Annotated in this window: 54 protein-coding genes and 1 tRNA gene (2 of these 55 running past the window's edge); 22 read left to right on the forward strand and 33 right to left on the reverse strand. The window is 69.8% G+C overall.

The features are described 5' to 3' along the window. The 9 genes from rho to G3T37_RS03815 all read right to left on the reverse strand — a co-directional run. Positions 1–1,291: the 5' portion of a transcription termination factor Rho gene (gene rho, locus G3T37_RS03775; protein WP_194241320.1), read on the reverse strand. It extends 848 nt beyond the left edge of the window; the window shows 1,291 of its 2,139 coding nt (coding positions 1–1,291); the start codon lies at positions 1,289–1,291; its stop codon lies beyond the left edge, outside the window. A gap of 161 nt (positions 1,292–1,452) precedes the next feature. Continuing rightward, a complete protein-coding gene (gene thrB / locus G3T37_RS03780) occupies positions 1,453–2,391 on the reverse strand; it encodes a homoserine kinase (RefSeq protein WP_163472116.1) in 939 nt (312 codons plus the stop codon). Further along, positions 2,388–3,464, reverse strand: coding sequence for a threonine synthase (thrC, locus tag G3T37_RS03785; RefSeq protein ID WP_163472117.1), 1,077 nt, complete (start codon positions 3,462–3,464; stop codon positions 2,388–2,390). Before thrC ends, thrB begins: the two co-directional genes overlap by 4 nt. Continuing rightward, positions 3,465–4,793, reverse strand: coding sequence for a homoserine dehydrogenase (locus G3T37_RS03790; protein ID WP_163472118.1), 1,329 nt, complete (start codon positions 4,791–4,793; stop codon positions 3,465–3,467). Beyond that, entirely contained in the window at positions 4,790–6,196 is a 1,407-nt protein-coding gene (gene lysA / locus G3T37_RS03795) for a diaminopimelate decarboxylase (protein WP_163472119.1), read from the reverse strand. Before lysA ends, G3T37_RS03790 begins: the two co-directional genes overlap by 4 nt. Positions 6,197–6,283: 87 nt before the next feature. Further along, positions 6,284–7,090 carry an LmeA family phospholipid-binding protein gene (locus G3T37_RS03800; RefSeq protein ID WP_163472120.1) on the reverse strand — a complete coding sequence of 269 codons (807 nt, stop codon included), beginning with the start codon at positions 7,088–7,090 and terminating at the stop codon, positions 6,284–6,286. 4 nt (positions 7,091–7,094) lie between these two features. After that, entirely contained in the window at positions 7,095–8,756 is a 1,662-nt protein-coding gene (gene argS, locus G3T37_RS03805; protein WP_163472121.1) for an arginine--tRNA ligase, read from the reverse strand. 52 nt (positions 8,757–8,808) lie between these two features. Continuing rightward, a complete protein-coding gene (locus G3T37_RS03810) occupies positions 8,809–9,603 on the reverse strand; it encodes a transglutaminase-like domain-containing protein (protein WP_163472122.1) in 795 nt (264 codons plus the stop codon). 34 nt (positions 9,604–9,637) lie between these two features. Next, entirely contained in the window at positions 9,638–10,291 is a 654-nt protein-coding gene (locus G3T37_RS03815) for a pyridoxine/pyridoxamine 5'-phosphate oxidase (protein WP_163472123.1), read from the reverse strand. A 24-nt stretch (positions 10,292–10,315) separates the two neighbouring features. Between G3T37_RS03815 and G3T37_RS03820 the strand changes: the two genes are divergently transcribed. Next, positions 10,316–10,387: transfer RNA gene (locus G3T37_RS03820), tRNA-Arg, on the forward strand. A gap of 109 nt (positions 10,388–10,496) precedes the next feature. After that, positions 10,497–11,138, forward strand: coding sequence for a dihydrofolate reductase family protein (locus G3T37_RS03825; RefSeq protein ID WP_163472124.1), 642 nt, complete (start codon positions 10,497–10,499; stop codon positions 11,136–11,138). Between the two features lie 33 nt (positions 11,139–11,171). Here the strand turns inward: G3T37_RS03825 and G3T37_RS03830 are convergent, their stop codons facing one another. From G3T37_RS03830 to G3T37_RS03845, 4 genes are all read right to left on the reverse strand, one after another. Further along, on the reverse strand, positions 11,172–11,597 hold the full coding sequence (locus tag G3T37_RS03830; protein ID WP_163472125.1) for a pyridoxamine 5'-phosphate oxidase family protein: 426 nt from the start codon (positions 11,595–11,597) through the stop codon (positions 11,172–11,174). Positions 11,598–12,211: 614 nt separating this feature from the next. Beyond that, positions 12,212–12,529, reverse strand: a complete 318-nt coding sequence (locus G3T37_RS03835) for a DUF7882 family protein (RefSeq protein WP_163472579.1) — start codon at positions 12,527–12,529, stop codon at positions 12,212–12,214. 36 nt (positions 12,530–12,565) lie between these two features. After that, positions 12,566–12,928: a hypothetical protein gene (locus tag G3T37_RS03840; RefSeq protein WP_163472126.1), complete on the reverse strand. Its 363-nt coding sequence runs from the start codon at positions 12,926–12,928 to the stop codon at positions 12,566–12,568. 58 nt (positions 12,929–12,986) lie between these two features. After that, positions 12,987–13,697: a hypothetical protein gene (locus G3T37_RS03845; RefSeq protein WP_241732077.1), complete on the reverse strand. Its 711-nt coding sequence runs from the start codon at positions 13,695–13,697 to the stop codon at positions 12,987–12,989. Between the two features lie 83 nt (positions 13,698–13,780). On the opposite strand from G3T37_RS03845, the gene G3T37_RS03850 reads away from it, so the two are divergent. The 6 genes from G3T37_RS03850 to G3T37_RS03875 are packed head-to-tail and all read left to right on the forward strand — an operon-like array spanning position 13,781 to position 18,886. Next, positions 13,781–14,326 carry a sigma-70 family RNA polymerase sigma factor gene (locus tag G3T37_RS03850; RefSeq protein ID WP_163472127.1) on the forward strand — a complete coding sequence of 182 codons (546 nt, stop codon included), beginning with the start codon at positions 13,781–13,783 and terminating at the stop codon, positions 14,324–14,326. Then, positions 14,316–15,068 (forward strand): hypothetical protein, encoded by a 753-nt coding sequence (locus tag G3T37_RS03855; RefSeq protein WP_163472128.1) that lies wholly within the window; start codon positions 14,316–14,318, stop codon positions 15,066–15,068. The genes G3T37_RS03850 and G3T37_RS03855 overlap by 11 nt, the downstream gene beginning before the upstream one ends. 14 nt (positions 15,069–15,082) lie before the next feature. After that, complete coding sequence (locus G3T37_RS03860) at positions 15,083–15,760, forward strand: NADPH-dependent F420 reductase (protein WP_479682638.1); 678 nt, start codon at positions 15,083–15,085, stop codon at positions 15,758–15,760. Between the two features lie 48 nt (positions 15,761–15,808). Further along, complete coding sequence (locus tag G3T37_RS03865) at positions 15,809–16,627, forward strand: arginase family protein (RefSeq protein WP_163472130.1); 819 nt, start codon at positions 15,809–15,811, stop codon at positions 16,625–16,627. A 29-nt stretch (positions 16,628–16,656) separates the two neighbouring features. Next, on the forward strand, positions 16,657–17,436 hold the full coding sequence (locus G3T37_RS03870) for a crotonase/enoyl-CoA hydratase family protein (protein WP_163472131.1): 780 nt from the start codon (positions 16,657–16,659) through the stop codon (positions 17,434–17,436). Positions 17,437–17,479: 43 nt separating this feature from the next. Further along, positions 17,480–18,886: a dihydrolipoyl dehydrogenase family protein gene (locus G3T37_RS03875; RefSeq protein WP_163472132.1), complete on the forward strand. Its 1,407-nt coding sequence runs from the start codon at positions 17,480–17,482 to the stop codon at positions 18,884–18,886. 8 nt (positions 18,887–18,894) lie between these two features. On the opposite strand, the gene G3T37_RS03880 is transcribed toward G3T37_RS03875, so the two are convergent. Next, the gene (locus G3T37_RS03880; protein ID WP_163472133.1) at positions 18,895–20,136 is read right to left on the reverse strand and encodes a glycosyltransferase; all 1,242 of its coding nucleotides are present in this window, start codon (positions 20,134–20,136) and stop codon (positions 18,895–18,897) included. A 126-nt stretch (positions 20,137–20,262) separates the two neighbouring features. On the opposite strand from G3T37_RS03880, the gene G3T37_RS03885 reads away from it, so the two are divergent. After that, positions 20,263–20,859, forward strand: a complete 597-nt coding sequence (locus tag G3T37_RS03885; protein WP_163472134.1) for a hypothetical protein — start codon at positions 20,263–20,265, stop codon at positions 20,857–20,859. A 12-nt stretch (positions 20,860–20,871) separates the two neighbouring features. Here the strand turns inward: G3T37_RS03885 and G3T37_RS03890 are convergent, their stop codons facing one another. From G3T37_RS03890 to G3T37_RS03910, 5 genes are read right to left on the reverse strand one after another with little or no spacing between them, the layout of a single operon-like run. Further along, positions 20,872–22,287 (reverse strand): amidase family protein, encoded by a 1,416-nt coding sequence (locus tag G3T37_RS03890; protein WP_163472135.1) that lies wholly within the window; start codon positions 22,285–22,287, stop codon positions 20,872–20,874. 31 nt (positions 22,288–22,318) lie between these two features. After that, complete coding sequence (locus G3T37_RS03895; protein WP_163472136.1) at positions 22,319–22,897, reverse strand: GNAT family N-acetyltransferase; 579 nt, start codon at positions 22,895–22,897, stop codon at positions 22,319–22,321. A 38-nt stretch (positions 22,898–22,935) separates the two neighbouring features. Next, positions 22,936–23,613 carry a uracil-DNA glycosylase gene (locus tag G3T37_RS03900; RefSeq protein WP_163472137.1) on the reverse strand — a complete coding sequence of 226 codons (678 nt, stop codon included), beginning with the start codon at positions 23,611–23,613 and terminating at the stop codon, positions 22,936–22,938. Then, positions 23,613–24,335 (reverse strand): Type 1 glutamine amidotransferase-like domain-containing protein, encoded by a 723-nt coding sequence (locus G3T37_RS03905; protein ID WP_163472138.1) that lies wholly within the window; start codon positions 24,333–24,335, stop codon positions 23,613–23,615. Before G3T37_RS03905 ends, G3T37_RS03900 begins: the two co-directional genes overlap by 1 nt. Continuing rightward, positions 24,332–24,844: a phosphoribosyltransferase gene (locus tag G3T37_RS03910; RefSeq protein ID WP_163472139.1), complete on the reverse strand. Its 513-nt coding sequence runs from the start codon at positions 24,842–24,844 to the stop codon at positions 24,332–24,334. Before G3T37_RS03910 ends, G3T37_RS03905 begins: the two co-directional genes overlap by 4 nt. Before the next feature lie 349 nt (positions 24,845–25,193). Here G3T37_RS03910 and G3T37_RS03915 point away from each other — a divergent pair, with 349 nt between their 5' ends. Then, positions 25,194–25,661 (forward strand): hypothetical protein, encoded by a 468-nt coding sequence (locus G3T37_RS03915; RefSeq protein ID WP_163472140.1) that lies wholly within the window; start codon positions 25,194–25,196, stop codon positions 25,659–25,661. A gap of 37 nt (positions 25,662–25,698) precedes the next feature. Here the strand turns inward: G3T37_RS03915 and G3T37_RS03920 are convergent, their stop codons facing one another. The 3 genes from G3T37_RS03920 to G3T37_RS03930 all read right to left on the reverse strand — a co-directional run bounded on the left by G3T37_RS03920 (position 25,699) and on the right by G3T37_RS03930 (position 28,677). Continuing rightward, on the reverse strand, positions 25,699–26,475 hold the full coding sequence (locus G3T37_RS03920) for an SDR family oxidoreductase (RefSeq protein ID WP_163472141.1): 777 nt from the start codon (positions 26,473–26,475) through the stop codon (positions 25,699–25,701). Between the two features lie 94 nt (positions 26,476–26,569). Beyond that, positions 26,570–28,111, reverse strand: coding sequence for an MFS transporter (locus G3T37_RS03925; protein ID WP_163472142.1), 1,542 nt, complete (start codon positions 28,109–28,111; stop codon positions 26,570–26,572). After that, complete coding sequence (locus tag G3T37_RS03930) at positions 28,111–28,677, reverse strand: helix-turn-helix transcriptional regulator (RefSeq protein ID WP_163472143.1); 567 nt, start codon at positions 28,675–28,677, stop codon at positions 28,111–28,113. The genes G3T37_RS03925 and G3T37_RS03930 overlap by 1 nt, the downstream gene beginning before the upstream one ends. A 201-nt stretch (positions 28,678–28,878) precedes the next feature. Between G3T37_RS03930 and G3T37_RS03935 the strand changes: the two genes are divergently transcribed. The 6 genes from G3T37_RS03935 to G3T37_RS03960 all read left to right on the forward strand — a co-directional run bounded on the left by G3T37_RS03935 (position 28,879) and on the right by G3T37_RS03960 (position 35,759). After that, a complete protein-coding gene (locus tag G3T37_RS03935) occupies positions 28,879–30,195 on the forward strand; it encodes a bifunctional o-acetylhomoserine/o-acetylserine sulfhydrylase (protein ID WP_163472144.1) in 1,317 nt (438 codons plus the stop codon). Positions 30,196–30,316: 121 nt separating this feature from the next. Beyond that, positions 30,317–31,522 carry a homoserine O-acetyltransferase MetX gene (gene metX / locus G3T37_RS03940; RefSeq protein WP_163472145.1) on the forward strand — a complete coding sequence of 402 codons (1,206 nt, stop codon included), beginning with the start codon at positions 30,317–30,319 and terminating at the stop codon, positions 31,520–31,522. Between the two features lie 78 nt (positions 31,523–31,600). After that, entirely contained in the window at positions 31,601–32,269 is a 669-nt protein-coding gene (locus G3T37_RS03945) for a response regulator transcription factor (RefSeq protein ID WP_163472146.1), read from the forward strand. Positions 32,270–32,635: 366 nt separating this feature from the next. Next, on the forward strand, positions 32,636–33,799 hold the full coding sequence (locus G3T37_RS03950; RefSeq protein WP_163472147.1) for a sensor histidine kinase: 1,164 nt from the start codon (positions 32,636–32,638) through the stop codon (positions 33,797–33,799). Then, positions 33,796–35,049, forward strand: coding sequence for a hypothetical protein (locus G3T37_RS03955; protein WP_163472148.1), 1,254 nt, complete (start codon positions 33,796–33,798; stop codon positions 35,047–35,049). Before G3T37_RS03950 ends, G3T37_RS03955 begins: the two co-directional genes overlap by 4 nt. A gap of 35 nt (positions 35,050–35,084) precedes the next feature. After that, the gene (locus tag G3T37_RS03960) at positions 35,085–35,759 is read left to right on the forward strand and encodes a response regulator transcription factor (protein WP_163472149.1); all 675 of its coding nucleotides are present in this window, start codon (positions 35,085–35,087) and stop codon (positions 35,757–35,759) included. Here the strand turns inward: G3T37_RS03960 and G3T37_RS03965 are convergent. The 5 genes from G3T37_RS03965 to G3T37_RS03985 are packed head-to-tail and all read right to left on the reverse strand — an operon-like array spanning position 35,694 to position 40,258. Then, positions 35,694–36,959, reverse strand: coding sequence for an MFS transporter (locus G3T37_RS03965; protein ID WP_163472150.1), 1,266 nt, complete (start codon positions 36,957–36,959; stop codon positions 35,694–35,696). The two genes, G3T37_RS03960 and G3T37_RS03965, sit on opposite strands and share 66 nt — an antisense overlap. Before the next feature lie 58 nt (positions 36,960–37,017). Continuing rightward, positions 37,018–37,332, reverse strand: a complete 315-nt coding sequence (locus tag G3T37_RS03970; RefSeq protein ID WP_163472151.1) for a thiamine-binding protein — start codon at positions 37,330–37,332, stop codon at positions 37,018–37,020. 11 nt (positions 37,333–37,343) lie between these two features. After that, positions 37,344–38,582 carry a glycosyltransferase 87 family protein gene (locus G3T37_RS03975; RefSeq protein ID WP_163472152.1) on the reverse strand — a complete coding sequence of 413 codons (1,239 nt, stop codon included), beginning with the start codon at positions 38,580–38,582 and terminating at the stop codon, positions 37,344–37,346. Between the two features lie 55 nt (positions 38,583–38,637). After that, complete coding sequence (locus tag G3T37_RS03980; RefSeq protein WP_163472153.1) at positions 38,638–39,459, reverse strand: ADP-dependent NAD(P)H-hydrate dehydratase; 822 nt, start codon at positions 39,457–39,459, stop codon at positions 38,638–38,640. A 4-nt stretch (positions 39,460–39,463) separates the two neighbouring features. After that, on the reverse strand, positions 39,464–40,258 hold the full coding sequence (locus G3T37_RS03985; RefSeq protein WP_163472154.1) for a potassium channel family protein: 795 nt from the start codon (positions 40,256–40,258) through the stop codon (positions 39,464–39,466). A gap of 119 nt (positions 40,259–40,377) precedes the next feature. Between G3T37_RS03985 and G3T37_RS03990 the strand changes: the two genes are divergently transcribed. Beyond that, positions 40,378–41,463: an oxidoreductase gene (locus G3T37_RS03990; RefSeq protein ID WP_163472155.1), complete on the forward strand. Its 1,086-nt coding sequence runs from the start codon at positions 40,378–40,380 to the stop codon at positions 41,461–41,463. A gap of 23 nt (positions 41,464–41,486) precedes the next feature. Here the strand turns inward: G3T37_RS03990 and G3T37_RS03995 are convergent, their stop codons facing one another. From G3T37_RS03995 to guaB1, 3 genes are all read right to left on the reverse strand, one after another. After that, entirely contained in the window at positions 41,487–42,530 is a 1,044-nt protein-coding gene (locus tag G3T37_RS03995) for a hemolysin family protein (RefSeq protein WP_163472156.1), read from the reverse strand. Then, positions 42,527–43,843 (reverse strand): hemolysin family protein, encoded by a 1,317-nt coding sequence (locus G3T37_RS04000; protein ID WP_163472157.1) that lies wholly within the window; start codon positions 43,841–43,843, stop codon positions 42,527–42,529. Before G3T37_RS04000 ends, G3T37_RS03995 begins: the two co-directional genes overlap by 4 nt. Before the next feature lie 75 nt (positions 43,844–43,918). Then, the gene (guaB1, locus tag G3T37_RS04005) at positions 43,919–45,358 is read right to left on the reverse strand and encodes a GMP reductase (RefSeq protein ID WP_163472158.1); all 1,440 of its coding nucleotides are present in this window, start codon (positions 45,356–45,358) and stop codon (positions 43,919–43,921) included. Positions 45,359–45,491: 133 nt separating this feature from the next. On the opposite strand from guaB1, the gene G3T37_RS04010 reads away from it, so the two are divergent. Continuing rightward, positions 45,492–49,301, forward strand: a complete 3,810-nt coding sequence (locus tag G3T37_RS04010; RefSeq protein WP_163472159.1) for a multifunctional oxoglutarate decarboxylase/oxoglutarate dehydrogenase thiamine pyrophosphate-binding subunit/dihydrolipoyllysine-residue succinyltransferase subunit — start codon at positions 45,492–45,494, stop codon at positions 49,299–49,301. Here the strand turns inward: G3T37_RS04010 and G3T37_RS04015 are convergent. Further along, a complete protein-coding gene (locus tag G3T37_RS04015) occupies positions 49,288–49,824 on the reverse strand; it encodes a MarR family transcriptional regulator (RefSeq protein ID WP_163472160.1) in 537 nt (178 codons plus the stop codon). The genes G3T37_RS04010 and G3T37_RS04015 overlap by 14 nt on opposite strands. A gap of 87 nt (positions 49,825–49,911) precedes the next feature. On the opposite strand from G3T37_RS04015, the gene G3T37_RS04020 reads away from it, so the two are divergent. Beyond that, positions 49,912–50,538: an NADPH-dependent F420 reductase gene (locus G3T37_RS04020; RefSeq protein ID WP_163472161.1), complete on the forward strand. Its 627-nt coding sequence runs from the start codon at positions 49,912–49,914 to the stop codon at positions 50,536–50,538. A gap of 136 nt (positions 50,539–50,674) precedes the next feature. Then, positions 50,675–52,627: an Ig-like domain-containing protein gene (locus G3T37_RS04025; RefSeq protein ID WP_163472162.1), complete on the forward strand. Its 1,953-nt coding sequence runs from the start codon at positions 50,675–50,677 to the stop codon at positions 52,625–52,627. Between the two features lie 68 nt (positions 52,628–52,695). Here G3T37_RS04025 and G3T37_RS04030 read toward each other — a convergent pair whose 3' ends face one another. Continuing rightward, complete coding sequence (locus G3T37_RS04030; RefSeq protein WP_163472163.1) at positions 52,696–52,932, reverse strand: alpha-ketoglutarate decarboxylase; 237 nt, start codon at positions 52,930–52,932, stop codon at positions 52,696–52,698. Further along, complete coding sequence (locus tag G3T37_RS04035; protein ID WP_241732079.1) at positions 52,929–53,537, reverse strand: sigma-70 family RNA polymerase sigma factor; 609 nt, start codon at positions 53,535–53,537, stop codon at positions 52,929–52,931. Before G3T37_RS04035 ends, G3T37_RS04030 begins: the two co-directional genes overlap by 4 nt. Positions 53,538–53,755: 218 nt before the next feature. Between G3T37_RS04035 and aroA the strand changes: the two genes are divergently transcribed. Both aroA and rsgA read left to right on the forward strand, forming a co-directional pair. Then, complete coding sequence (gene aroA / locus G3T37_RS04040) at positions 53,756–55,138, forward strand: 3-phosphoshikimate 1-carboxyvinyltransferase (RefSeq protein ID WP_163472165.1); 1,383 nt, start codon at positions 53,756–53,758, stop codon at positions 55,136–55,138. A 3-nt stretch (positions 55,139–55,141) separates the two neighbouring features. Beyond that, on the forward strand, positions 55,142–56,125 hold the 5' portion of the coding sequence (gene rsgA, locus G3T37_RS04045; protein WP_163472166.1) for a ribosome small subunit-dependent GTPase A. The gene runs 45 nt beyond the window's last position; 984 of the gene's 1,029 nt are visible here — the first part of the coding sequence; its start codon is at positions 55,142–55,144; the stop codon falls past the right edge of the window.

Genomic DNA, 56,125 nt, shown 5'->3' on the forward strand with positions numbered 1-56,125 from the left:
CGGTCTCGAGACGCAGGCGCTCGGTCGGGTAGAGCGGGGTGAGCTTGCCGAATTCGACGCGGTTGGCCGCCTCCTCGACGGGAAGCCCGTTGACGGAGTCGATGCGAACGATCGCGTTGTACTTCTGACGACCCTGGTTGTTGTCGCCCTCCCGCGGCTGGCGGATGGCACCGACGACGGCGTCACCCTTGCGGAGGTTGTGCTTCTTCACCTGGCCGAGCGAGACGTAAACGTCGTTGGCGCCGGGCAGGTACCCGCTCGTGCGAACGAAGGCGTAGTTGTCGAGCACATCGAGGATGCCCGCCACGGGGATGAGCACGTCGTCGTCGCTGATCTCGGGCTCGAAGTCGTCGCCCACCGGGCCACGACCGCGCTTGCGATCGCGGTAGCGATTGCGCCCGCTGCGCTCGTTCTCCTGCGCCTCGGCCTGAGCCTGCTGCTGCTGGCGGTTGCTCTGCTGGCCATTCTGCTGCTGGCCGCCCTGCTGGCGATCCTGCTGCTGACGGTCACCCTGCTGCTGACCGTTCTGCTGACGATCCTGCTGCTGAGCGTTCTGCTGGGCGCCGCCCTGCTGGCGGTCGTTCTGCTGCTGGCCGTTCTGCTGGCGATCTCCGCGACCGCGGCCGCGGCCGCGCGAGTTGCGCGTCTGGCCGCCCTCGTTCTGCTCGGACTCGGCATCCGCGGTGTCGATCGCCTGGGCGACGGGCGCCTCGGAGACGGCAGTCTCGGCGACGGCGCTCTGCGCCGCGGGAGCCTGGGTCTCGCTCTCGGCGAGCTGTTCGGCGACGTGCGCGCCGGCGGAGACCGGTGCGGCGTCGGCAGCCGCGGCGCGCGCCTCGGCGTCCGCCGTCGTGGCGCGACGCGGGGCGCGCTTGCGAGCGGGAGGCGCACTCGGCGACTCGACCTCGGCCGGCGCGGTCGCGTCGGCGGCGGCCTCGACCGCAGGCGACTCGACCGGAGCCGACTCGACTGGAGCCGACTCGACCGCAGCCGACTCGACCGCAGCGGACTCGGCGACGGGCACCTCGGCGATGACGGCGTCCGGCTGCGACTGCGCGGCCGCGTCGTCGCTCACGGCCACTGCCGCATCGTCGTTCTGGTTCTGGATCTCGTTGAGTGCGTCCACGAGCTCTCCTTTGCGAAGTTTGGACGCGCCGACCAGGCCGCGCTCGCCGGCCAGAGCAAGGAGCTCGGGAAGGCGGAGGGCGCTGAGTGCAGCGCGGGAATCCGCGCCAGAGGCGCGGACGTTGACATCAGTCACGGAAAAGGGTTCCTTTCGACTCTGAGTCATAGAACATCTCAGAGGTAAGCGCACCGCATGTTCGCGGCGGGTACTGGCCTAAACCGTTTGGGCGAGGGATCTCACGCATTGGATCTCGAACCAACACAGCGCGGGCTAACACAGCGCGGGTTAGCGATTGCTAGATAAATTGCTACCCGGGTACCTTCTGGCTAGGCCAGAGCTTCTACCGGGTGCGGCACCACTGTAGCACCTTTGAAGTCGACGGCCAGCATCAGCGATTGCCATGGGGTGTCGGAGTTGCGCGCCACCAGGTCGGCGGCGACGAGTCGCGCGGCAGGATCACTGCACAGCACGAGGATGGATGGTCCGGCACCGGAGACGACGGCCGGGAGACCGTGCGTGCGCAAGACCCGGATCAGAGCATCCGTCTCGGGCATGGCGCTCGCGCGGTAGTTCTGGTGGAGCTTGTCCTCGGTGGCGGCCAGCAGGAGCTCGGGGCTCTGAATAAGCGCCGCAATGAGAAGCGCCGAGCGCGAGACATTGAAGATGGCGTCCTCGTGTGGCACGGAGCTGGGCTGAAGGCTGCGGGCCAGCGCCGTCGACATCGTGGTCTCGGGCACGCAGACGAGCGGCGAGACGCCGCGGTGCACGATGAGCTTCTTGTGGCGAGGGCCTTCGGGGGTCATCCAGGCGATGGTCAGCCCGCCGAACAGCGCCGGGGCGACGTTGTCGGGATGACCTTCCATCTCGGTCGCGAGAGCCAGGAGCCCCTGCGCGTCGATCTCGACCACGCCCTCCAGCAGCCCCTTCGCCGCCATGATGCCGGAGACGATGGCCGCGCCGGACGACCCGAGTCCGCGACCGTGCGGGATCGAGTTGCGCGCGACGAGGTGCAACCCCGGCAGCGGCTGCCCGTAGGCGCGGAAGGTGTGCGCGATGGCGGTGACGACGAGATTGCTCTCGTCGGTGGGCACCTCGCCCGCTCCGACGCCGATGACCTCCACGAACGCGCCCGCAGCCTCGCGCACGGTGACTGTGAGCTCGTCGTACAGCGAGAGTGCGAGCCCGAGCGTGTCGAATCCGGGCCCGAGGTTCGCGGTCGTGGCCGGAACCTTGACGAGCACCGAGCGCCCGACGGGTACGGTCATTGCTTGCTCAGCCCGAGCACGCCCGCGATCTCGGCGGTGTCGACGGGCACGATGGTCGGTGCGACGTCCGAGCCGTCGGCGGTGCGGAGCGCCCACTGCGGATCCTTGAGGCCGTGACCCGTGACGGTGAGCACGACGACCGAGCCACTCGGGATCTGGCCCGCTTCGCTGCGCTCGAGCAGCCCCGCCACGCTGATGGCGGACGCCGGCTCGACGAAGATGCCGACCTCGGCGGAGAGGATGCGGTGGGCCTCGAGGATCTTCGCGTCGCTGATCGCGCCGAAGTAGCCGTCGCTCGTCTCGCGGGCCTCGGTGGCGAGGTGCCAGGAGGCGGGGTTGCCGATGCGGATCGCGCTGGCGATCGTCTCGGGGTGCTTGACGACGTGCCCGAGCACGATCGGCGCACTGCCCTCGGCCTGGAATCCGTACATCCGCGGCAGCTTCGTCGCCTCGCCGCGGGCGAGCTCTTCGCGGTAGCCGCGGAAGTAGGCGGTGTAATTGCCCGCGTTGCCGACCGGCACGATGTGGATGTCCGGCGCATCCCCGAGCACTTCGACGACCTCGAACGCCGCCGTCTTCTGCCCCTCGATCCGGTCGGGGTTGACCGAGTTGACCAGGTGCACGGGATAGTTCGCGGCGAGGTCGCGGGCGATGTCGAGACAGTCGTCGAAGTTGCCCTGCACCTGGAGGAGCTGCGCGTTGTGCGCGATGGCCTGGCTGAGCTTGCCCATCGCGATCTTGCCCTCGGGCACGAGCACGGCGGCCGTGATGCCGGCGTGCGTCGCGTACGCCGCGGCGGAGGCGGAGGTGTTGCCGGTCGAGGCGCAGATGACGGCCTTCGCCCCGTGCTCGACGGCCTTGGAGATGGCCATGGTCATCCCGCGGTCTTTGAACGAGCCGGTGGGGTTCATGCCCTCGAACTTGACGTAGACACGCGCCCCGGTGCGAGCGGACAGTGCCGGCGCGGGGATGAGCGGAGTGCCACCCTCGCCGAGCGTGACGATCGGAGTGGCCTCAGAGATGTCGAGGCGGTCGGCGTATTCGCGGAGCACTCCGCGCCATTGGTGGGCCACTTACAGTCCTTCAACTCTCAGTACAGACACCACGGCGCTCACCACGGGCGATTCGTCGACGGCGGCGACGGTCGCAGCGAGCGCGGCCTCGGATGCCGCGTGGGTGCCAATGACAAGGGTAGCGGTGGCGCGGGGGCCGTCCGCACCGGACTCGACCGAGGTGACGGATTGCGTCACGGCCTCGACCGACACACCGTGGTCGCTGAACATGCTCGCGATGGTGGCGAGCACGCCGGGCTGGTCGATCACCTGGAGGGTGATCTGGTACCGGGTGGTGACGCTCGCGATGGGCAGCACGGGAAGGTTGGCATGCGTGGATTCCGCGACACCCGGACCGCCGATGACGTGCCGTCGCGCCGCCGAGACGAGGTCGCCGAGCACCGCGGACGCGGTCTCGCGGCCGCCCGCCCCGGCACCGTAGAACATGAGGTCGCCCGCCGCCTCGGCCTCGACGAAGACCGCGTTGTTGGCGCCGTGCACGGCCGCCAGGGGGTGGCTGATCGGGATGAGCGCGGGGTAGACGCGCGCGCTCACTCCGTCGACGCCGGTCTCTGCATCGGTGAGGCGCTCGCAGATCGCGAGCAGCTTCACGACGTAGCCGGCTTTCCGCGCCGACTCGACCTCGTCGCGCGTGATCTCGGTGATTCCCTCGCGGTAGACCGACTCGAGCGGCACGGTGGTGTGGAAGGCGAGGCTCGCGAGGATGGCGACCTTCTGTGCGGCGTCGTATCCGCCGATGTCGGCCGTCGGGTCGGCCTCGGCGTAGCCGAGCGCGGTCGCCGTGGCGAGGGCCGACTCGAGCGACGCACCCTCGCGGTCCATGAGGTCGAGAATGAAGTTGGTGGTCCCGTTGACGATCCCCAGGATGCGCGCGACCCGGTCGCCCGCCAGGCTGTCGCGCAGCGGGCGGATGATCGGAATCGCTCCCCCGACGGCCGCCTCGTAGTACAACTGAGCACCCACCTGCTCCGCCGCCTCGAAGAGTTCGGGACCGTGCGTTGCCAGCAGCGCTTTGTTGGCGGTGATGACGTCGGCGCCGGAGTTGATGGCCTGCAGGATGAGCGTGCGCGCAGGCTCCAGCCCGCCCATGAGCTCGATGACGATGTCGGCGCCCAGGATGAGCGACTCGGCGTCGGTGGTGAGCAGCTCGCGCGGGATCGCGGGCGTGCGCGGGGCATCCAGGTCTCGCACGGCGACGCCGATGAGCTCGAGGCCGGCGCCGACTCGATTCGCCAGTTCCTCACCGTGCTCGAGCAGGAGGGACGCCACGGATGCGCCGACGCTGCCCCCGCCGAGGAGGGCGATGCGCAGATTGCGGTACTCGATCATGGGGTCTCCTGTCCGGCGTCGCGGCGGAGGAGATCGTCTTCCGTCTCGCGACGTATGAGCACGTGCGCGGCGCCGTCGCGCACGGCGACCACGGCCGCACGGCCCACGTAGTTGTAATTGTTGCTGAGCGACCAGCAGTAGGCCCCCGTCGCGGGCACCGCGAGCAGGTCGCCGGGGTGAACGTCTGCGGGGAGGTACTCCGCGCGCACGACGATGTCGCCGCTCTCGCAGTGCTTGCCGGCGACGCGCACGAGCGCGGGCTCGGCGTCAGACCGTCGCCCGGCGATGCGCGCCGAGTAGTCGGCGCCGTAGAGCGCGGGCCGGATGTTGTCACTCATGCCGCCATCGACGGAGACGTACCGGCGCACCGCGGTCTCGCCCGTGTCGCCGACGCTGACCTCGACGTCTTTGATCGTGCCGACCTCGTACAGCGTCGTGCCCGCGGGACCGATGATCGAGCGTCCGGGCTCGATCGCGACGACGGGCACCGGCACGCCGCGCTCCGCTGCCGCACCGGCGACGATGTCGGCGAAACGCCGGGCGATCTCGTCGAGCGGAAGCGCGACGTCGACGCTCGTGTAGGCGATACCGAATCCGCCACCGAGATTGAGCTCGGGCACCGGGCCGTCGGCCAACAGCGCGACGTGGAGGTCGAACAGTCGACGGGCCGCCTCGGCGAAGCCGTCGGACTCGAAGATCTGGGATCCGATGTGCGAGTGGAGACCGAGGAACTCGAGATTCGCGTGGGAGCGGATGAGCGCCACGACCTCGGCCGCGTCCGCGAGCGGGATCCCGAACTTCTGGTCCTCCCGGGCCGTCGCCAGGTACTCGTGCGTGGAGGCGTGCACCCCGCTGTTGATGCGCAGTCGAACGCGCTGCACCCGCCCGTGACGCTCCGCAGCGGCCGCGACGCGGGCCACCTCGATCACGCTGTCGATCACGATCGCCCCGATGCCCGCGCCGACCGCGCGATCGATCTCGGAGAGGCTCTTGTTATTGCCGTGCAGGCCGAGACGCGCGGGGTCGGCGCCGGCGGCGAGCGCGACGGCGAGCTCGCCACCCGTGCACACATCGATGTTGAGACCCGCGTCGAGCATCCACCGGGCGACCTCGATCGAGAGGAACGCCTTGCCCGCGTAGTAGACCTTCGCGGCCGAGCCCACGCGCGCGAACTCGCGGTCGAACGACTCGCGGATGGTGCGGGCCCGCGTGCGGGCATCCGTCTCATCGACCACGTAGAGGGGTGTGCCGTACTCGGCAGCGAGGGCGGACGCGGGCACCCCGGCGATCTGGAGCTCACCGGATGCGCTGCGGCTGCTGCCCGTCGACCACACGGTGGGCGCGAGAGCGTTCGCGTCATCGGGCCGGCTGAGCCAGGACGGAGCGAGCGGATGGGCAGACACGGATGACCTCACGGAATGTCGGTTGAGTGAGGCGAGCGAACCCGGCTTGGTCCCTGAAGCCGACACCATGATACGGGAGTTCGGGAGTCAGCCGTTCGAGGGGCAGCTGCCGCGGGTGGCGAATTCGGCGGCACTCAGCTTCGCGCCATCGCCCTGCAGACCGATGACCAGCCGCCCGCTCGTCACGGCGACCGAGTCGAGGGTCAGCGCCTTCGGCAGGGCGTTCGCGACGCAGAGCCGCTGCGCCGACACGATCTGGCCGATCACGGAGCCGGCGATTCCCGCCTTGACCTGCGCGATGCTGAGCCTGCTGCCGTTGAGGATCACCGCGTCGGGCGTGAAGACGAGATCGCCCTTCGACGCGCTCGGAGCGAGGTCGAGGGCGACCGGCACGCGGGTGCCGAAGATCGTGAGGGTGGTGGCGATCCGCACGACACGGCCCGGCAGGCTGACCGTGGGAGCGGCCACGCCCGCGTTCTTCTCGATCACGGCGGCGAGGGACGCCTGGGTGACGGTCGCGTCGATGTGCAGGGTGCGCAGAGGCTTCGCGGTGTCGAGCGGCACGCCCGTCGCGGTGACCACGGCAGACGCCCGGAGGGAGTCGATGGTGAGCGAGTCGACGGTCACCCTGGCCCGATCGATTCGGCCGGCGATCGCCTGCAGGATGACCGAACCGCCGCCCAGATCGACGTGGACGAGCTTCTCCGACGGCAGCCCCAGGCCCTTCACCACGCTCGACCGCACGTAGTTGTCGGCGTACTGCCGGGCGAACACCTCCGCCGCGACGGCGGCCGCGGCGAGCACCGCTACGACGATGAGCAGCGCGATGACGACGCGCCGTCCGCGATGGGATCGCCGCGGAGCCGGCCGGATGATCGTGGTGGTGGTGGTCATCGGGTCACATCCGCTCCGGGGCGCTCACGCCCAGCAGCGCGAGCGCGTTGCGCAGCACGACGCCCGTCGCGTCGTTCAGCCACAGCCTCGTGCGATGGAGGTCGGTGACCGGCTCGTCGCCCTGCGGCGCGACCCGGCACGAGTCGTACCAGCGGTGATAGGCCCCGGCGAGCTCCTCGCTGTAACGGGCGATGCGGTGCGGTTCGCGCAGCTCGGCCGCCTGGCGCACGACGCGCGGGAACTCGGCGAGGTTGCCTAGCAGCACGCTCTCGGTCTCGTGCGTCAGGAGCGCGGCGTCGAAGGCGCTGCGATCGACGCCCACCGCGATCGCGTTGCGGGCAACCGCGTTGGTGCGGGCGTGCGCGTACTGCACGTAGAAGACGGGATTGTCGTTGGTCTTGCGACTCCACTGATCCAGGTCGATATCGATCTGCGAGTCGATGGAACTGCGCACGAGGGCGTACCGCGCGGCATCCACCCCGACCGCGTCGACGAGGTCTTCGAGCACGACGACGGTACCGGCTCGCTTGCTCATGCGCTGCGGCACCCCGTCGCGCACGAGGTTGACGAGCTGGCCGATCATGATCTCGAGGTTGTAATACGGCGTGTCGCCGAAGGCGGCGGTCATGGCCATGAGCCTGCGCACGTACCCGTGGTGGTCGGCACCGAGCATGATGATGTTGCGCTCGAAGCCCCGCTCCCGCTTGTTGAGGTAATAGGCAAGGTCGCCCGAGATGTAGCCGGCATCTCCGTCGCTCTTGATGACCACGCGATCCTTGTCATCGCCGTAGTCGGTGGAGCGGAACCATGTCGCTCCGTCGGCCTCGTAGATCGCGCCGAGTTCGCGCAGTCGATCGATCGCGTGCTCGACCGCGCCGCTCTCGTGGAGCTCGTTCTCGTGGAAGTAGACGTCGAACGCGACCCCGAAGTCGAGGAGGCTCTTCTTGATGTCGCCGAACATGAACTCGACTCCGACGGAGCGGAACACCTCCTGCACCTCCGCGCGGTCGGGGATGTCTGCGAGCTCCCCCGGGTACGCATCGACGACGCGCGCCGCGATCTCCTCGATGTACTGGCCCGCGTAGCCGTCCTCGGGGGTGGGCTCGCCCAGCCAGCTGGCGATGAGGCTCCGTGCGAAGCGATCGATCTGCGCCCCGTGGTCGTTGAAGTAGTACTCGCGCGTCACCAGGCCGCCCTGCGACTGGAACACCCGGGCGAGACTGTCGCCGACCGCGGCCCAGCGCACCCCGCCGATGTGGATCGGCCCGGTGGGGTTGGCGCTCACGAATTCCAGGTTCATGGTCACGCCGGCGTAGAGGTCGCCGCGCCCGTAGTCGGCGCCCGCCTCCACGATCACCCTGGCGAGCGCGCCCGCAGCGGCGGCGTCGAGGGTGATGTTGATGAAGCCCGGACCGGCGACGTCGACCGCGGCGATGCCCTCGGTCGCGGCGAGCTCGGTGGCGATCTCTTCGGCGAGCACCCGCGGCGCCACGCCGAGCGGTTTCGCCAACTTCATCGCGATGTTGGAGGCCCAGTCCCCGTGATCACGGTTGCGGGGCCGCTCCAGCGGCACATCGCCGATCCCGACGGCCACCTCCGCGCCTCGCCGCCCGAGCACGCGGGTCACGACGGCGAGCAGGGTGGCGGAGAGGTCTGCAGGATTCACGGGAGACCAATCTACCGTGGGGCGGCGGGTGCCTGCCCGCGGCCGGGGCCGGTCATCCGAGTTGAATGCGCTCGTAACCGTCGTCGTAGGGCAGGGAGTCCGCGGCCACCGTGACGAGCATCGACATGACGGAGAGGTCGGTCCAGTTGCTGGTGAGCCAGGCGGTGTCGGCGGCGTCGCGGCCCGTCGAGATGCGCAGCATGCTCTGCCGGGGGGCGAGGTGGGTGGCGTCGACGAGCCACCACGCGCCGTCCACGAACGCCTCGACCACGGCGTGGAAGTCCATCGGGCTGAGTCCGGGCGCGAAGACCGCGACCATGCGGGCGGGCACCTCCATTGCGCGGAGCAGCGCGATCGTCAGGTGGGCGAAATCGCGACAGACGCCCTGTCGGTTGTAGAGCGTGCGCGCGGCGCCGTCGGTCGGCAGGCTCGACCCCGAGACGTAGGCGAGTCGCTCGAACACCCAGTCGACGACCGCCTGCACGAGCACGTGGCCGCTGAGCCCGCGGAACTCGGAGCGCGCGGTAGGCGTGAGGAGGTCGGACTCGCAGTAGCGGCTCGGACGCAGGTAGGTGATGAGATCGCGCTCGTCCACGGGTGGGGGCGCGGCACGCCCCGCAACCTCGAGCGCGTAGTCGACGCTCAGCGGCCCGCGCCCCGTGACGAAGGTGTGGAGGCGGGTGCCGTGCACATCGACGATCTCGCGTGCCTGCTGGGGCACGCCCGCGAGGGAGAAGTCGAGCCGTTCGCTCACGATCTCCGCCCCGAGCGCCGGAGTCATGCTGAACACCATGTTCGTGTGACCCTGGATGGCGAGCTCGAGGTGCACGGAGATGGTTCGCAGCATCCCCCGATGATGTCATGCCGCGCGGCACGGGACGTTACGGCCAGATGAAGCCGTGCGTCCACTCCCCCGCGGCCCGCGAGTACCGCACCCGCACCTGGTCGCGCTCGCGCTCCGCCTGCCAGAACTCGACGGTATGCGGGATGACCCGGTACGCCGTCCACGCCTCCGGAACGTACCCCGGCTCGGCCTCCAGCCGTGCGCGTGCCGCCGCCACCTCGGCCTCGACGTCGCCGAGGGGTTCACTCTGCCGGCCCGCCATCGCCCTCGCGCGCGCCTCGGGACGCCGCGCCAGGAAGTCGGCGGCGGCGACCTCACGCGACCCGGCCACGGCATCCCCCGTCACCCGCACCTGACGCCCCTGCTCGCGCCAGTGGACGACGATCGCGACGTGGGGGTTCTCGGCGATGTCCACGCCCTTCGGGCTCGTCGACAGGGAGGCGAACCAGAGCGACGACTCATCGAGGTCTTTGAGCAGGAGGGTCCGCGCCGAGGGTACCCCCTCCGCGGAGGCGGTCGCGAGCGTCATCGCGTTCGGCTGCAGCACGCGCGCCGCGATGGCCGCATCCAGCCACTCGCGGAAGAGCTGCAGCGGATCGCCCGGCAGCGCGTCGGTGTCGAAGCGCGGAAGTTCCTGCGGGTACACGGTGAGCGCCCGCAGGCGGTCGCGCATCGAGTCGCTCTGATCCATGCTGCTAATCTAGCTAGGCACTGAGCCCCCATAGCTCAGGGGATAGAGCACTGCCCTCCGGAGGCAGGGGCGCAAGTTCGAATCTTGCTGGGGGCACCGCCTGACTTCCCCGCCGAGCCCCACGATCGTGGATGCGGCGCGCCACCGCCTGCGACAGGATGGTCGCGGTGCGCTGAATGCACCGTCAGACCTCTGGAGGGACACCATGGCCGTTCGCGTCGATCTCAACATCTCCCTGGACGGTGTCGCCGCCCCCGCCGACCAGACGCCCGACAACCCGATGGGCGAGGACTGGGGACGCCTCGTCGCCGCCTACACCGCCACCAAGACCTTCCGCGAACGCGTGCTGCACGACGACTCCGGCCAGGGCACGACCGGGGTGGATGACCGCTACGGCCGCGCGTACTTCGAGGGCATCGGCGCCGAGATCATGGGGGCCGCCATGTTCGGCTTTCATTCCTTCCCCGACGACCCCGACTGGCGCGGGTGGTGGGGCGAGGAGCCGCCCTTCGGCGTTCCGGTCATCGTGCTCACGCACCGCGAGCACGCCGACATCGAGTTCGACAACGGAACCCGGTTCGAGTTCCTGAATGCGACCCCGGAGGAGGCGCTCGCGCGAGCGCGCGAGTACGCGGGTGACCTCGATGTGCGCGTCGGCGGCGGAGTGAGCGTCGTGCGCAGCTTCCTCGCGGCCGGGCTCGTCGACCAGTTGCACGTGATGGTCTCGCCGGTCATCCTCGGTCGCGGGGTTCGACTGTTCGACGAGCTGCGCGGGCTGGACCTCGGGTACACCGTCAGCTCGGAGCTGTCGGAGAGCGGCGCCATCCACGTGACTTTCGCGCGCTGAGTCGCGGCCCGCGGCGGCAGCGACGCCTGTCGTTCAGCGCGAGGTGAATCGCCGCCCCGTGATGGTCTTCGGACTGATGCGCACGTAGTTCCACTTCTCGGTGGGCGCCTGCGACTTGAGAAGGGCGATGCCGGAGGCGTGGATCTCGGAATCGAAGGCGAGACGCTCCGCGTCACCGCGCACGACAACGCTCCAGCGCCGGCGCTCGTGCACGCCGTCGACCTCGAACGCGACGAACGGCGAGGCGGTCACGTCGACCAATTTCTGCCCCGGCGCGCTGCGGAAGTACACGGCACCGTTCGAGACGACGTAGTTCACCGGATAGATATCGACGCCGTCCTTCGCGAGGACGGCGAGCCGCCCCAGCTTCTCGCCGGCCAGCAGCTCCCAGCACTCCGTCTCGGGGACCTCCTCGATGGTGTGCGCCGTGGGGGTGTCGTGGCTGGGATCCGCGGTCATGGTGCGTCCTTCCGAGAGCCGGCTGTGCAGCCGCAGTGCCAGTCTGCCCGCCCCCGGCTCCCGACCGCTACCGCGACCGCGCCGCAACTGCCGCCGCGACCCCCGCCGCGGGCGGGCGACAAAGGAAATGCCCAGCGGGCCGGTGGGGGCACGAGCCGGGCTGGGCATTCCTTCGCCGTGCGGAAGAACTCCGGGCGGCAGCGACCGAGACGCGCGTTCCCGGCAGATTTCGGGGGCTGCCTAGTGGGACGCGGGTTCGGTGCGGTATCGAGTTATCGGATGGGAAACGAGTGAAACGCTACTCCCACCAGCTAAAACGCCGAAGGGGCGCGCCGGTGTCCCCGGTAAATTTTCGGTAACGAACGAGAGCCCGCGGAGTGGAGGTGGGCGGCAGGATGTACCCGAATCTGCCACCCACCCGCGCCCAAAATTGCGGGGGCACAGCGGTCGGCTACCCAGGCCTGGCCGCTGGCACGAACATATCCGCCGATGGGAGCTGTGGAGCCTACCGACACCCCGGCTTTTCGCGCATTTTCGCGGTTTTTTATGGATTGTGAACGAGCACGCCCCCGGCGATGAGGCGCCCGCCCTCTGCGACGGCCGCCCACCGACAGCTACCGCGCAGCGCTGCCCCGCCCGGGTTCTTCCGTGAGGTGGAGGCCGCCGGCGTGATTGGCCGCTTTGGAGAGCTCGTCCAGCCACTCCCTGTTGACGGCGTGGCGCTGGGCACTGGAGAAGCGGAAATACAGGGGAATCGAGTGGTGCAGCCAGACACTGCTTCGACCATCGCCCACTGCGCCGTCGTCGCGCCAGGTGAGGAAGAACCCCTCTCGTCTGCGCAGCTTCGCCGCGATCACGATCTGGAGGTGGGCGAGGGTTCGGTCGTCGATATCGACCTCGCGCCGGGGATCCCCGTACAGCAGCTTTCCCAGCGGTGTCGTCCTTCCCTGCGGCGCGCGCCGGGAGAGCTAGGGAAGATCGTCACCGAGTGCGTCGTTGTAATCGTTGCCCTCTGCATAGTAGACATTCGGCTGCGCATCGATCGGCTGCGGGTGGGGGCTTGACAGTCGCAGTGTCTTAAGCGACAACTCGTCGAGCACGGCCTCGTCGTCGGTCTCGTCGGTCAGCTGCGGTTCGGGCACGACGACGAGCTGACTCGCGGGACCGATGAGCAGTTGGGCGATGCCCGCGGTTCCGTCGGCGAGACGCACCGGAACCGCGATCGTGTCGGAGGTGACTCGCGAGGCGAGTGCCTCGGCGTACCGCACCACCGCATCCGCCGTTCGGTCGCCGGTCACAACGGAACCGCTCGCGTAGTAGATCCTCTTCATTCCCCCAGTGTTCGTGAGGGTTCCTGAGTACTCAACCCCCCGGGCGAAGGGAGCGGAATCATCGCGCAGCGCGTAGTATGCGCAGCTCGTCGAGGACCTCGTCGTCATCCGGGCGTTCCCGCAGCAGTTCCTCCTGCAGGGCGAGCGCCTCCTCCGTGCGTCCGAGCTCGCGGTACGTGCGGGCGATCGCCCAGCGGGCCCAGTGGCGCTGGTCATCCGTGCCCCAGCGGAGCGCGGCGCGAAAGGCGGCATCGAACTCGACCAGCGCACCGGCGAGGTCTGCGCCGTCGAAGCGCGCCCAGCCCAGGTTGTTGTGGAGGCTCACCGCCCAGCGACGGGTGCGCGGATCGTCGCTGCCGAGTGCGATCGCAAGGGCTGCCGCCGTGTGGTCGGCGGCGTTGTCGGGGTCGGCGATGCCGAGCATGTGCAGCGCGTCGACCTCCAGGAACTCCGCGCCGCAGTCGTGCGCGCGCCCCCGGGCCGTCTCGAAGAGCGGACGCGCCGCCTCGCGATCGCCGCGCGAGTTCGCCAGCCTGCCACGCTCGAGCGCAATCCTCGCCCCGACCACCGGATGATCCCCCGCGGCACCACTCGCCTCCACCGCCCGCAGCTCCGCCTCCGCCTCGTCGAACCGCGCCTGCAGCCCGAGCGCCCGGGCGAGCTGGGTGCGCAGCTCCGGATCCCCGGCGCGAGCACGGAAGCGCTCCTCCGAGACCACGGGATCGGAGAAGTCCCACAGCTCGTCGAGATCGGCCTGTGTGATCGGCATCTCGCTATATTGCCACCAGGGACCCAACGTTTTGGGCGCCTCGTGCGTCTTGGTCTGTAGAAGGACGGAAGAGGGCCACCACCGTGACGAACACGTCGGAGTCACCCCGCTGGGAGCGCGTCGTCGAAGACCTCGTCGCGCAGCGCGGTGACGCCCTCGTGCGCTACGCGGCGTTCGTCTCCGGCAGCCCGCAGGACGCCCCCGACCTGGTTCAGGACGCGCTGGTGGGCACCTTCGGCCGCCTTCGCAACGGCTTCTCGGTGACGAGCGCCGAAGCCTATGTGCGCCGCGCCATCCTGAACACCTTCGTCGACCGTGCCCGACGCCGCGTGCGCTGGCGCCGGATCGCGCACCTCGCGCTCTCGCCCGAGTCGGTGGAGGCGCCCGACGCCGACGTCGACACGCGGTACGACATCCACGGCGAGCTGCGCAAACTCACGCCGCGAGAGCGTGCCTGCCTCGTGCTGCGCTACTACGACGACCTCAAGGTCGACGACATCGCCGCCACCCTCGGGCTGAGCCCCGGTGCGGTCAAGCGCTACCTGAGCGACGGTCTCGCCAAGATGGCCGTCTCGCTCAGCACCGACGAATCCCATCCCACTCCTGGGGGAGGCCCCGATGCCCACTGACCGCGACCTGCACGAGCTGCTGCGGCAGGATGACCGCCCGCCCGCCCTCGATGCTCAGGAGATCATCCGCCGCAGTCGCCGCCGGCGTCGCCCCCGACAGCTCGCCGTGGCGGTGGTCGCCGGGGCTGCGGCGGTGAGCATCGTCGCGGGGCTCGGCCCGGTCGCGGGACTGTTCGGCCAGAGCGTGCAGTCCGCGACTTCGAGCGGCTCGCTCGCGGGTGCGCCGGCGCCCGCGACCGTCGGCCCGGAGGACGCCTCGGGCGGCTCGACCTCCAAGAGCTCCGCGGTGAGCCTGAACCGCTGCGGCGACTCTCTCGCCACCGGCGCCGCGAGCAGCGCCCCTCTGAGCCTCGCGACGGAGTTCGCCGACGGCCGGGCCGATGCCGCCTTCCTGCCCGGCTCGGTCACGATTCGCAATGACGGCAGCTCTGCGCTCACGCTCACGGCTCTGGCCCAGCCCACGATCACCCTCTCGCGTGACGGCCGGGTGCTGTGGCACACACCGGCGCTGTCGCTGCCCGCCCCGGTTTCCGTCACGCTCGCGCCGGGAGAGTCCCACCGCTTCGCCGCACGGGTCAGACCCGTCGAGTGCGGCACCGAGGATGACCTGCGCCAGTCCTTCCGCGGCACGCTCCCCCACGTCCCGCCGGGCCGCTACGACGTGTCGGCGGCACTCGATGTGATCGTGGACGGCCGGACCGTGCTGGTCACGGGCCCGGCAACCGCGATCACCATCGACTGATCGAACCGGGAAGGATTCGGACCCGCCGGGGGTTGTCCTCCGGCATGAGCACAATTGGAATCATCGGAGCAGGACACATCGGCAGCCAGGTCGCGCGCGCGGCGGTCGCCCACGGATACGACGTCGTCATCAGCAACTCGCGCGGCCCTGAGACACTCGCGGAGCTCGTCGCCGAGCTGGGCGAGAAGGCGAGCGCGGGCACGCCGCAGCAGGCCGCCGAGGCGGGCGACTTCGTCGTCGTCACGGTGCCGCTGAAGGCGATCCCCACCATTCCGGTGGAACCCCTCGTGGGCAAGATCGTCATCGACACCAACAACTACTACTGGGAGCGCGACGGGCACATCGACGAGCTCGACCGGGAAGAGATCACGGTCTCCGGTCTGCTGCAGCGCCACCTGCCGCAGTCGAAGGTCGTCAAGGGCTTCAACCACATCATGGCCGCGCAGATCACGACCGACGGCACCCCGGCGGGCACCCCCAACCGGCGCGCGCTCGCGACGTCGAGCGACTTCGACGACGCCATCGAGCTCGTGACGCGGCTGTACGACGAGTTCGGTTTCGACACCGTGAGTGCCGGCCCGCTGAGCGAGAGCTGGCGCGTCGAGCGCGACACCCCCGCCTACGTCGTGCGGCAGAACGCGGAGGAACTGCGCGCCAACTTCGCGAAGGCGGAGCGCCGCACCGCCGCCTGACGACACCGGGGCGGCGACGGCGGGGCTCGCGCGTGGCACACTGATCACGTGACCGCCTCGTTCGTCGTCGTCCCCCAGTGGCAGGGTTCCGGTTCGGCCCGCGCGATGCGCCTGGTCGACGGGGCCGACGCCATCCGGGGCGATCTGCCCGTGAGCTCGACCGTCGTGGTCGAGATCCCGCTCGAGGCCGGGGAGTCCCTCGGCTCGGGCGTCCACCGCTACAGCTCACTGCAACTCGTCCGCGACCGGCAGCTCGACGTCCTCGACGCCGTCCCGGGCACCGCGATCACGATCGGCGGCGACTGCGGGGTCGAACTCGCCGCGATCTCGCATCTGGCCGCGCGGCGTGACGTCGCGGTGGTCTGGTTCGACGCGCATCCCGATCTGAACACGCCGGAGTCGTCCACCTCCGGGGCGTTCACCGGGATGGTCCTCCGAACGTTGCTCGGCGAGGGCGCACCGGGCCTCGTGCCCGAGACTCCCCTCGCTCGCGAGCGCGTGCTGCTGGTCGGCTGCCGCGACTTCGACGACGCCGAGGACGAGTTCGTCACCTCGGCCGCGATTCCGCTCATTCCGGCGGAGGCCGCGAGCGCCGACCAGGTCGTCGACGCGGTCGTGGCCCTCGGCGCCGACGCGGTCTATGTCCACATCGACCTCGACGTGATCGACCCGGGCGACTTCGACGGCGTCGGCTCCCCCGAACCGTTCGGCATCCCGGCGGTGACTCTGCTGGCGATCGTGGGAGCTCTCGCGGCCCGCGTCGAGATCGCGGGCGCCGGCATCACCTCGTTCGCGCCCTCCAGCCCCGAGCACGCGGTGGATGACCTGCCGACCATCCTCCGCCTGATCGCCGCGCTCACCCGCTAGCCGGTCGCCTCCCGGCATAGGCTTCGGGGATGACGGATTCACGGGTCACGGTCGACCGCGACGGACAGCTCCTGCTCATCGGGCTCAACCGTCCCGAGAAGCGCAACGCGGCCGATTGGCGGATGCTGCAGGAGCTGTCGCTCGCCTACGGCGAGTTGGAGCGCGACCCGGGCATCCGCTGCGGTCTGGTCTACGCGCACGGTGACCACTTCACGGGTGGGCTCGACCTGGCGGATGTCGCTCCCCGGATCGGCCCGCGGGGGCTCGATATCGTCGCGGAGGGCGGACTCGACCCGTGGCAGTTGAGTGGCCCCGCCCGCACCAAGCCGGTCGTCATCGCGGTGCAGGGCACCTGTCTCACGCTCGGGATCGAACTCGTGCTCGCCAGTGACGTCGCTGTCGCCGCACGCTCGACGAGCTTCGCGCAGATCGAGGTGGGACGCGGGATCCTGCCGTTCGGCGGGGCCACCATCCGCTTCCCGCGCACCGCGGGCTGGGGCAACGCGATGCGCTGGATTCTGACCGGAGACGCCTTCGACGCCGCCGAGGCGCACCGCATGGGGCTCGTGCAGGAGGTCACCGACGACGGGGCGCAGTTCGATCGCGCGCTCGCGATCGCCCGCCGAATCGCCGCGCAGGCGCCGCTCGCCGTGCAGGCGACGCTCGCGAATGCCCGCCTCGCGGCGGCCGGGGGCGACGCCGCGGGCGCGCTGCAGCCCGAGCTCGTCCGCCTCGTGCAGTCGGAGGACTCGCGCATCGGCATGCGGGCGTTCCTCGATCGCACCACCGCCGAGTTCCTCGGCCGCTGAATCCGGGCAGCTCGCGCTCGCGGTCACCTCGTACAGTGGGACGATGACGACCACCGAATACGACCTCATTGTCATCGGCGCGGGAACGGTGGGCGAGAACGTCGCCGACCGCGCGACCCAGGGCGGCCTGAGCGTGCTCATCGTGGAGAGCGAACTGGTCGGCGGGGAGTGCTCGTACTGGGCCTGCATGCCGTCCAAGGCCCTCCTGCGCAGCGGGCACGCGCTGCGGGCCGCACAGCGCGTCGGCGGCTCCCGCGAGGCGAGCACCGGCGCCCTCGACGTCGCGGCCGTCTTCGCGCGCCGCGACCACATCACTCACGACTGGAGTGATCAGAGCCAGGTGGAGTGGCTGGATGGCGCGGGGATCGACCTGGTGCGTGGCACCGGCGTCATCACCGGCGTGAAGGAGGTCACAGTCGGGCACACCGTCTACACCGCCCGACACGCCGTCTGCGTCTGCACCGGCTCCGCCGCGCTCCTGCCGGCGATCGACGGCCTGGCCGAGTCGGAGCCCTGGACCAGCCGAGAGGCGACGAGCGCCCACGAGGCCCCCGCCTCGCTCGCGATCATCGGCGGCGGCGTGGTCGCCGCCGAGATGGCGACGGCCTACGCGAGCTTCGGAACCCGGGTGACGCTCATCGTGCGCAGCACCCTGCTCGCCTCGGAGGAGCCCTTCGCGGGAGAACTGGTCGGCCGTTCACTGCAGGAACTGGGTGCGACGGTGCACCTGGGCGTCTCCCCCACCGGCGTCTCCCGGGTCGACGGCTCCTACCTCGTGCAGCTCGACAACGGCGTCAGCGTCACCGCCGAGAAGCTCCTCGTCGCCACCGGCCGGGTGCCCCGCACCACCGAGATCGGGCTGGAGAACATCGGGCTCGAACCGGGAAGCTGGTTGCACACCGACGACACCCTCCGGGTCACCGGCTACGACTGGCTCTACGCCGCCGGCGATGTCACCCACCGCGTACTCCTGACGCACCAGGGCAAGTACCAGGCTCGCGCGGCCGGCGACGTCATCGCGGCGCGAGCCACCGGGGCCAGGGTGCACGACGGCCCGTGGGGCGCGCACGCGGCGACCGCCGACCACGAGGCGGTCCCCCAGGTGACCTTCACCGATCCCGAGGTCGCCTCGGTCGGCTTGACGGCGGCCGCGGCAGAGCGCGCCGGGTACGAGATCAGGGTCGTCGACTACGACCTCGGCTGGGTCGCCGGGGCGAGCCTGCAGGCCGACGACTACTCGGGACGGGCGCGGATGGTGGTGGATGAGCGGCGGAAGGTCATCCTCGGCGTCACCTTCGTGGGGCAGGACGTCAGTGAGCTGCTGCACGCGGCGACGATCGCGATCGTCGGCCAGGTCCCGATCGATCGACTCTGGCACGCGGTCCCCGCCTACCCGACCATGAGCGAGGTGTGGCTCCGCCTGCTGGAGAGCTACGGACGCCCGAGCTGAGACGCCGATCAGCGCCGGCGGGCCTCCGCGAGTGACTCGTAGACGCCGAGCAGCGAAGCACCGGCAGTCGCCCAGGTGAACCCTTCCGCGAAGCGACGTGCACTGGCCCCCAGCCGGGCACGCGCCGCATCGTCGGCGAGCAACGCCGCGACCACACCCGCCCAGCGCCCGGGGTCGCGGGAATCGATCAGGATGCCCGACTCCCCGTCCGACACCGACTCCACCAGCCCCGTTCCGCGGTAAGCCACCACGGGCGTCCCGCTCGATGCCGACTCCAGCGCCACGAGTCCGAAGGTCTCGCTGTGCGAGGTGACGAGGGTCACGTCCGCCGCCGCGAACAGGTCCGCGAGCGTCTCGCGGTCGAGCGCACCGACGTACCGAACGTCTCTCGCCACCCCGAGCGCCGAGGCGACGGCGCCGAGCGAGGCGAGGTACTGCTCATCGGTCGCTTCCCCCGCCACCACCAGCAGGGGCGGTGCGGAACCGCGCAGGGCCCGCACGCCCGCGAGCGTGCGCACGGCCAGTTCGAGGTCTTTCAGCGGCTGGATCCGCGCGGCGACGACGAGGAGCGGCCGATCCGACTCGAGCCCGAGGGCGCTTCGCACCTCGCCGTCGTTGCGCCGGCGCGCGGGCGTGAACAGGGCCGTGTCGACGCCCGGGGGGATCACCCAGAGGCGGTCGGCGGGGGCACGAAGCTCGTCGATCACGGCCTCGACCTCGGAGCTCGACCCCGCGACGATGGCGTCCGCCTGTGCCGCGATGAAGGCCTCGGAGCGCAGCCGGGCCTCGGGTTCGGGTGTGTCGCCGTCCGCGAGCGCGCGGTTCTTCATCGCGGCGAGGGTGTGGAAGCTCTGCACGAACGGCACCCCCGTCTCGATCGCGACGGGGAGGGTCGCGAGCCCGCTCAACCAGTAGTGGGCGTGCAGCACGTCGTACTCCCGGTCACGCGCCCGCACGAGGGTCGCGACCGCCTCACCGAACTCATCGGCGACGATCGGGAGCTGCGACTTGGGGAGCGGCGCGATGGCCCCCGCGAGGAGCGGTCGGAGCGTGACGCCGGCCGAGAGCTCGCGCGGGTGCGTCGAGTCGATCGCGCGCGTCAGCAGATCGACCTCGATGCCGCGGGCGGAGAGCTGTTCCGCGAGCGCCACCACGGCGACGTTCATGCCGCCGGCATCGCCGCGCCCGGGAGATGCCGCGGGCGAGGTGTGCATGGAGATCATCGCGACCCGACGGACTCCCTGTCTCATGCAGCCACTGTATGCCGCCCGACTGAGCGACCCGTCAGTCTCCGATCCGAGCCGCAGCGGCGAGCGGTTATTCTGGTCGGGAGGAGCCGGTTTCGAGGCTTCCCTGCCGACCACCCAAGGGGTCAGATGTCCCGCCGCTCACTGCCGCTCCTGCTCGCCACGGCGACGATGGCGCTGCTCGCCTTGAGCGGGTGCGGTTCGACTTCGCCGGGCCCCGCGGCGAACGGCGGTTCCCCTGGGCCGTCCTCCAGTCCCGCCGAGCCGACCCCGACCCCGACCGCGACGCCCACCTTCGTGGCGCAGAAATACAGCTGCGAGTCGATCCTGCCGCCCGCCACGCTCGCGGTGTTCCAGAGCAAGAAAGCCGACGGATTCACGCTGCAGTCCGACTTCGTGCAGCGCGTGCACAACTTCGACGCGAACCTCGCGCTCTTCGACACCTACGGCGGAATCCTCTGCCAGTGGGCCTACCCCGGCACCTCGCGCCCCGTCGACTACGGGTTCTCCCGCATCACCGCAGACCAGGCGGCGAAGGAGCAGGCGGAGCTGGAGAAGGACGGCTGGGTCGCGAGCAGCGAAGATTACGGCACGCTCCTGGCCAACCCCGACACCGCGAACTTCCCCGACAACTACCTCTTCATCGACGGCTACTGGATGTACGGCTCGAGCCGCCCCGTTCTCGACACGATCGTGCAGAACGTCTTCCAGACCCCCGACCAGTAGCGGGCCGCGGCTCTACCACTGCGGCGGGTGCCGCCGGGCCCACCCGAGCCGCCGCTCCAGCTGCGCACCGATCGCGAGCAGCGTCGCCTCGCCGCCCGGTCGCCCGACCAGCTGCACTCCCATCGGCAGGCCATCGGGCGTCACGGCCACCGGCAGCGCGATCGCGGGCAGCCCGGCCACGTTCACGAACGAGGTGAACGGCGTGTACTGCACCTGCTGGGCGAAGTTCCGTTCCGGGTCGTCGCTCGAGTACCAGCCGAGCGGGCGCGGAGTGAGCGCCAGCGCCGGGGTCAGCACGGCGTCGTAGGCGCCGAGCGCGCGGATGACCACCCGCTCGTACCCGGTGAGCACGAGCAGCGCCTCCCCCAGCTCGCGCACCGTCAGGGCCCGTCCGCGCTCCACCAGCCACCGGGTCAGCGGCTCTAGCAGCTCCAGCTCCTGCCCCTCGGCGGGCAGGGAGGCCGCACCCGCCTGCCACACGGTGCGGAACGCGGCAGCGTATCCGGCTGTTGCAGGCAGCCTCGTCTCCTCCATGCCGTGGCCCAGGGCGACCAGTTCCTCGACCGCGAGGTCGAGCGCGGCCCGCGCCTCCGCGGCCAGTCGGATCTCGTACTCGTCATCCCAGGGCGAGCTCGTCATGACGGCGAGCTGATAGCGTCCCTCTCCGCGAATCGCCGAACCGAGCAGCGCGCCCTCGGCGCCCCTCGGGGCCCCCGTCGCGTACTCGTACCGCGCGCCGGCGACCATCGCGTCCAGCATCATCGCCGCATCGGCGACGGAGCGGGCGATCGGACCGGTCGTCACGAGTCCCGCGAGCGAGGTGAAGCCGGTCCCTGCGGGGACGAGGCCGCGACTCGGCTTGAGGCCGACGAGACCGGTGGCGGCGGCGGGGATACGGATGGATCCTCCGCCGTCCGAGCCGGGGGCGAAGGGCAGGAGGCCCGCCGCGACGGCGACGGCCGCCCCGCCGCTGCTCCCGCCCGCGCCGAGCTCCAGATCGTAGGGATTGCGGGCGGGCGACCCCGCCAGCGGCTCGGTGTAGCTGGGGAAGCCGAATTCGGGAGCGTTCGTCGTGCCGAGACTGATCGTGCCGGCCGCGTCGAGCACCTCGACGAGCTCATCGGAGACGTCCGGCACGAAGTCGGCGAAGAGGCGAGACCCGAAGGTCGTCCGCACGCCCGCACGCCGGTACAGGTCCTTGTCGCCGATGGGCAGCCCCCACAGGGCGGCCGTGGTCGGGCCCGCGGCGCTCAGCTCCGCGGCGCGTCGTCGCGCCCGGTCGGCGCTCACCGTGACGAAGGCGCCGAGCCCGGGGTCCAGCCGCTCGATGCGCCTCAGGTAGTGCTCGACGAGCTCGACCGGCGTGATCTCGCCGCGGTGCAGCCAGTCCCACTGCTCCTGCGCGCTCAGGTGATGGAGTTCGAACACGCGTCGAGCCTACTGAGGGCGAGCGGCGGCGCTACTTGAGCGACTTCTGCATGAGAACGGTGCCGAGCCAGCGGTCGAACTTGTAGCCGACCTTGCCCATGTGCCCGATCTCCTTGAACCCGAAGTTCTTGTGCATCTGGATCGACGCCTCCGCCCCCTTGTCGGCGATCACGGCGATGATCTCCTTGATCCCTGCCGCCTTCGACGCCACGAGCATCTCTTCCATGAGGGCCTTGCCGAGTCCCTTGCCGGTGGATGCGGGGCCGAGGTAGATCGAGTTCTCCACCGTGTATCGGTAGGCGGCCTTCTCCTTCCACGGGTAGACGTAGGCGTAGCCGAGGATCTGGCCGCGCGGGTTGACCGCGACGAGGTAGGGCATCCCGAGTCGCTGGATGTGCGCGAACTTGCGCTTGAGTTCACTCAAGCCGATCGCCTTCTCGTCGAAGGTGACCGTCGAGTTGCGCACGTAGTGGTTGTAGATCTCACGGATGTCGGGCAGGTCGGCCTCCGTCGCGGGCCGGATCACCCACTCGAAGGGCGTCTCCGGCTCGGGTTGCGGTCGGAGGTGGAGGGGGAGCTGGCGGCGCGTTTCGTATTCCTCTTCGAGCACGGTGATCTCCCGCCTGTTGACCGTTGGATGCCTCCAGCTTAGGTGTCGAGCGACCAGTCGACGGGTTCGGCGCCCTGCGCCACGAGCAGTTCGTTGGCCCGACTGAACGGGCGCGATCCGAAGAAGCCGCCGTGCGCGGAGAGGGGACTCGGGTGGGCGGAGACGATGGTCGGGGTGTCGCCGAGGAGCGGTCTGAGGGTGGCCGCGTCCCGCCCCCAGAGAATGGCGACGAGTGGCCGGTCACGCGCCACCAGCGCGCGAATCGCCGTCTCCGTGACGAGCTCCCAGCCCTTCCCCCGGTGCGACCCGGCCGAACCCGCGCTGACCGTGAGCACGCGGTTGAGGAGCAGCACGCCGTTTCGCGACCACGCGGTGAGGTCGCCGTGCGGCGGCGGGGTGATGCCGAGGTCGTCGCGCAGTTCGCGGTAGATGTTCTGCAGGCTGCGCGGCACCGGCCGCACCTGCGGGTCGACGGCGAAGGAGAGCCCGACGGCGTGACCCGGGGTCGGGTACGGATCCTGCCCCACGATCAGCACCCGCACCTCGTCGAGCGGGAATGTGAACGCGCGCAGCACCCGTGGGCCGTCGGGGAGATACGGTCTCCCGGCCGCTGTCTCGGCGCGGAGGAAGTCGCCCAGCCGGGCGATCTCGCCGGCGACCGGTTGCAGCGCGTTCGCCCACCCGGGGTCGACCAGCTCGCTGATCGGGCGGGGCATCAGGCGGCCTCGGCTCCGACGATCGAGACGACGACGCCGTCCTCGCCCGGTGTCACCCGCCAGACGCTCCCGACGCCCTCGACGTGCACGCCGTCGTCCTTCACGATAAGCACCGTGTTCTCGTCGATCGCGACGCCGCCTTCGACGAGTTCCGCCTCGGTCGCCGCGATCAGCCGACCGACGGTGCCCCATTGCGCGGCGTGCACGTCGATCGCCATGTCGACGAGCCCGATGCCCTGGGCGACGGTCACCTCGTCGAGGTCTTCTGAGGTGTTCTCGTGGCAGACCGGAACATCGCCGATCAGCCATCCACCGATGAGCGCGACGTCCGCCGCGATGGCCGCCCCCGCCGAGAATCCGAGGTAGGGCAAACCGTCGTGCACGAGGAGCCGGATCTCGTCGAACAGTCCGCGAACGGCGACCACGTAGGCCGGCGTCAGCCCCCCGCCGATGAGCAGCCCGTCGATGTCGTTGAGCACGGCCGACGAGGCCGTGTTCCCCTCAAGGATGACCGTCACCACCGGCTCGCACACCGCGATCGACCCCAGCATCGCCCGGTACTTGGCGGCGGCATCCGCGCCATCCGGGGCGTTCTCGGCGACGAGGAGCACCGCGACCCGCGGCACGACCCTGCCCGCACCGGCCGCCCGCGCTGCGCACTCACCCAGGAACTCGCGAAAGAGGTCGTCCGACCATCCCCCGCCCGCGAGGTGGACGCTCACAGGCCCGCGGTCACCGGGGGCAGGGATGACCACGGGAAGTTGATCCACCGCGAGGTGCGCCGCCACGTGTAGTTCGGCTCGTGCAGGGTGCCGGGCTTCGTGTAGAGAACGACGGTACGGACATCCGCTCCCGCCGCCTTCAGCAGCTCTACGACCATCGTGATGGTGCGGCCGGAGTCGGAGACGTCATCGACGAGGAGCACACGCTTGCCCGCGAGCGACGGCTCGTCGAGCATCGGCGGCAGCATGACGGGCTTCGGCAGCCGCTCCCCCACGCCCGTGTAGAACTCGACGTTGAGGGCGCCGCAGGCCTTGATGTCGAGCGCGTAGGCGATCGCACCGGCGAGCAGGAGTCCGCCTCGGGCGATCGCGACGACGACCTCGGGGAAGAAATCGCCCTGCGCGATGTCGGTCGCCAGGTGACGCGAGGCCTCGCCGAATTCGAGCCAGCCGAGCACCTCCCGGTCGAGCGTGTCCTGTGAAGCCTCTGCCTGCGTCGCCTGGTCCATCCGACAAGGTTAGCGGCCACGCCAGCCCCCGTGTCACGCGGCCGGCACCCCGCTGACGGCCCCGGAGCGACGCTCCCTCGCGCGGCGAAGGCTGAGTCGCGCGAGTTATCCACAGTGTCAGATTTTTGCTCGAGTTATTGCGCCGAACTGGAAAACTCGTCGTCGCGATTCGCTGACCGCGCCCGGCGCTGTCAGAGGATCGCACCCCACGATCACGCGCAAGGAGTGCACATGTTCAGATGCGCCCGCCGCCGAAAGCGGGTGCACCATGAAGCCAGCGCATGAATCGGACTCGGCGACATTCGGCAGACCCGTCCCCCTTCGGGCCTACGTGCCACCGCCGGATCGAGTGCCCCGGGTCGACCTCGGCGGTCATCCCCTCGCGGTCGCGCAATATGACTGGCTCAGTCCCGACCGGCACGATCGCGTTGACGCGGACCCGCATGACGTTCCGGTCACGCCCGTGCCGGCACCGAGCGCGGAGTTCCGCTTCACGATCCACGCACTGCCGGCTCCCGCGCTCGCTCTGGTCGTGTTCTATCCGCGCTACTCTCGCGAAAAACCGCCGAACCTGAAGGAGGGTGACGAGGTCGATTGCCTGACCTCCCCGCGGTGTCGGATCACCGAGAACGTCGACAGCGTCGACATCACGGTCACCGGTGCCAGACGACCCCGGGTAGCCGTCTTGATGGTCTCCTACTTGGCAATTCTGGGGCCGCCGGAGGGCGTGTCATCCCCAGAGGAAGGCCATTCAACGCCAAATCGATCGACGATGAACACCGCGTCGTGGGACGCGCTTATGGAGGGGAGCGAGTGATGGCGCGCGCGGGGCGCGACGGCGGTGCGCGCGCGTTCTACGACCGGGGGCGCAGCTCGCCGCGGATGACCTTGTGCGGTGCCGCCTGCGCGACCGGCTTGATCGTCACCAGGTCGAGGTTGACGTGCGGCGGCAACTCGATCGCGTGCACGATCGCCTCCGCGATGTCCTCCGCGACGAGCGGATGGGGCACGTTGTCGTAGACGGCGTCGGCGCGCGCCTGGTCGCCGCCGAACCGCACGAGCGAGAACTCCTCCGTCTTGACCATGCCCGGTGCGACCTCGAGCACGCGGATCGGCTCCCCGGCGAGCTCCAGCCGCAGGACGGCGACCATCGCGTGGGCGGCGAACTTGGCGGCGTTGTAGCCTCCGCCGCCCTCGTACGCGACGTGGCCCGCGATCGAGGTGACGGTGAGGATGTCGGCGACCCCGGCATCCACCGAGCCCGCGCGCAGCAGCGGCAGGAGCGCGCTGATGACGCGCTTCACCGCCACGACGTTGACGTCGAACATCCGCCGCCAGTCGTCGACGTCGCTCGCTTCGACGCTCGCGAGCCCGAATGCCCCGCCCGCGTTGTTGACGAGGGCGTGCACCGGACCGGTCGCGGCCAGGTGGTCGCGCAGGGCGTCGACATCGGCCTGTCGGGTGAGATCGGCGACGACGTAGCTCGCGCCGGTCTCCTCCGCGAGCGCGCGGAGGCGCTCCTCACGGCGTGCGACGCCCACGACCTCCCAGCCGTGTGCGCGGAAGAGGCGCGCGGTGGCCGCCCCGATCCCGCTGCTCGCTCCGGTCACGACGACGCGCTTATTCACCATGCCTCCACGCTAGGGCCTGGCGCGCGGGCCGGGGAACGCGGCACACTCCCGCGCGGCGCGCGGGCCGCGATCCCGGTGCCGGGCGCGCGGCCCGCTAGCCCCACTGGCTGACGCGCTTCGGCAGCGCGAACACGAGCAGCAGCGCGAGCACGGAGAAGGCGACGCTCACGCCGAGCGCGGCGGTCGAGCCATTGGCGAAGTGCGTCGCGAGATCCGCCTTGCTGCGCACGGTCCCCAGATCGGCCACGCTGAAGAGCACGCTTCCGATGACGGCGATCCCGATCGCCGAACCGATCCGCTGAACCGTGGAGATGACCCCGCTCGCGGCGCCCGCCTCGGCCCGGTCGACGGTCGCGACGATGAACTGGGCGTTGGGCGCGATGAAGAGCCCGTTGCCGACGCCGGCGATGAAGAGCGGCGCAAGCAGATCCCAGTTGCTGAGGTCGGTCGGCGCGACGCGCAGCAGGATCACCCAGACGGCGAGCAGGCCCACCGTGAGAAGGCTCGTCCCGATCAGCAGGACGGTGCGCCCCAGGCGGTTCGCGAGCCGGTTGCTCTGCGAGGAGCCGATGATCGATCCGACGGCGAACGGAGTCGCGACGAGACCCGATTCGAGCGCGGTGTGACCGAGCCCCGCCTGCCAGAACAGCGCGATCGTGAAGAAGATGCTCGTGAAGGCGGCGAAGTAGACCAGCGCGAGGATCGTTCCGCCGGTGAACGCGGGGTGCGTAAACAGCTTCGGGGGCACGAGGGGGCTCCGGCCGCGGCGGGAGTAGAGCACCTCCCACACCCCGAACAGCACGAGGAGAAGCACCCCGAGCGCGAGCACGAGGTAGGTCCACAGCGGCCAGCCCTGGTTCTCCCCCTCGATGAGCGGCACCAGCAGCGCGACCAGACCGCCGGTCAGAAGCACCAGCCCCACCCAGTCCACGCCGCCGGATGACCGGGTCCGGTCGATCCCCGACGCCGCAGCCCCCGGCAGCAGCACGATCGCCGCCACGAGCGCCACGACGCCGATCGGCAGGTTCACGCCGAAGACGAGCCGCCACCCGTTCTGGTCGCCGAAGCCCTGGATGATCAGCCCACCCAGGATCGGACCGAGCGCGCTCGACACCCCGATGACCGCGCCCATGATCGCGAAGGCCCGCCCGCGGGAGCGCGGCGGGAAGAGCAGCTGGATGTAGGCGGTGACCGCCGGCACGAAGATGCCACCCGCGAGGCCCTGCACGACGCGGGCGATGATGAGCTGGGTGTCGCTCTGGGCCAGCCCGCAGGCGAGGCTGGCGACGGTGAAGAGCGCGAGCCCGGTGAAGAACACCCACTTGTGGCCGATGCGGTCGCCGATGCGACCGGCCGGGATGAGCGCGATGCCGAAGGCGAGCGCGTAACCCGAGATGATCCAGGAGAGAACGTCTTCGCCCGCGGGGGTTCCGGAGGCGTTCACGTTGTCGCGGATCGTGGGCAAGGCGACGTTGACGATGGTGGTGTCGAGCAGGGCCATGAACATGCCGATCAGCAGCACGATGAGCGCCCGCCAGGCGTGGCTCGGCACCGGCGCGGGCGCCGAGTCCCACTGCGCCGGGGCGGCGGGGCCGCCGGTGGGAGCCCCGGCGGGGGTCGCGGTGGTCTCAGACATCAGGAAGGGTCCTTTCGTGCCGATTCGTCGGCGATGATGGCGGGGAGTTCGGTCAGCAGCTCGTGGTGCCAGGCGATGTCGGCGCGGATCCGCGCCACCTTGTGGGTCATGACGAAGGCCTCGCCGACTGTCAGATACGGGGCGGCGCGGTCGAGCATGGCGTGCGCGTCGTCGAGCATGTGCTCGAGGGTGCGGATCCGCTCGGCGATGACGGTCGGGAGGTCATCCAGTCGATCGCGGTCCAGACGGGTCATGGCGAGGTCGAAGGGGTCGGTGCGGATCACCACGGCGCCGAGGGCGGCGGCGCGCATCTCGCGCAGTGCCGCAATGCCCTGCTCGGTGATCTCGTAGACCTGACGCTGCGGGTACGAACCCGCGCGCTCGCTGCGCGTCTCGCGGATGAGGCCGTCGGCGAGCATCCGCTTCAGCGCCCCGTAGACCGCGCCCACGCTGATATCGGTCCACACGTGAACGTGCTCCTCCTCGGCGAGGAGACGCAACTGGTGCCCGTGCATCGGACCGCGTTCGGCGAGCGCGTCGAGCAGATAGAGGCGGATGGACGACACGCGACTACTCTCGCACGAGTAGTCGCGCGCGTGCAAGTCGAAGAAGAGAGGGCGTGTGGCCCGCGCCAACCGCCTCGTGAACGCCACTCACCACGCATTACGCCGTGTGTCGAGCACCGTTGCCGCCGCCGGATGCTCTCCCTAAGCTCGCACCGGAGTGGACAGCCCTGTGTCCACCGCAGGATTGCAAGGAGCACGCCCATGAGCGACTGGAAGTTCGAGACCAAGCAGGTCCACTCGGGAGCCGCACCCGACCCGACCACCGGCGCGCGCGCGACGCCGATCTACCAGACCACCTCGTATGTCTTCAAGAACGCGGAGCACGCGCAGAACCTGTTCGCGCTCGCCGAGTTCGGCAACATCTACACCCGGATCATGAACCCCACGCAGGACGTCGTGGAGCAGCGCGTCGCCGCGCTCGAGGGGGGCACCGCCGCCCTCCTGGTCTCCTCCGGCCAGTCCGCCGCGACCCTCGCCATCCTCAACATCGCGGAGGCGGGCGACCACATCGTGTCCTCCTCGTCGATCTATGGCGGCACCTACAACCTCTTCAAGTACACGCTCGCGAAGCTCGGCATCGAGACCACCTTCGTGGAGGACCAGGACGACGCCGAGGAGTGGGCCGCCGCGGTGCGCCCCAACACCAAGCTGTTCTTCGCCGAGACCATCGGCAACCCCAAGATCAATGTGCTCGACATCGGCCTCGTCTCGGGCGTCGCGCACGAGAACGGCATCCCGCTCATCGTCGACAACACGATCGCGACGCCGTACCTCATTCGCCCCTTCGAGCACGGTGCCGACATCGTCGTACACTCCGCCACGAAGTACCTCGGCGGCCACGGAACGATCATCGGCGGCGTCATCGTCGACGGCGGAAAGTTCTCCTGGTCGGCGAACGCCGCGCGATTCCCCGGCCTCACCACGCCCGACGAGTCGTACCACGGCGTCACCTACACCGAGGCTCTCGGTGACGGCATCGCCTACATCATCAAGGCGCGCGTGCAGCTGCTCCGCGACCTCGGCGCCGCGATCGCGCCGGCGAGCGCGTTCCAGCTCATCCAGGGCATCGAGACGCTCAGCCTCCGCGTCGAGCGCCACGTCGCCAACGCCCAGGCGGTCGCCGAGTTCCTCGAGAGCCACGACGACATCGCCTCCGTCAACTACTCCGGCCTGCCGTCCAGCCCCTGGTACGAGGCTGCGAACAAGTACGCCCCCAAGGGTGTCGGCGGTGTCCTCTCCTTCGAACTGAAGGGCGGGGTGGATGCGGGCCGTGCGCTCGTCGACAACGTCACGCTGTTCAGCCACGTGGCCAACATCGGTGACGTGCGCAGCCTCATCATCCACCCGGCCTCCACCACCCACTCGCAGCTCACGCCGGAGCAGCAGCTCACGACGGGCGTGACGCCCGGCCTCGTGCGCCTCTCCATCGGCATCGAGAACATCGACGACATCATCGCCGACCTCGAGGTGGGCTTCGCAGCCGCCCGCGCCGTCTCGGCGGCGAGCGCGAACGCGTAGAGCACCCGCGCTCAGCACCGCGCCGTCGGCCTCCCCTCGGGGATGCCGGCGGCGCGGTCGCGTCACCGGCCGCGTAACAATGCGACGGGCATCCCTCGCGCTCGTAGATACTTGACCTGACATGGACTGGCAGACACCCGAAGACACCGTTCCTTCGGCGTTCATCACCGAGGCGACCGCCCGCGCGGTCATCGGCAAGCCTCCGGCCAGTGGTGCGTGGCGTGAGGGCGACCCACCCGGACACCGCAGCTTCGTCTCCGTCGGCTCCCTCGACCTCGAGCGCGGCGGTCACCTCCCGGTGGTTCGCATCGCCTACGAGACCTGGGGCGAGCTGAACGCGGATGCGAGCAACGCCGTGCTCGTTCTCCACGCGCTCACCGGCGACAGCCACGTCGTCGGCGATCCCGGTCCCGGGCATCCGACCGCGGGCTGGTGGGGCGGAATCGTCGGTCCCGGCAAGGCGATCGACACCGACGAGTGGTTCGTCGTCGCGCCGAACATGCTCGGCGGCTGCCAGGGCAGCACCGGACCGTCGTCGCACTCGCCCCTCGGCCGCGAGTGGGGAGCCGAGTTCCCGTTCGTCACGATCCGCGACCAGGTCGCCGCCCAGGTCGCGTTCTCCGACGCGCTCGGCATCGAGCGCTGGGCCGCCGTGCTCGGGGGCTCGATGGGCGGGATGCAGGCGCTCGAGTGGGCGGTGGGATACCCGGAGAGGCTCGAGAGGGTCGCGGTGCTCGCGGCGCCCGAGCTCTCCAGCGCGGATCAGATCGCGCTCAATTCCGTGCAGATCGACGCGATCGAGCTCGACCCGCGTTTCGCCGCGGGCGACTACTACGACGCGGCGGACGGCGAGGGACCCTCTCGCGGGCTCGCGCTCGCCCGACGCATGGCGCTCCTCAACTACCGCTCCCCCACCGAGCTGAATGACCGTTTCGAGCGCAGTTGGCAGAGCGGCGTGAGTCCGCTCGGCGGCGGCGGACGCTACGCGGTCGAGAGCTATCTCGACTTCCACGGCAACAAGTTCACGCGCCGCTTCGACGCGAACAGCTACGTGACCCTCGTGGGCTCGATGAGTTCGCACGACATCGGCCGCGACCGCGGCGGCGTGGCGGCGGCTCTCTCCCGTGTCACGGCCGCCGCGCTGGTCCTCGGAATCGACAGCGACCGACTGTTTCCCATGCCCCATCAGCGCCTCATCGCGGCGGGCATCGCGACCTCGATCGATGGGGGCGCCGCGGTCGAGATCTCCTCCCCGTTCGGTCATGATGGTTTCCTGATCGAGGATGATCTGGTCGGCTTCCACCTGGCCCGTCTGCTCCGGAGTTAACGACTCATCAACAGCCCTGTGGAGGGGACAAACGAGTCTGTATCAGTTTGGCTATGCTTGGCCGACTGAAAGGGAAACATGGCAGCTGCAGCAACGCACGACGATCGGAACGGAATCCGAGTCGCGATCGTTGACGACCACCGCCTCGTTCTCGACGGCCTCGCCGCCCGGCTCCACGATCCCGAGGGCGGGATGCACGTGGTGGCGACCGAGACCACCTGGGCCGGCCTCATGGGCCATCCCGAATTCCCCGTCGACGTCGTCGTCCTCGACCTCCATCTGGAGGACGGCATCCCCGTCGGCACCAAGCTCCGCGCCCTCGGCACGATCGGCACCGCCGCGATCGTCATGAGCCGGCACGCCGACTCGGCCTCCATCACCGCGGCGATGCGGGCCGGGGCGATGGGGTTCGTTCCCAAGACGGAGTCGGCCAGCGAGCTCATCGCCGCGATCCGTTCCGCGGCGACCAGCACTCAGCACCTCTCCGAGCCGCTCGCTCAGGCGATCGCACGGTTCACGGCGACGCCCGACCCGGGTCTCGGCAAACAGGAGCAGCGCGCGCTCGTGCTGTACGCCTCGGGCCGGTCGATCAAAGAGGTTGCGCAGGAGATGGCGACGACGGAGGAGACGGTCAAGTCGTACATCAAGCGGGGGCGTCGCAAGTACCGCGAGGTCGGGGTCGACGTCGGAACGCGCATCCTGCTGCGCCGTCACGGCGTGCGCGAGGGCTGGCTCACACCGGAGTGACCCGCGCCGCGCGCGTCGACGGTGCGGTCGACGGTGCGGTCGACGGAGCGGTCGAGGGTGCAGGACCCGGGGTCGCTGGGGCCGCAGCTGACGCTGCGACCCCGTTGCGAACCCCCCGGCTCGGTTCGCGTACCGCTCGGAACCTTCGGTCTCGCTCGGCACGGCTAGAACCCAACGTCGTCTATTCGGGTGAGACGTTGATCCGGATCGGTGCAGACTGCACGTCTTCCGGCCTATTTGTGTGGCGCCGCAGAAAGCACGGCACGCCCCTCTTGTTGTCATTCGACCTTAGCTGGTTCGATGTGCAGTAATCGACCGGTGTGGCACCCCCATTTAAAGGTGCAATCTGACACGATTTCAGGTGACATGGAACTCATCGCCAAAGAGCGGGACCGCCTGCTCCACCGCACCGCCCGTTTTCTGGGCCTCGGTGGCACCTTCGTGGCTCTGGTGAGCCTGAGTTTCCCCGGTGTCATCCCCTTCTCGACCTACCTCGAGATGCTGCCGCCGCTCGCCTTCCTCGTCTTCAGCCTCGTGATGATCGGGCGGGGCGGCGGTCTCGGCTGGATGGCGCTCGCGCTTCTCGCCGGCCTCACGGCGCTCTTCATCGCCCGGGTTCCCTGGAGCCAGCCGCCGTCGACCGGCCTCGCTGCCGCCGTCTCCCCGCTCGCCGCTGCCGGCACCGCGAGCATCGCGCTCGTCCTCACCTCGAGCCTTCTGCGCATCATGCTCCTGCTCGTCGGCGCCCTCGCGAGCACCCTCCTCGTCCAGCAGGCCAGCGCCACGCCCGGCACCCTCTCCCCCTCCGGCCTGCTCGTCGTGCTCGGCTGGGTCCTCACCGCGGTGCTCGGGTACTGGCTCAGCGCGAGCGTTCCGCGTGCCGCCCGGCGCATCTACAGCATCGGGAAGGCGCACCGCGCCGAACGCCAGGCGAGCGAGACCGAGGCACAGCGTCGGCAGGGCGCCCGACTGCTCCACGACACCGTGCTCGCCACCCTCACCCTCCTCGCCCACTCGGGAGTCGGCGTCGCTCCCGAGGCGCTCCGCCAACAGGCATCCGAAGACGCCCGGCTGCTTCGTCAACTGCGCCTCGGCGCCACACCGACCCCGCAGTCATCGGGCGACTACAACCTCGAGCCCGTGGAAGAGACGGCGCTCGGAACGACCCTCGAGTCGGTCAAGCAGCGCTTCGGCCGCATGGGCCTCGAGGTGAGCTGGCATGGCACGGGGCAGGTTCTCCTCCCCAGCGACGTGCTCGACGCCTTCCTGCTCTCGCTCGCGGAGTGTCTGGAGAACGTGCGTCGCCACTCGGGCGTGACGCAGGCGCACGTGACGATCACCGACGACGCGACGACCGTGCGGGCGATGGTCACCGACTCCGGCGTCGGATTCGACCTCGAGGGCATCGACGAAGACAAGCTGGGCTTCAAGGAGTCGGTCATCGGCCGGTTGCCTGAGGTGGGCGGGAACGCGCGACTCTTCTCGGCGCCCGGATCGGGCACGACGGTCGTACTGGAGGTGCCGCGATGACGAGCTTCATGCGCCCGGAGGAGAACACCCTGGGGGTCATCCTCGGCCGGCGCGGAAAGGGCAGCACACCGGGCGTCGCCAAGGCGCTCCGGCAGGCGAGCGCCCGCGGGGCGACCCTCGGCACCGGCTATCTCGGCATCGGCGCGGGGGTGCTCAGCGGGATCGAGGCGCTCTACGGGCTCAGCCTGTTCATCGCCCGTTGGCAGCAGTACCCCAATCCGGCTCCCGTGATCATCGCCTGGCTGCTCTACATCACGGCCTTCGTCGCCGCGCTCGTGACCATGTCGGTCCTCGGTGATCGCCTGCCGCACTGGTTGTTCGCCCTCTATCTGATCGCGATCGGCGCCGTCGTCGCCCTCGACTTCTGGGGAATCTGGCCGCTGCACGACATCGGCGGCTACGCCACGGCATCCGTGTCGGCCGGCTTCGGGCTCATGATCGTCGTGACCCTGCGCGGCGGCCGCGAGGTGCTGGCCGCGGCGGGACTGCTCGGAATCGCCTTCCTGGTCGCGATCGCACTCAGCACCCCGCTCAACGAGACGACGATTCCCACCCAGATCGGCACCCTGGCGCTGGCCGTGCTGCCCGCCGCCCTCGGCGTGTACGTCGTGCGCGGCTTCCGGCGCATGGTGCAGCTCGAACTCGACCGGGTGCTCGTGCAGTCCACCGTCTCCGCTCCGCGCTTCGCGGTGGGGATGCTCGCCTCGGAGGAACTGGCCCGCCTCGACCTCGCCGCCGAAGACCTCCTGGAGTCGGTGGCCGCCGGCCGCACGCCGCTCCCCCTCGACCCGAAGACCGCTTCGGTCGCGGCGTCGCTGGCGACGGAACTCCGGCTGCACCTCATCGAGGGGCGTCGCGAGACCTGGCTCTACCACGCGGTCTCGGAGTCGGAGATGCTGGGCAAGTCGGTCACTCTCACCGATCGGGGCAGCCTGGCGGGGCTTCTCGACCCGAGCCAGCGCGACGGGCTCCTCTCCGCGGTGTGGCTGCTCATGAGCGACACCACCAAGCCGTCGACGTCACGCACGGTGCAGATCACGCTCGGCCCCATGGCGGCGTTCTCCGACCGCCAGCCCGGCAACCAGATCACGATCCCGGTCGTCATCACGACGACCGACGTGCCGCGCAATCGCGTCGACCCGGCCACGTGGGCCTCCATCGCGCGGGTGGGGCGTTACAGTGACTCCACCCAGAACTCCAGCCTGCGTGTCGACATCGAGTGCTTCGTCGACAACCCGGCCGACCAGTAATTCCCGCAGATCACCGACACAGAAGAGGCTCGAACATGACCACAGCTGACGAACGGATCCGGCTCGCCCTCGTCGACGACCACAGGATGCTCCTCGGTGCGCTCACGGAGTGGATCCGCAACGCCGCCTCCGACATCAACATGGTCGCTGCCGTCGCGTCGTGGCCGGAGCTGCTCACGCACCCCGAGTTCCCCGTCGACGTCGTGCTGCTCGATCTCGACCTCAAAGACAACATCCCGGTGTCGCTCAAGATCTCGACCCTCAAGACCACGGGCGTCAAGGTCGTGCTGATGAGCACCTACTCGGAGCCGAACGTGGTGCGCGAGGCGCTCGCCTCCGGCGCGCTCGGCTATCTGGTGAAGAGCGAAGACGCGGGAATGATCGTGGAGGCGATCCGTGCCGCCGCCGAGGGCGAGTCCTTCGTTTCGGCAGAGCTCGACCTCGCGCTCAACGCGGGCGAGGTCGGCGGTGCACCCAAGCTGAGTGCGCAGGAGCGTCGCGTGATGGCCTTGTACGGCGGTGGCGAGCCCGTCAAGGCGGTCGCCTACCAGCTCGGCATCTCGGAGGAGACGGCGAAGAGCTACCTCAAGCGAATCCGCGAGAAGTACCGCGTCGCAGGGATCGACGTGGGAACCAAGGTGGCGCTACGAAAGCGCGCGATCCAGGACGGCATCCTGTTGCAGACGGATCTGCCCAGCGGCTCGTTCTGACGCACGGCGGTCGAGGCCGATGCTCACGGTGGCGATGATGACGCCGAGAGCGCACAATACGAGGCCGATCCAGGGCGCGCCGAGGTACCCGAGCCCTGAGGTGACGGCGAGTCCGCCGATAAACGCACCCGCACTGTTGCCGAGGTTCAGCGACGCGTGGTTGATCGCCGCCGCGAGGCTCTGACCCTCCCCCGCGACGTCCATCAGCCGGGTCTGGATCATGGGCGACAGCCCGGCGGCCGAGAACCCGAGCAGGAACAGGAAGATCGCGAGGCCGGGCACGGTGGTCGCCGTGAGTGCGACGCCGGCGAGTGACACCGCGAGCAGGCCGAAGAAGCCGAACATGCTGCGCACCAGGCTCACGTCGGCGAGGTGTCCGCCGACCGCGTTCCCGATCGTCATCCCGACGCCGACGAGGATGAGCGCGAGCGGCACGATCCCCGCGCCGAGTCCGGCGACGGTGACGATGATCGGCGCGACGTAGGTGTACACCGCGAAGAACCCGCCGAAGCCGATCGAGCCGATCGCCAAAGCGAACCACACCTGACCACGGCGGAAGATGCTGAGCTCACGGCGCAGCGTGGCGTTCGGGTCGCCGGGCTGGAGCGGAACGGCGAGCAGAACGGCGACGAAGGTCAGGGCGAAGAGTCCCGCCACCGCGAGGTACGCGACGCGCCACCCGGCGAGCTGGCCGAGAAGAGTGATGGTGGGGACACCGAGCACGTTCGCGATCGTGAGCCCGCCGAGCACGAAGGCGATGCCCTTGCCCCGGTTTCCCGGACCCATGAGCGACGCGGCCACGAGGGCGGCGATGCCGAAGTAGGCGCCGTGCGGGAGCCCGGCGATGAAGCGGGCCACGAGCACCCCGCCGAAGCTGGGCAGCAGCGCCGATGCGACCGTGGCGACGGTGAAGGCGACGAGCAGCGACAGCAGCAGCTTCTTGCGCGGAAAACGAGCGGAGAGGGCGGCGATGGTCGGCGCACCGACGACGACGCCGAGGGCGTAGGCCGAGACGAGCAGCCCCGCGCTCGCGTTCGCGTGCGCCGGCGACTCGCCGTACAGCCCCGGGAAGAGGTCGGCCGCGATGTTGGGCAGAAGGCCCATCGCGACGAACTCGGTGGAGCCGATCGCGAATCCACCGAGGGCGAGGGCGAGGAGGGCCAGTCGAACGCGGGCGGGGCTGAGGCTCGTGGTCGGCATGCTTGCCCCAACGTGGCGAGCGTGCAAATCCTTCCCGGCGCGCGCGGGCTCGGGCGCGTCAGTCGGCGGCGTCCGGCCCGAGGGCCCTCTCCAGCCGATCGAGCTTTCCAGTGAGCTCACCCGAGTAGCCGGGCCGGATGTCGGCCTTGAGCACGAGTGACACGCGCGGACCGAAGCGGCCCACCGCATCGGTCGCACGCCGAATCACGTCGAAGACCTCCTCCCACTCCCCCTCGATGGTGGTGAACATGGAGTCGGTGCGGTTGGGCAGACCGGAGGCCCGCACGATCGCGACCGCGGCGGCGACGGCGTCGTGCACGGAGGCGTCAGGGTTGTCGCCGCCACTGGGGGCGACGGAGAAGGCGACGAGCATGGCGGTACTTCCTATCGGTGTTCGCGGGCCAGGACCCAGAGTTCCCGCATCGCCCACGCGACGAGGGCGAGCAGCAGTGCATTGCGCAGGGTGACGACGACGAGCATCCACGGTGCCACCACGAGCAGGGAGTTGTACAGGTAGGGGTAGATGATCTGGGTGAGCCCGGCCAGCACAAGGGCGAGCACCGCGGGAGTGCGGAACGACCGCCCGTCCCCTGCGGCGTGGGTCACGAGCCCGAGGATGACCGGCACCGCGATCCATGTCATGTACTGCGGCGACCCCACCTTGTTGAACGCGAACAGCGCGGTCACGAGTGCCAGCGCGAGCGGCGGCAGGATCATCGTCTCCGGGACCCCGTGCCGCACGGCGATCACGCCCAGTGTCAGCACGAGGAGCGCGGCGAGCCCGAGGATCGGGTTCATGAGGGCCGCGGCGACCTCGGTTCCCGGCCCGCGGATCTGGAAGGTGAGGATCTGCGTGTCGTAGTAGACCTGAACCCCGGGCACGTGGAGGTCGGCGAGCCACAACCAGATGGTGCTCACCGGTGACTCGATCTGCAATCCTCGCCCGGTCTGCTGGGTGATGAAGCTCAGGACATTCGATCCGCTGCCGAGCACGAGTCCGATGACGACGATTGCACCACTCACGGCGAGCACGGTGGCCACCACGATCCCGCGTCGGCGGAGGGTGACCGCGACGGCACCGATGAGCGCGACCGGCCACACCTTGATCCAGGTGGCGATGGCGAGCAGCACCGCCGCGGCCTGCGGCCGATGCGACACCACGATCATTGCGATGACGGCGAGCGGCACTGAGACGGAGTCGAGCCGTCCGAGCGCGATCGGCCCCAGCAGCAGCAGGAACGCCGTCCACCACCATCCCGCGCGCACTCCCCCGGGGCGGGTGCCGCGTCCCACGACGACCGCGAAGGCCGCGAGGTCGAGAACGAGCACGATGCTGAGCCAGGTCGCCGGGTAGTTGGCCAGTCCGAATACGGCGGCCAGCAGGATCGGGAGGAGGGCGGCGAGGGGGTACACCCACACGCTGTCGATCCCGACCGTGTAGTGCGCGAGCGTGGACTGCCTCGCCCATCCCTCGTAGACGATGGTCACATCGCCCATCGGCAACCCCGGGGCGGTGTAGTTCAGAAAGCCCAGCCACAGGTGGGCGAGGATGAACGCCGACCAGACCAGCACGGGAGCCTGCAGGAGCCGCGCACCGCGTCGAGGCGGTGCGATGGTCGGCATGCGATCCAGCGTAGCGGTGGCATCGGTGACACCCGGCGCGCGGCGGCCCGGATGATCAGCGCGCGATGAGCCCCGCGATCGTGCCGGGCAGCTCTGCGATGAGCCCGAGCACGGTGAGCGGGCCGCCGCCGGACGCCCGCGCGGCCGCCCGCCCGTGCAGCAGGGCCGCGGTGGCGGCCAGTCGGGCGAGCAGTCCGGGGTCGGTCACGACCGCGCTCGAGTTGGTGGCGACGAGGGCGCCGAGGATCCCCCCGAGCGCGTCGCCCGCCCCGGCGGTGGCGAGCCAGCTGGGGGCGGCCGCCACGCTGAGTCGGGTGCCGTCCGGGGCTGCGATGTGGCTCGTGTGCCCCTTCAGAAGCACGGTGACCCCGAGGGTCAGCGCCGCCCCGTGCGCCGCCTCACCGGGGTCGGCGGCGACAGCGGCCGCGTCCACGCCGAGCACCCGGGCGAGTTCGCGGTAGTGCGGGGTGATGACGGTGGGTCCGCTCGTGCGCGCGTGCAGATCGAGGGCGCCCCCGTCGAGCACGACCGGGACGGACTCGGCGACGGCGGAGTCCATCCGCGCCGCCGCACCGGGCTCCCGGTCGACGGCGTCCATGCCCGAGCCGATGAGCCACGCCTGAACCCGACCGTTCGTCGCGACCGCCTCGGGCCGGCGCTGAAGCACGAGGGTGCTGGGCCGATCCGATCCCAGGTACCGCACCATTCCCACGCCGGTGTGCAGCGCCGCGTCGACCCCGATGACCGCGGCGCCCGGGTACTGCTCGCTCCCGGTGATGACGCCGAGCACACCGCGACTGTACTTGTCGTCGTCGTCGCGCGGCACGGCGATGTGGCGGGCGGCGTCGGCGTCATCGAAGGGGGTGTAGGCGGTCATCCCCTCACGATAGTTCGGCGGGTCGTGCCCCGGTGGCCTCGCCGTCGGCGGTCTGCCGGGCGAGCAGCGCCTCGACGGCCTCGCTGAGACGGTCGATGCGGTCGCCGAGGCGGGCGATCTCGTCGTTCTGGGCGGTCTCGATCGCGTCCTCGACCTGGTCGATGTCGGCCTGCGTCTGAACGCGGCCCTGCTCGACGAGCTCCACGAGCCAGGACGACAGCGTCGCGGTGATCACACCGAACACGGCGACCCCGCCCACCATGAGGACCGCGCCGACCACCCGCCCCAGGAGCGTCACCGGGAAGTGATCGCCGTAACCGACGGTGGTGATCGTCGTCATCGCCCACCAGATCGCGTCGCCGAAGCTGTGAATGTTGGCCGCCGGGCCGTTCTGCTCCTCATCGAGCACCGAGAGCGCGCCGAGGTACACGAGCAGCACCGCGGCGCCGAGCACGTAGGTCAGGATGCGGCCGCGCAGCGCTCGCCCGGCGAACCGCTGCATGCTCCGCAGCAGCGTCACGAGACGGAGGAGACGCAGGGGCCGCAGCACCGGCAGCCCGAGGATCACGACGTGATGGAGGTTGCGCGCGAACCAGCGCCACCGTCGCTCGGCGAGATACAGCATCACCAGATAATCGATGACGAAGAGCGCCCAGGTGCCCCAGATGATCACGTCGATGACGACGGACTGCCCCTCCTGGAGGTTGCCGATGACCTGCACGCTGAAGGCGACGAGGAAGGCGACGCCCGCGATGAGCAGCGGCCACTCCGCGAGATGCTGCCATTTCTTCTGGTCCATGACCCGACTTTAGGGGCAGCGGCACGCCCGACGCACCCGCGGGGAATCCCCGCGGCCGTGCGCGGGTTGGCCCTAGGGTGGCAGCGCCCACCCGTCGACCGACCAAGGAGATCCTCCCCGTGGCAACCCCCAAACTCTTCACGCCGTTCACCCTCCGCGACCTCACGGTGCGCAACCGGATCTGGGTGGCACCGATGTGCCAGTACTCGGTGTTCGAGCGCGATGGCGTACCGCGCGACTGGCACCTCGCGCACCTCGCCTCGTTCGCGGCGGGCGGGGCGGGGATGATCATCACCGAGGCCACCGCGGTGAGCCCCGAGGGTCGCATCTCGGATCAGGACACCGGTATCTGGAACCAGGAGCAGGTGGTGGCCTGGCGCCGCATCAACGACTTCTTGCACGCGCAGGGCGCGAAGGTGGGAATTCAGCTCGCGCACGCCGGACGCAAGGCCTCCACCTGGCCCGCCTGGGGCTTCGACCGGTCGGGCACGATGAGCATCGCCGACGGCGGCTGGGCCACCGTCGCGCCGTCGGCCGTGGCCTTCGGACACTACGACACCCCCGTGGCGCTCGACGCGGACGGCATCGAGAAGGTCGTCTCGGACTTCGTGACGGCCGCCGATCGCGCCGTGCAGGCGGGCTTCGACCTGCTCGAACTGCACGCCGCACACGGCTATCTGCTGCACCAGTTCCTCTCTCCGCTCAGCAACCAGCGCGACGACGAGTACGGCGGCAGTCTCGAGAACCGCGCCCGACTGCTGCTGCGGATCGTGCGTGCGGTGCGGGATGCGGTCGGCACGGGCATCCCCGTGCTCGTCCGGTTCTCGGCCACCGACTGGACCGCTGGCGGCTGGACTCAGGAGGAGACCGCCACGGTCGCCGGCTGGGCGCACGAGGCGGGAGCCGACTTCTTCGACATCTCGACCGGCGGCAATGTGCCCGCGGCCAGCATTCCCATAGGTCCCGGCTACCAGGTGCCGTTCGCCGACTACGTGGGCACCGAGGCCGAAGTGCCGACCGGGGCCGTCGGGCTCATCACCGAGCCGGCACAGGCCGCCGAGATCGTCGAGTCGGGCAAGGCCGACGTCGTGCTGCTGGCCCGCGAGATGCTGCGCGACCCGCACTTCGCCCTTCGCGCGGCGCACGAGCTGGGCGTCGAGATCGACTACTGGCCCGGCCAGTACGAGCGCGCCCGTCTCGCCTGAGGAGCGCTCCTCAGGCGCTCGCCTCAGTAGCGTTCGCGCCGCGTCGCGTCCTGAACCTCGCCGACGAGCTCCTCAATGATGTCCTCCAGGAAGATCACACCGCGGGTCGCGCCCTGCTCGTCGAACACGCGCGCCATGTGGGTTTCGGTGCGCTGCATACTGGCCAGCGCATCCTCGAGTTCGAGGCCGCGATAGATGGAGACGAGCTTGCGGATCCGCTTCGGCGGCACCGGCTCGGTGAACTCCTCCTCGTCGAGGTCGATGACGTCTTTGAGGTGCAGGTAGCCGGTCGGCTCCCCCGCGTCGTTCATGAGCACGTAGCGGGAGAAGCCCTTCTGGGCGACCGCCTTCTCCACGTCGGAGGGCGTCGCGTCCTCGTGGAGGGTCACGAGCTTGCTCAGCGGGATCGCCACGTCCTGCGCCTTCTTCTCGCTGAACTCGAACGCGGCCGAGAGAGCGCCCGTCGTGTCGCTCAGCACGCCCTCCTTCGTCGACTGCGCGACGATGTTCGCGACCTCGTCGACGGTGAAGGCGCTCGTGGCCTCGTTCTTGGGCTCGATGCGGGCGAGTCGGAGCACGCCGTTCGCGGTGGCGTTGAGCGCCACGATGACCGGCCGGAAGATGGTGGCGAAGAAGACGAGCGGTGGGGCGAGGACGAGCACCGCGCGCTCGGGCACCGAGAAGGAGAGGTTCTTCGGCACGAGCTCGCCGAACACGACGTGCAGGAACGAGACCAGCACGAGCGCGATCACGAAGGAGACCGTGCCGACGACCGCGTCCGTCCAGCCGAGCAGGCCGAGGGGCGACTCGAGCAGGTGGTGGATCGCCGGCTCCGAGACATTCAGGATGAGCAGCGAGCAGATGGTGATGCCGAGCTGCGTCGTCGCGAGCATGAGGGTGGCGTGCTCCATCGCCCACAGCGCCGTGCGGGCGGCGCGCGAGCCGCGCTCGGCGCGGGGTTCGATCTGCGAGCGGCGCGCAGAGATGATGGAGAACTCCGCGGCCACGAAGAAGGCATTGACGATCAGCAGGATGACCAGCCACCCGATTCCCGCCCAGTCGCTCATTTCGCCTGCCCCTCGGCCGCGGCGTCGGGCAGCGGGGTGTACCGCACGCGGTCGATGCGCCGGCCATCCAGTCGCTCGATGCGGAAGGTGCCGCCGTTGACGGTGACCGTGTCGCCCACGACCGGCAGCCGACCCAGCTCGCTCATGAGCCACCCCGCCACCGTCTCGTAGGGGCCGTCCTCGGGCACGTTGACGTCGGTGCGTTCGAGCAGTTCGTCCGGCCGGAGGATGCCCGGGAAGGTGAACCAGTCGCGACTGCGAACCACGTCGGCCTTGCTTCGGTCGTGCTCGTCGGACACCTCGCCGACGAGCTCCTCGACCAGGTCTTCGAGGGTCGCGACACCGGCGGTACCGCCGTACTCGTCGACGACGACAGCCATCTGGTACCCCCGGCCTCGGAGCTCGCCGAGCAGGATGTCGAGCTTCATCGTCTCCGGAACCCGCAGAGCCTCCGTCTGGAGCGCGGTCACCGGCACCTCACTCCGCTTGTCGCGGGGCACGGCGACGGCCTGCTTGACGTGCACGAGGCCGACGATGTCGTCGATGCCCTCATCGACGACGGGGAAACGCGAGAAGCCCGTGGTGCGCGCCATCATGATGACGTCCTGGGCCGTCTGGGTGCGCTCGACGCTCGCGACCCGGGGGCGCGGTGTCATCACGTCCTGCGCGGTGTGGTCGGCGAAGGCGAGGGTGCGCTGCAGCAGGGTCGCAGTGTCGCGGTCGAGGCTGCCCTCGCGGGCGGATCGACGCACGAGCGACGCCAGCTCCTCAGCGGTGCGCGCGAAGCTGAGCTCCTCCTTCGGTTCGATTCCGACCAGTCGGAGCACCCCGTTCGCGACGACGCCGAGGAGCGACACCGCCGGCTTGAACACGGTCGTGAACCCGACCTGGAAGGGGATGACGATCTTGCCGGTCTCCCGCGGGAGCGAGAGCGCGATGTTCTTGGGCACGAGTTCACCGAGGATCATCGACACGAGGGTGGCGATCGCGACGGCCACGATGGCCGAGAGGGGGATGAGCGCCGACGCCGGTACCCCCGCCCCGACGATGTCGCGGAGCAGCAGCGCAAGTGCGGGCTCGAGGGTGTACCCGGTGAGGAGCGTCGTGAGGGTGATGCCGAGCTGAGCGCTCGAGAGGTGCGTGGAGGTGATCTTGAGCGCGCGGATCGGGACGCCGAGATGGCGCTCGCCCCTCGCCTCGCGTGCCTCCAGATCGGCACGATCGAGGTTGACGAGGGCGAACTCGGAGGCGACGAAGAAACCGGTGCCGATGGTCAGCAGAACGCCGACGCCCAGCATGATCCACTCATACATGGCGGCCACCGGTGCGGCGACTAGGAGGGTCGTCCATTATCCGCCCAAGTATATCCGGGCGGCCCGGGGCGGTTCCTACCAGGAGACGGGCAGCGCCTTGCCCTCCTCGTATCCGGCGGCGCTCTGGATCCCGACCAGGGCGCGCTCGTGGAACTCGTCGATGGTCGACGCGCCCGCGTAGGTGAAAGAGCTCCGCACCCCCGAGGTGATCATGTCGAGCAGCGACTCGAGCGAGGGGCGCAGCGGGTCGAGGTAGATCTTCGAGCTCGAGATCCCCTCGGCGAACAGCGTCTTGCGGGCGAGCTCGTAGGCGTCGAGCTGGTCGAACCGCTCGCGGACGGCCTTGGTCGACGCCATGCCCCAGCTCTCCTTGTACAGCCGACCCGACTCGTCGCGGTTGAGGCGGCCAGGGGCCTCGATGGTCCCCGCGAACCAGGAGCCGACCATCACCGATGCGGCGCCCGCCGCGAGCGCGAGGGCGACATCCCGCGGGTACCGGACCCCGCCGTCGGCCCACACGTGCGCCCCGAGCTCGCGCGCCGCCGCCGAGGTCTCGAGCACCGCGGAGAACTGCGGGCGTCCCACGGCAGTCATCATGCGGGTGGTGCACATCGCGCCGGGGCCGACGCCGACCTTGATGATCGTCGCGCCCGCGCCGACGAGATCGCGCACCGCGGATGCCGTCACCACGTTGCCCGCGACGATCGGCAGCCCCAGTCCGAGCCCCGCGACCGTCGCGATGGCCGTCAGCATGCCCTCCTGGTGACCGTGCGCCGTATCGATGACGATGACGTCGACGCCCGCGGCGGCAAGCGCACGGGCTTTCGCCGCGACATCGCCGTTGATGCCGACGGCGGCCGCGACGCGCAGCCGTCCGGCAGCGTCGAGTGCGGGTTGGTAGAGGGTGGAGCGCAGGGCGCTCTGCCGGCTCAGCGTGCCGACCACGCGTCCCTCGTGGAGCACTGGGGCGAACTCGAGGCCGGTGGCGACCATCAGGTCGAAGGCGCCCCGTGCGCTAGGGATGTCGGCGGAGTCGAGGGCGGGGTTCTCGCCGTGAAGGAGATCGCCGAGCCGGGCATCCGGAAGGGCCGTTGCGAGGCGGCTCGCCTGGATCGTGCCGAGGTAGTCGCCCTGATCGTCGGTGAGCACGATGCCCTGCCCCTCCACGGGAGGAAGGTGGAGCAGCGCCGTGGCCACCGTATCGTCGGGGGCGAGGAAGAGCGGGGTGTCGAAGGCGACCGGCTGCGCCTTCACCCAGCGGATGGCCGCGTCGAGGTCGTCGAGGTGCATATCCTGCGGCAGCACGCCGAGTCCACCCCGCCGCGCGAGCGTCGCGGCGAGGCGCGGGCCCGTCACCGAGTTCATGTTCGCGGAGACGAGCGGGATGGTCGCGCCGGTGCCGTCGCCGGGGGCGAGTGAGACGTCGAGCCGGCTCGAGACGGCGGATCGCTCCGGAACCAGAAAGACGTCGGAGTAGGTGAGGTCGTGAACCGGCGAAGTTTCATAAAACCGCATGAAATTAACGCTAGACCCTCGGACGGGCGGCAGCGTGTCGCGTGGTGAGCGGTTAGGCTTGACGGCGGTGCGGCCAGAGGCGGTCGCACCTGGAGTGCACACGCAATCGAGTGATGAGAGTGGGCGATCAGCCGTGTCCAGCCAAGTGACCGGAGTCGCGTCAGAAGACGGAAATCCTGGGGAGTTCGGGGCCAATGAGTGGCTCGTCGACGAGATGTACGAGCGGTACATCATCGACCGAAACTCCGTCGACCGGTCGTGGTGGCCGATCCTCGAGACCTACCACCCGACGACCCTCGACCCGGCGACGGTCGCGCCGGGTGCGGACCACACGACCCCGAGCACAACGCCGAACGCCGAGCCCGCCGCGGCACCCGTAGCCACCGCGCCCGCCGAGGCGACGGCGCCCGCCGCTCCCGCGCCCGCGCCGTCCGTTCCCGTGGCCACCGGCGCGCAGCCGGTCGCCCGCACCACCTCGGTGCAGGCCCGGCCGCAGCCCATCCCCGCCGAGGCCCCGTCGCGCACGCCGGCCGCACCCGCCGCGAGCGCCGAGCCCGCGCCGGAGCCCGAGAACACGGTCGCGGCGCTGAAGGGCATGGCGAAGAGCCTGGCCGCCAACATGGACGCGAGCCTCGAGGTGCCCACCGCCACGAGCGTGCGCACCATCCCGGCGAAGCTCATGATCGACAACCGCATCGTCATCAACAACCACCTCAAGCGCGCCCGCGGCGGCAAGGTGTCGTTCACGCACCTCATCGCCTGGGCGATGGTCGAGACGCTCAAGGAGTTCCCGAGCCAGAACGTCTTCTACGACGAGGTCGATGGCAAGCCGTCCGTCGTGACCCCCGCGCACATCAACCTCGGCATCGCGATCGACATGCCGAAGCCCGATGGCACGCGCAGCCTGCTCGTTCCCGGTATCAAGCGCGCCGACACGATGGGCTTCGGCGAGTTCCTGATCGCCTACGAAGACGTCGTCTCCCGCGCACGGGCCAACAAGCTCACGGTCGCCGACTTCCAGGGCAACACGATCTCGCTCACCAACCCGGGCGGTATCGGCACGGAGCACTCCGTTCCGCGCCTCATGAAGGGCGCCGGCTGCATCATCGGCGCGGGCGCGCTCGAGTACCCGGCGGCGTTCCAGGGCGCGAGCCCCAAGACACTCGCCGAGCTCGGCATCGGCAAGACCATCACGCTCACCAGCACCTACGACCACCGCGTCATCCAGGGCGCCGGTTCGGGCGAGTTCCTCAAGAAGGTGCACGAGCGCCTGATCGGCGAGCACCGCTTCTACGAGGACATCTTCGCCGCGCTGCGCATCCCCTACGACCCCATCCACTGGGCGGCCGACATCAGCGTCGACCTCGCCGACGCGGTCGGCAAGACCGCGCGGGTGCAGGAGCTCATCAACTCCTTCCGCGTGCGCGGTCACCTCATGGCCGACATCGACCCGCTCGAGTACCGCCAGCGCTCGCACCCCGACCTCGACATCGCGAGCCACGGCCTCACCTTCTGGGATCTCGACCGCGAGTTCGTGACCGGCGGCCTCGGCGGCAAGAAGGTCGCCCTCCTGCGCGACATCCTCGGCATCGTGCGCGACGCGTACTGCCGCACGGTCGGCGTGGAGTACATGCACATCCAGGACCCGGAGCAGCGCCGCTGGATCCAGGACCACGTCGAGAAGCCCTACGCCAAGCCGAGCCACGACGAGCAGATGCGGATCCTCGGCAAGCTCAACGAGGCCGAGGCCTTCGAGACGTTCCTGCAGACCAAGTACGTCGGCCAGAAGCGATTCAGCCTGGAGGGCGGCGAGTCGACGATCGCTCTGCTCGACGCGGTCATCCAGGATGCGGCCCACGCGGGCCTCGAAGAGGTCGCGATCGGCATGGCCCACCGCGGCCGCCTGAGCGTGCTCACCAACATCGCGGGCAAGACCTATGGGCAGATCTTCCGCGAGTTCGAGGGCACGCAGGACCCGAAGACCGTGCAGGGCTCCGGCGACGTCAAGTACCACCTCGGCACCGAGGGCACCTTCACGAGCGCCGACGGCGCCCAGATCCCGGTCTACCTCGCTGCCAACCCCTCGCACCTCGAGGCCGTCGACGGTGTGCTCGAGGGCATCGTGCGCGCCAAGCAGGACCGGCACCCCATCGGCACCTATCCGGTGCTGCCCATCATGGTGCACGGCGACGCCGCGATGGCGGGCCAGGGCATCGTGGTCGAGATCCTGCAGATGTCGCAGTTGCGCGCCTACCGCACCGGCGGCACCGTGCACGTGAACATCAACAACCAGGTCGGCTTCACCACGCCTCCCGGCGAGGGTCGCACCTCCGTCTACTCGACCGACGTGGCGAAGACCATCCAGGCGCCGATCTTCCACGTCAACGGCGATGACCCCGAGGCCGTGGTGCGCGTCGCCCACCTCGCCTTCGAGTACCGCCAGCAGTTCCACCGCGACGTCGTGATCGACCTCGTCTGCTACCGCCGGCGCGGCCACAACGAGGGCGACGACCCCTCGATGACGCAGCCCCTCATGTACAACCTCATCGAGGCGAAGCGCTCGGTGCGCACCCTCTACACCGAGGCGCTCGTCGGCCGCGGCGACATCACCGAGGAAGAGTACGACCAGGCGCACCGGGACTTCCAGGATCGCCTGGAGCGCGCGTTCGCCGAGACCCATGCCGCGCAGACCGGATCGATTCCGATCATCACGGCAGACGGGGGTGCGGTCGCCGACCTCGAGCGGCCGGGCTCGCAGCAGGACGACCTCGTGGGTGAACCGGCGTCGACCGGGGTGGATGTCTCGGTCATCCAGCTGATCGGCGATGCCCACGACAACCCGCCCGCCGGCTTCACCGTGCACCCGAAGCTGCAGGCCCTGCTCAAGAAGCGCATCGAGATGAGCCGCACCGGCCAGATCGACTGGGGCTTCGGCGAGCTGCTCGCGCTCGGATCGGTGCTCCTCGAGGGCACCCCCGTGCGGATGGCCGGACAGGACACGCGTCGCGGCACCTTCGTGCAGCGTCACGCGGTGCTGCACGACCGCGCCAACGGTCAGGAATGGCTGCCGCTCGCCAACCTGAGCGAGAGCCAGGCTCGGTTCTGGATCTACGACTCGCTGCTCAGCGAGTACGCGGCGATGGGCTTCGAGTACGGGTACTCGGTCGAGCGTGCCGACGCGCTCGTGCTGTGGGAAGCCCAGTTCGGCGACTTCGCGAACGGCGCCCAGAGCGTCATCGACGAGTTCATCTCCTCGGCCGAGCAGAAGTGGAGCCAGCGCTCCGGCGTCGTGCTGCTGCTGCCGCACGGCTACGAGGGCCAGGGTCCGGACCACTCCTCGGCGCGCATCGAGCGCTACCTGCAGCTGTGCGCCGAGAACAACATGACCGTCGCGCGTCCGTCGACCCCGGCGTCGTACTTCCACCTGCTGCGCCGACAGGCCTACGCCCGCCCGCGTCGCCCGCTCATCGTCTTCACCCCGAAGGCGATGCTGCGTCTGCGGGGTGCGACGAGCGAGATCGCCGACTTCACCTCGGGTCGCTTCGAACCGGTCATCGACGACAACCGCGTGACCGACCGCTCGGTCGTGCGCCGCGTGATCCTGACCTCGGGCAAGATCTACTACGACATCGTCGCCGAGCTCGACAAGCGCGAGCAGCGCGACCTGGCAGTGGTGCGACTGGAGCAGTTCTACCCGCTGCCCGCCGATGAGCTCAACGTCATCCTCGAGGGGTACCCGCACGCCGACCTGGTCTGGGTGCAGGACGAACCGGAGAATCAGGGCGCGTGGCCGTTCATCTGCCTCGAGCTCGCCAAGCGCCTTCGCGGCCGCACGATCTCGGTCGCCTCGCGCCCGGCATCGGCCTCGCCCGCGACCGGGTCATCGAAGCGCAGCGCTCAGCAGCAGACGGAGCTCATCGCGAAGGCGCTCACGCTCCCGTAGCGGGGGTCGGATCGCCCGGCGATGCGGGCCGAAGTACCGAGTCGGGCGACTCCCCCGGGGCGAGCGCCTCGAGGATTCGCGACGAGATCTCGTAGAACTGCTCGACCTGCTCGGGGGTGAGACGATCGAACACGGCGTCGACGACGCTCGTCACATGCGTCGGGGCGGTCGCGACGAGCACCCTGCGACCCTCCTCGGTGAGACAGGCGACACTCCCCCGACGGTCGCTCGGGTCGGCATCGCGGCGCACCCAGCCGAGCGCCTCCAGCTTGTTGACGGCGTGCGTGAGCCGGCTCTTCGAGATGAGGAGGACATCGGCGAGGTCGGTCATCCGCAGGCCGCCGCTCGGGGTCTCGCTCAGCATCGCCAGGATGATGTAGTACGCGTGCGGCATTCCCGCCTCGGCAGTGAGCACGCGGTCGAGGTGCTCACCCAGCCGTGCGGAGGCGGCGAGGTAGGCGCGCCACGCGCGCTGCTCGTCGTCGGTCAGCCAGCGGAACGGGGTGTCGGATGCGGTGCTCACCTGTCCAGTGTACTGGTAGTTGAATTCTCAACCAGATAGGCGTACGCTCGCAATTACTTGAGAGTTCAACTATTGGAGGAATCCCCCATGAGCACCATCAGTATCTTCGGAGCGGGAAATGTCGCACGCGGAATCGCGACGCGCGCGGTGGCGAGCGGCGACAGTGTTCAGCTGCTGGTCCGCGACGCGGAGAAGGGCGCCGCGCTGGCCGCCGAGCTCGGCGGCGACGTCACCGTCAGCCCGCTCGACGCCACGGTCACCGGCGACCTCGTCTTCATCGCCCTCCCCTACCTCGCCGTCGCCGAGACGCTCGCACCGATCGCCGCGCAGCTCGCGGGCAAGGTCGTCGTCGACGCGACCAACCCGGTCAACGCGACCTTCACGGGGCTCGCGACCGCACCCGGCACCTCGGGCGCGAAGGAGATCGCGGCGCTGCTCCCCGGTGCCGCCGTCGTGAAGGCCTTCAACACTGTCTTCGCCGGCAACGTGATCGCCGGTTCCAAAGACGGCGCGACGCTCGACCTCTTCGTCGCCGCCGACGACGCCGACGCCAAGGCCGCGGTCACCGCCTTCGGCGAGAAGGCGGGATTCCGGGTGATCGACGCGGGATCGCTCGAGTTCGCGGGCATCCTCGAGGGCATCGCCTGGCTGCATATCCAGCTCCAGTTCACGCGTGGCACGCAGTTCGCCTCGGCGATCACCATCGTCGACTGAGGTCGCACCCGCTGGACGGGGGCCCACGCGATACAGCTCGCGCGGGCCCCCGTCGTCGTTCGCGGCTCCCTCACCCGATTGGGGGGATGACCGATCCCTCCGCTACCCTCATGATAGAAACTCAGGGGGAAAATCCGTGCCACTTCGTGCTGTTCGACTGTCCATCGCCGGCGCCATCATCGCGCTCCTCGCCGTGGGCACCGCGCCCCTCGGGGCCTCCGCCGCTCCGGTCGCCGCCCGCACCGTGACGGCACCGGCCTCTCCCGCGGCCACGCACGTCTCGCTGCCCACGTCCCCGCCCGCCGACGACACGCGTCCGCCCACGGATGTGCAGTTCGGCGGCGGCACGACTTCGTCGACCCGCCGGCCGCTCGCTACTCGCGGTGACTCCGTCACCCCGATCGCCGGCGCCGAGAGCGTCTACGTCAGCGTCGTCAACGTGACGCCGACGACGAAAGACAATGCGAACGCGAACCTCGCCGATGGACCCAACATTCTGAGTTCCGATGTTGCACAGGCGATCACCGATCTCGATTCGTACTGGTCGGCCCAGTCCAACGGGGCAGTGACCATCACGGAATCAGGCGAAGAGACTCGCAGTCTGGGAGCGACGACGTGCGTGCCGAACGCTGTTTACGCCGACGCCTATCAGCACGCTTTCGGCGGACTCTTCGCGAACGGCATCCCGGCCCACACGCACCTCATCGTGCTCACGGACGAGGCATGCGACGGGAGTGCGTTCGCCAGCCTTGAGGTCGCCACCGGCGAGATCTTCTCGAGTGCGGGGGTCGGCAGCACGATCGGCGTGGAGGTGCTCGAGCACGAATTCGGCCACAATCTCGGATTCGACCACGCCGACTCCTCCATCTGCCAGAACACCACGACCTTCGATTCCGTCGCCGCTGCGTTCACGCTGTCGAGCGGCACCTGCCCCACGAGCGAATACGACGACCTGTTCGACATCATGGGCTACAGCGTGGACGACGCCCACCCGGGCCTCTCCTCGCCCCAGCGCATCCTGTCCGGCTGGCTGAGCGACTACGCGACGGTCACCACCTCGGCAACGCCGCAGGTACTCCAGCTCTCGCCCCTGGGCAGCGGCAGCGGCACCGAAGCCGCCCGAATCATCGATCCCGAAACGGACGAGGTCTACTACGTCGAGTACCGCGCGAATTCCGGGAGCAACGACCCCACGAGCGTTGAATTCCGTGCCGATGCGCAGTGCGAGCCTCCCGTCGGAGTCGGCTACCGCACCTGCGAGCTCGGCAGCGACACTGCGAGCGGCTCGGTGCGAATCCTTCGGGCCATTCATCCCACAGCAGGGGAGACCGCGTACGGGACGACCGTGCTCGCCACCGGCCTCGTCGGCAGCGACGCCCACCAGCGCCTGACCCGTCTTCCCAGCGGGCAGAGTTTCACCAATCACGATCGCTCATTCACGGTCTCCGTCGGAGCAGTCGGCGCGACCGCGGCCGTGACGGTGAGCTTCGACCAGAACACGCCCACGGCGATCTCACTCACCACGCCCCACTCGACCGTCGCCTATGCCTCCAGCGCGGCCGTCGTCACCGCTCACGTCGCCCCGCTGTCCGACTCGAGTTACCCCGCCGGAACGGTGAGGTTCTACGACAACGGCACCCCCACGGCGGACGTTCCGCTGGACGTCAGCACCGGCACCGCCACCCTTCGCCTGACCCACCTGGGGAAGCGCATCCTGACCGCGCGTTTCGCACCATCGACCGCGGGACTGCGGGTCTCCGACTCTGGGTTGCTGCGCGTGCTGGTCACCCCCGCCGCGTCGCGAACCGGATTCTCGATTCGATCGACGACGATCAAGCGATCCACTCACGCGGTCATCACGGTGGCCGTCGCTGTCACCGGCATCTCCACTCCCACCGGCACAGTGCGCGTTTACGCGGGCACCTCGAGGATCGCCAGTTTCGCGCTGCCCGCGAGCGCCCACGGAACACTGACCGTGAGCCTGCCGCTCTTCAGTAAACCGGGCGTGAAGTCCCTGCACATCACCTACTCGGGCACAGCGCTGATCTCTCCCGCGTCGTCAGGGGTTCACACGATCACGGTCCTCTAGCCCGCTGTCGGGCTCGAGACAGGCACGGGCAGGATCACGGCCAACGCCGCCGCCGGCGGGAGGCAGCCTCAGGACTGCAGTTCGCCCAGACGGCTCAGCACCGAGGCGCGCAGCTCCTCGGGAGCCTTCTCCTGGCACGCGGTGCGCACCTTCTCGGTGAGCTTGAGCCCGATGAGGTGCTCGGTCGAGCAGTCGTCGCAGCCCGCGAGGTGCTCGCTGATGTCGAGGAAGTCGGCGTCGCTCACCTCGCGGTGCAGGTACTCCTCGAGCTCGGCTTTCGCCTTCTCGCATCCGCAGTCGGTCATTTCGTGCTCCTGGTGAGGCTCTGCTCCGGCACGACGATACCGCGCTCGCGCGCGTAGTCGGCCAGAGATTCCCGCAGCATCCGCCTGCCGCGGTGGAGGCGGCTCATGACGGTACCCACGGGTGTTTTCATGATGTCGGCGATCTCCTGGTAGGAGAGGCCCTCGACGTCGGCGAAGTACACCGCCATACGGAAGTCTTCGGGGATGGCCTGAAGCGCATCCTTGACATCGCTGTCGGGCAGGTGGTCGATCGCCTCCGCTTCGGCCGAGCGAGTCGACGTCGACTGCGTGACCGATTCCGCGCCCCCGAGCTGCCAGTCCTCGAGGTCGTCGATGGTGCCCTGGTAGGGGTTGCGCTGGTTCTTGCGATAGTTGTTGATGAAGGTGTTGGTCTGGATCCGGTACAACCAGGCCTTGAGGTTGGTGCCCTGCTGGAACTGACCGAACGCCTGGAAGGCCTTCACGAAGGTCTCCTGCACGAGGTCGGCAGCGTCGGCGGGGTTGCGCGTCAGGCGCATCGCCGCCGCGTAGAGCTGGTCCATGTAGGGAAGCGCCTGCTCCTCGAAGAGATCTCGAGGGTTCGCGGGCGGGGTCGTATCAGTCATCAGCGCCAATTCTAGGTCTCGGAGGTCGTCTGGAACCGCGAGTGTGGCGAGAGCGCTCATGACCGGTGGTTCCCTTCCTGCTCCGTGCGTGGCGTGTGGCCGTGTGCGGTCACGCGGCGCTGATACAGGGGCCAACCCGCGTCCGGTCCCGCATATTCCGCGTGCCGTGCGACCCGGCACCGGGGGCGCGCGCCGCCCGGCCCGATATTCTGGGGGCGATGGCACTCTCCAGGATCGCGAAACCACAGTTCAACCCCTACGGCGATGACGCGCCGCAGCCCGAGCGCGAGCTCGGCCCGTGGCCGGCACCGGTCGCGACCGCACCCCTCCGGGCCCGCCTGCAGCTCCCCGGATCGAAGAGCCTCACCAACCGCGAACTCGTGCTCGCCGCGCTCGCCGACGGTCCCTCCCTGCTGCGCGCTCCCCTGCACTCACGCGACACGGCCCTCATGATCGAGGCGCTCCGCGCCCTCGGCACACGCATCGACGAGGTCCCCGGCGATGGCGAGTACGGCGCCGACCTGCTGGTCACCCCGGGCGAGCTCAGCGGTGGCGTCTCGATCGACTGCGGGCTGGCCGGCACGGTCATGCGCTTCCTGCCGCCCGTCGCCGCCCTCGCGCTGGGGCCCGTCGCCTTCGACGGCGATCCCGGTGCCCGACGTCGGCCCATGCGAACCATCGTGGATGCCCTCCGCGCGCTCGGCGTCGACGTCAACGACGACGGTCGCGGCGCCCTCCCCTTCAGCCTGTATGGCACAGGCGCCGTCGAGGGCGGCGAACTCGCCATCGACGCCTCGGCCTCCAGCCAGTTCGTGTCGGGGCTGCTGCTCGTGGCCCCCCGCTTCACCCGCGGACTCACCCTCCGTCACACGGGCGAACGCCTTCCCAGCCTTCCGCACATCGAGATGACGATCGCCACCCTCGCCGACCGCGGCGTCGAGGTGGCGAATCCCGAGCCGGGCGTCTGGGTCGTCCCGCCGTCGACGATCGCGGCGCGCGACGTGGACATCGAGCCCGATCTCTCGAATGCCGGCCCGTTCCTGGCCGCGGCGCTCGTCGCGGGCGGTTCGGTGACGGTCACCGGGTGGCCCGCGGAGACCACGCAGGTCGGAGCGCAGATGGCGGTCATCCTCGAGCGGATGGGGGCGACCGTGACGCGCGCACCGGGCGAGCTCACGGTGACCGGCACCGGCGCGATCCACGGCATCGAGCTGGATGAGGCGAGCGAGCTGGCCCCGACCGTCGCCGCGATCGCCGCGCTCGCCGACAGCGAGACCGTGCTGACGGGCATCGCGCATCTGCGCGGGCACGAGACCGATCGACTGGCCGCGCTCGCAACGGAGATCACGGCGGTGGGCGGCGACGTCACCGAGACGGATGACGGGCTGATCATCCGCCCCCGCCCTCTGCGCGGAGGGCTCTGGCACAGCTACGAGGACCACCGGATGGCGACGGCGGGCGCGATCATCGGCCTCGCAGTGCCCGGCATCGAGATCGACGACATCGCGACCACGGCCAAGACGCTCCCCCAGTTCGTCGAGCTGTGGACGGGACCGCGGATGGGGATCGTGCCCACGCCCCCGACGAGTGGACTGCTGTAGCGCATGAGCTGGCTCAGCGACGTCGAGGATGACGGCGAGTACTCCGAGTACGACGAGTCCTCGGTGCGGCAGCGCCCGAACCCCAAGGGCAACAAACCGCGCACCAAGACGCGCCCCGAGCACAAGGACTCCCAGACGGGCCGCGTCTACGCGGTCGACCGGGGGCGCTTCAGCGTGCTGACGGGCGAGGGCACCCCCGAGGAGCGCACGCTCACCGCGACGAAGGCGCGGGAACTGCCGCGGGGATCGATCGTGACGGGCGACTTCGTCGACCTCGTCGGCGACACGACGGGCGACGAGGGCTCGCTCGCGCGCATCGTCAGCGTTCAGGAGCGCAGCTCCCTGCTGCGTCGGAGCGCCGACGACACCGACTCCGTGGAGCGGATCATCGTCGCGAACGCCGACCAGATGCTCATCGTCGTCGCCGCCGCCAACCCGGAGCCGAGGCCGCGACTCGTCGACCGCTACCTCGTGGCCGCCTACGACGCGGGCATCACGCCCATCCTGTGCCTCACCAAGACCGATCTGCAGGATCCGGAGGAGTTCCTCGCGAACTTCGCGGGCCTCGAGCTGCGCGTGGTCCGAAGCACCTCGCTCGACTTTCCGCTCGACGAGCTGCGGGCGCTGCTCGACCACCACACCACCGTCGCGGTGGGTCACTCCGGCGTGGGAAAGTCCACTCTCGTCAACGCGCTCGTGCCCGAGGCGAAGCGGGCTACCGGCCGGGTCAACGACGTCACCGGTCGTGGCCGCCACACCTCGTCGTCGACGGTGTCATACCGACTCGACTCGGGCTGGATCGTCGACACCCCCGGGGTGCGGTCGTTCGGGCTCGGTCACGTCGACCCCGACAACATCCTGCGCTCCTTCGGTGACTTGGCCCGCATCGCCGAGGAGTGCCCCCGCGGCTGCACGCACCTCCCCGATGCACCCGATTGCGCGATCAACGAGGCGGCGGAGCGCGGCGAGCTGGGCGCGATCGGGATG

The organism is Galbitalea soli (assembly GCF_010686725.1).
In the GTDB taxonomy this organism is placed as follows: Bacteria; Actinomycetota; Actinomycetes; order Actinomycetales; family Microbacteriaceae; genus Galbitalea; species Galbitalea soli.

Excerpts from the sequence above, each read along its gene's own strand:
- thrB (WP_163472116.1), bottom strand. The coding sequence starts at position 2,391 with ATGACCGTACCCGTCGGGCGCTCGGTGCTCGTCAAGGTTCCGGCCACG.
- G3T37_RS03790 (WP_163472118.1), bottom strand. The coding sequence starts at position 4,793 with ATGATCGAGTACCGCAATCTGCGCATCGCCCTCCTCGGCGGGGGCAGC.
- G3T37_RS03800 (WP_163472120.1), bottom strand. The coding sequence starts at position 7,090 with ATGACCACCACCACCACGATCATCCGGCCGGCTCCGCGGCGATCCCAT.
- G3T37_RS03810 (WP_163472122.1), bottom strand. The coding sequence starts at position 9,603 with ATGCTGCGAACCATCTCCGTGCACCTCGAGCTCGCCATCCAGGGTCAC.
- G3T37_RS03815 (WP_163472123.1), bottom strand. The coding sequence starts at position 10,291 with ATGGATCAGAGCGACTCGATGCGCGACCGCCTGCGGGCGCTCACCGTG.
- G3T37_RS03825 (WP_163472124.1), top strand. The coding sequence starts at position 10,497 with ATGGCCGTTCGCGTCGATCTCAACATCTCCCTGGACGGTGTCGCCGCC.
- G3T37_RS03830 (WP_163472125.1), bottom strand. The coding sequence starts at position 11,597 with ATGACCGCGGATCCCAGCCACGACACCCCCACGGCGCACACCATCGAG.
- G3T37_RS03840 (WP_163472126.1), bottom strand. The coding sequence starts at position 12,928 with ATGAAGAGGATCTACTACGCGAGCGGTTCCGTTGTGACCGGCGACCGA.
- G3T37_RS03845 (WP_241732077.1), bottom strand. The coding sequence starts at position 13,697 with ATGCCGATCACACAGGCCGATCTCGACGAGCTGTGGGACTTCTCCGAT.
- G3T37_RS03855 (WP_163472128.1), top strand. The coding sequence starts at position 14,316 with ATGCCCACTGACCGCGACCTGCACGAGCTGCTGCGGCAGGATGACCGC.
- G3T37_RS03870 (WP_163472131.1), top strand. The coding sequence starts at position 16,657 with ATGACGGATTCACGGGTCACGGTCGACCGCGACGGACAGCTCCTGCTC.
- G3T37_RS03875 (WP_163472132.1), top strand. The coding sequence starts at position 17,480 with ATGACGACCACCGAATACGACCTCATTGTCATCGGCGCGGGAACGGTG.
- G3T37_RS03880 (WP_163472133.1), bottom strand. The coding sequence starts at position 20,136 with ATGAGACAGGGAGTCCGTCGGGTCGCGATGATCTCCATGCACACCTCG.
- G3T37_RS03885 (WP_163472134.1), top strand. The coding sequence starts at position 20,263 with ATGTCCCGCCGCTCACTGCCGCTCCTGCTCGCCACGGCGACGATGGCG.
- G3T37_RS03900 (WP_163472137.1), bottom strand. The coding sequence starts at position 23,613 with ATGCCCCGCCCGATCAGCGAGCTGGTCGACCCCGGGTGGGCGAACGCG.
- G3T37_RS03910 (WP_163472139.1), bottom strand. The coding sequence starts at position 24,844 with ATGGACCAGGCGACGCAGGCAGAGGCTTCACAGGACACGCTCGACCGG.
- G3T37_RS03920 (WP_163472141.1), bottom strand. The coding sequence starts at position 26,475 with ATGGTGAATAAGCGCGTCGTCGTGACCGGAGCGAGCAGCGGGATCGGG.
- G3T37_RS03925 (WP_163472142.1), bottom strand. The coding sequence starts at position 28,111 with ATGTCTGAGACCACCGCGACCCCCGCCGGGGCTCCCACCGGCGGCCCC.
- G3T37_RS03935 (WP_163472144.1), top strand. The coding sequence starts at position 28,879 with ATGAGCGACTGGAAGTTCGAGACCAAGCAGGTCCACTCGGGAGCCGCA.
- metX (WP_163472145.1), top strand. The coding sequence starts at position 30,317 with ATGGACTGGCAGACACCCGAAGACACCGTTCCTTCGGCGTTCATCACC.
- G3T37_RS03945 (WP_163472146.1), top strand. The coding sequence starts at position 31,601 with ATGGCAGCTGCAGCAACGCACGACGATCGGAACGGAATCCGAGTCGCG.
- G3T37_RS03950 (WP_163472147.1), top strand. The coding sequence starts at position 32,636 with ATGGAACTCATCGCCAAAGAGCGGGACCGCCTGCTCCACCGCACCGCC.
- G3T37_RS03955 (WP_163472148.1), top strand. The coding sequence starts at position 33,796 with ATGACGAGCTTCATGCGCCCGGAGGAGAACACCCTGGGGGTCATCCTC.
- G3T37_RS03960 (WP_163472149.1), top strand. The coding sequence starts at position 35,085 with ATGACCACAGCTGACGAACGGATCCGGCTCGCCCTCGTCGACGACCAC.
- G3T37_RS03965 (WP_163472150.1), bottom strand. The coding sequence starts at position 36,959 with ATGCCGACCACGAGCCTCAGCCCCGCCCGCGTTCGACTGGCCCTCCTC.
- G3T37_RS03970 (WP_163472151.1), bottom strand. The coding sequence starts at position 37,332 with ATGCTCGTCGCCTTCTCCGTCGCCCCCAGTGGCGGCGACAACCCTGAC.
- G3T37_RS03975 (WP_163472152.1), bottom strand. The coding sequence starts at position 38,582 with ATGCCGACCATCGCACCGCCTCGACGCGGTGCGCGGCTCCTGCAGGCT.
- G3T37_RS03980 (WP_163472153.1), bottom strand. The coding sequence starts at position 39,459 with ATGACCGCCTACACCCCCTTCGATGACGCCGACGCCGCCCGCCACATC.
- G3T37_RS03985 (WP_163472154.1), bottom strand. The coding sequence starts at position 40,258 with ATGGACCAGAAGAAATGGCAGCATCTCGCGGAGTGGCCGCTGCTCATC.
- G3T37_RS03995 (WP_163472156.1), bottom strand. The coding sequence starts at position 42,530 with ATGAGCGACTGGGCGGGAATCGGGTGGCTGGTCATCCTGCTGATCGTC.
- G3T37_RS04000 (WP_163472157.1), bottom strand. The coding sequence starts at position 43,843 with ATGTATGAGTGGATCATGCTGGGCGTCGGCGTTCTGCTGACCATCGGC.
- guaB1 (WP_163472158.1), bottom strand. The coding sequence starts at position 45,358 with ATGCGGTTTTATGAAACTTCGCCGGTTCACGACCTCACCTACTCCGAC.
- G3T37_RS04020 (WP_163472161.1), top strand. The coding sequence starts at position 49,912 with ATGAGCACCATCAGTATCTTCGGAGCGGGAAATGTCGCACGCGGAATC.
- G3T37_RS04030 (WP_163472163.1), bottom strand. The coding sequence starts at position 52,932 with ATGACCGACTGCGGATGCGAGAAGGCGAAAGCCGAGCTCGAGGAGTAC.
- G3T37_RS04035 (WP_241732079.1), bottom strand. The coding sequence starts at position 53,537 with ATGACTGATACGACCCCGCCCGCGAACCCTCGAGATCTCTTCGAGGAG.
- aroA (WP_163472165.1), top strand. The coding sequence starts at position 53,756 with ATGGCACTCTCCAGGATCGCGAAACCACAGTTCAACCCCTACGGCGAT.